Origin of the sequence: Vibrio sp. OPT18 (assembly GCF_015163615.1) — a bacterium.
GTDB classification, from domain to species: domain Bacteria; phylum Pseudomonadota; class Gammaproteobacteria; order Enterobacterales; family Vibrionaceae; genus Vibrio; species Vibrio coralliirubri.
Map to the genome: position 1 here is coordinate 195,837 of NZ_JADDYK010000073.1, position 46,691 is coordinate 242,527.

Here is a 46,691-nt window from a genome sequence, read left to right on the forward strand (position 1 = left end):
GGCACCTTGGGCTCGGTTAAAGGGGGTTTCTTTTTTAGTATTTTACATTCTCTGTTTTTGTTATTCGGTTGCTTCGCTACCCCTGCGCTTTCAATTTTAGACGCATCGCGTGCAGTACTGGCTCGGTGTAACCGCTCGGCTGAGCACAGCCTTCGAATACCAACTGACACGCCGCTGAAAATGCAATGCTGTTTTCGAAATCAGGTGCCATGTTACGGTAGCTCTGGTCGCCAGCGTTTTGCTCATCCACCACTGCGGCCATACGCTTCATGGTTTTCATTACCTGAGCTTCCTCGCAAATGCCGTGACGTAACCAGTTCGCAATATGTTGGCTTGAAATACGCAGCGTCGCGCGGTCTTCCATCAAGCCGACATCGTTAATATCTGGTACCTTCGAACAACCAACGCCTTGGTCAATCCAACGAACCACGTAACCCAAAATACCTTGGGTGTTGTTATCCAGTTCACTTTGAATATCTTGCGCGGTAAGCTTTTGATCGCCCAGTAGCGGGATAGTAAGAATATCATCAACATTGGCTCTCACTCGCTCACGAAGCTCTTTCTGACGGCTTGGTACACTCACCTTGTGATAGTGCAGCGCGTGCAAAGTCGCGGCGGTTGGAGAAGGAACCCAAGCAGTATTAGCACCCGCTTGTGGATGTCCGATTTTCGCATCCATCATCTTCGCCATGTTGTCTGGCTCTGGCCACATACCTTTACCAATCTGGGCTTTACCTTGCAGGCCACAAGCTAAGCCAAGATCAACGTTTTGATCTTCGTATGCGCCAATCCAAGTCATGGTTTTCAGCTGTGTTTTAGGAGCAAAAGGCCCCGCTTCCATACTGGTGTGAATCTCATCACCCGTTCGGTCTAAGAAACCTGTGTTGATAAACACAACACGATCTTTAGCTGCACGAATACATTCTTTAAGGTTAACCGAAGTACGACGCTCTTCGTCCATGATGCCGACTTTTATCGTGAATCGATCTAGCCCTAATGCGTCTTCAATGCGGCCAAACAATTCATTAGTAAACGCGACTTCCTCAGGGCCATGCATCTTAGGTTTCACGATGTTGATGCTATTCGCGGTTGAGTTTTGATGCGCGCTATTGCCTTTTAAATCATGCATCGCAATTAACGAAGTGATCATGCCATCCATGATACCTTCAGGCACTTCATTACCTTGAGCATCAATAATCGCAGGGTTAGTCATCAGATGGCCGACATTACGGATGAACAACATGCTGCGGCCTTTTAGTGAAATCTCACCACCCGTCACGCTGGTGTATTGGCGATCTGGGTTAAGGTTACGAACAATGGTTTTGCCGTTTTTCTCTAGTGATTCTTGTAGGTCACCTTTCATCAAGCCTAACCAGTTACGGTAAGCCAATGCTTTGTCTACACCATCAACCGCAGCAACCGAGTCTTCGCAATCCATAATAGTTGTTAGAGCGGCTTCGACTAATACATCTTTAATACCCGCCACATCAACGCTACCAATCGGCGCGCTTGGGTCAATTTGAATTTCGATGTGCAGATTATTGTGTTTAAGAAGAATGCACGAAGGGGAACTTGCATCACCTTGATAGCCAATGAACTGGTCGCTATCAATGAGAGTGACTTCTTCACCGTTATCGAGTGTCGCTATCAGCTTATTGCCGATGCTAGCGTTACTGATGCTGTATTTGGTGACGTCTTTATGGGAGACACCGTTTAGCGGTGCAGCATCATCAAGGAATTCACGAGCATAAGTCACTACTTTAGCGCCACGAGCAGGGTTAAAGCTTCCGCCCTTTTCTGCGCCATGACTTTCACTGATCACGTCCGTTCCGTAGAGCGCATCATATAGGCTGCCCCAACGCGCATTGGCTGCGTTAAGTGCAAAACGTGCGTTCATGATTGGCACCACAAGCTGCGGCCCTGCTTGTGTTGCGATCTCAGGTTCTACGCTCGCTGTCGTCACTTGAAAGTCATCACCTTCAGGGACCAAATAACCGATCTGCTGTAAGAACTGTTTGTACTCGACAGGATCTAGCGTTTGTCCCGCACGCTCTTGGTGCCAAACGTCAATTTGATGTTGAAGATCTTCACGCTTGATAAGTAAGGCGCGATTTTTTGGAGCCAAATCTTCAAGGATGGTTGCAAATGATTGCCAAAAGTCTTCAGCGACAATGCCTGTTCCAGGAATCACCTGCTCATTAATTAATTGGTAGAGGGTGCTATCAATGTTCAAGCTTCCCTGTTGAATACGACTGCTCATAAAATCTCTCTCAAACTAATTGATGGCTACTCAAATAAATTGATGGCTACTCAAATAAATTTTCGTGACTAGCTCAAATTTACTTTACTGACTTAAACTTACTTAACGGACATGAATTTAGCTAATTTATGCCGGTTATATTGGATATTCATATAAAAAATACCCTACAAACTGTGTTATTCCGTTACTCCACTCTCGATTTCATTGGCGACACTTTTAATCAAACGACGCATCCACTGGTGGTCTGGATTGGTTTGTAACAATGGACTCCACGCCATCTTCACCTCAAAGGGTTCAATCGCAAATGGCGCAGGCTTGATCAACAATCTAGGGTTATTGCGCTGCAGTTGAGCGGCTTTGGTAGGAATAGTCAGGATCAGGTTCTTCTGTTGTGCGAAGAGAATCGCCGACAAATAGTGTCGCGTAAACACCGTGATGTTACGGGTTTTACCAATGCGCATTAATGCCTCATCTATCCAACCAAGCTTTTGTGCTTCGCTTGGGTTGATCCCCACTCCCGTTCCCATACCTGTCTTACTTACCCAAATATGTTGCGCCTTTAGATAAGACAAAATATCGAAGTTGTCGGCTATCGGGTTGTCACAACTAAATAGACAAGAAAACCCGTCGTGCCAAAGGCTCATCTGGTGAAAAGACTGAGGAATATCGTCAAATCGGTTGATAATTATATCAACGGTACCTTGCTCTACATCCTGATAACTCACGTCACTTGGCGTCATGATATCCAGTCGTATTTTCGGTGCGATCTCACTTAACCTTTTAAGAAGAGGTTGAATAATGGTCGACTCTGCATAGTCACTCGCCATGATACGAAACACGCGTTCGCTGTCTTCTGCATTAAACTCTGTGGTCGGCTGCAGTGTCTTCTCTACATTCGCCAAGATGTTTCGAATCAGTGGCTGCAACTTATGCGCGCGCTCGGTCGGTATCATACCTTCACTTGTTCTCACTAATAGCGGATCTTCAAACAGATCACGCAATCGGCGAAGGCCATTACTCATGGCTGGCTGAGTAATACCCAATTGATTTGCAGCTCGTGTAACGTTTCTTTCACGTAGCAACATGTCTAAATACACAAGTAAATTAAGGTCTATACGAGCAATATTCATAAGAAAAATACCGAATATAATAACTATAAATTAACAAAATTATCACATACATGATTATTATTTGTCCATGGTTAGATTTAATCCAAATCAAATGACCTCGCCAAATTGGCCAACATGTCCACGTGAAACTAAGGAATAGTTATGTCGCAAATTACACAAGATATCGAAATGATTGAAGTTGCAAAAAGCGCTGCTGGTGCTCCATGGGATGCAATTAACCCTGAATCTGCTGCTCGTATGCGAGCTCAAAACAAATTCAAAACAGGTCTGGATATTGCGCAATACACGGCAGATATCATGCGTGCAGACATGGCGGCTTACGACGCAGACAGCTCTCAATACACTCAGTCTCTGGGTTGCTGGCATGGTTTCATCGGCCAGCAAAAGCTGATTTCTATTAAGAAACACTTTGATGGCAAGACTGACCGTCGTTACCTATACCTTTCTGGTTGGATGGTTGCTGCACTTCGTTCTGACTTTGGTCCACTTCCAGACCAATCTATGCATGAGAAAACCTCCGTTGCTGGCCTAGTAGAAGAGCTATACACCTTCCTACGCCAAGCCGATGCTCGTGAACTGGGTGGTTTATTCCGTGAGCTAGACGCTGCGCGTGAAGCAGGCGATGTGAACCTACAAGACCGTATCCAAGACAAAATCGACAACCACGTAACACACGTGGTGCCAATCATTGCCGATATCGATGCTGGTTTCGGTAACGCAGAAGCGACTTACCTAATGGCGAAGCAGATGATTGAAGCAGGCGCTTGTTGTCTACAAATCGAAAACCAAGTAGCCGATGAGAAACAATGTGGTCACCAAGACGGCAAAGTAACGGTTCCACACGCTGACTTCCACGCGAAACTTCGTGCGCTTCGTTACGCTTTCCTTGAGCTAGGCATCGACAACGGCATCATCGTTGCTCGTACCGATTCACAAGGTGCTGGCCTAACAAAAGAAATCGCGGTAGTGAAAGAGCCGGGCGACCAAGGTGACATCTACAACTCATACCTAGATGTTGAAGAGATTGATGTTGCTGATATGGCTGAAGGCGATGTTTGTTTCAACCGTGACGGCAAGCTAGTTCGACCTAAGCGTCTACCTTCAGGTTTATACCAATTCCGCCAAGGTACTGGTGAAGATCGTTGTGTATTTGACTGTATCGAAGCTATCAATGCAGGTGCTGACCTACTTTGGATTGAGACTGAGAAGCCACACATCGGTCAAATCAAAGAGATGATGGACGGCGTACGTGAAGTACACCCTAATGCGAAACTGGTTTACAACAACTCTCCATCATTCAACTGGACGCTAAACTTCCGTCAGCAAGCTTACGATGCGATGGTAGCAGAAGGCAAAGATGTTTCAGCTTACGATCGTGCAAGCCTAATGAGCGCGGAATACGACGAATCAGAACTGTCTGCAAGCGCTGACGAGAAGATCCGTACATTCCAAGCAGACGCATCACGTGAAGCGGGTATTTTCCACCACTTGATTACGCTACCGACTTACCACACTGCAGCGCTGTCTACTGACAACCTTGCGAAAGAGTACTTCGGCGACCAAGGCATGTTGGGTTATGTTGCGAATGTTCAACGTAAAGAAATCCGCCAAGGCATCGCATGTGTTAAACACCAAAACATGTCTGGTTCAGATATGGGTGATGACCACAAAGAGTACTTTGCTGGTGAGAACGCACTAAAAGCAGCAGGTGAAGCGAATACATCGAACCAATTTGATTAATCGCTAACGCTAAAGCCTCCCCCGTCCTTCTCTCTTACTTAGGTAAGATCCGGGGGAAGGCTTTGAGATAAAGCTTGTACTGCCAGCTTTATCTCAAAGCCTCAGATTTGTGTTCCACACCACGGTTAACCGAACAACTTCTGTTTAAGCTAACTGTATACATATTTGTTCAGATTCCTATTTGTTGAGAGTGCCTATGACTTCAATACCTACACACCTACAAGATGCAAAAACACTGTTATCAGAGAATGGTTTCGCGACGGGTGATACTTGGTATCACGGCACATCTTCAGCTTTATTAGCTTCTATTCAAGGCCAAGGCCTAAAACGCTCTGGTGACAAAGCGCTCAACGAAGCAGCTTCAAAAACCATGGCGACCATCGGCAACAACTATACCGAATCGGTTGAGCCAGTATTTCTCACTCAGAGTAAAGAACTGGCGTATTACTGGGCTCAACAAACCGTTCGTGAGCGAGGCGTTCGATTCGAAGGTGAAGAACAACCTATCGTATTAGCGGTAAACCTATCTGAAAAGCAACGCGCCAAAGTAAGACCGGACGTAGGCGCAATGAGCCTATTGATGATGAGTGTGGGCGAGCAATTCATGTCTTACCTCACTGAAATTTATCAAGCCAACAACATTGCAGGTCCTGACATCGAGCTTCGCACTGCTGATCGCATGGACTACCTCAATAAACTCGGCATGGCCTACATTGATGAAGACATCAGCCGTGCTTGTGTTCAAGAGTTAGCTGAGCCCGAGTTGGCCGACTGAAAACGTTCAATAAATCAATCTTCTTAGAAACAAAAATGGCTCCCAATACGGAGCCATTTTTATTTGCTATCAGCCTATCTCACAAGACACAGGCGCATCTAGGCTATGAGCACAGAAGACCTTTCTGTGCAGGTTGCGTCATTTCGATGTCACCTTGTAGAGAACGGTAAACGATGGTGTTCCACACTTCACCATTATCCATTTCAAACTCAATAGCGTAATTCAAACCCGCCACAACCTGAGTTCGCACACTCAGGATCTGCTTGAGCTCAGCTGAAGTGTTCATTTGGCCAAGAACTGCATTTAAAGCTTGCTTAGCCTCCGGTGTGATCTCACTTTTCGACCAACCACCCGTAAGGTTTTTAGTGCTACAAATAGGGTTCGCATTCTCTTTCGGTTGAGTTGGTACCTCTGATTTCTGACTACACCCAGCTAACGCCACAACACTAAACAAGGTTGCTATTCCAAGTAATGATGTTAATCGTACTTTCTTCATAAATTCTCTCTACCTCAATCATTTACGAGGGATTACTCGCAATAATGTTTCATATGCAGGCAAGCTTAAACCTCGAATGTCATCACTTCATCAGAGATTATGGTGTAACTACTCTATAAACACAGGAGATTGTCAGGAAAACAAGCCGAGCACTGGAGCCCTTCGTTTATCCACCTGATATTTAGAACATTAAAATGGGTAGCGAGAGAATAAGCGAGTATAAGAAAGGTACAATTAATCAGTTAATTAAATGCTTCACACCCAAAACATTTCTATCACGATTAATAAGATGAGCTCATCTTGATGTGGATTATGATATTGGTTCAAAAAATAGATATTTGAAATTATTTTATAAATCCAAAAGTTTATGCTCGACTTAATCATGTCTGATTTTAAAACTGTGATCCAACCCTACAAGTTGTTGATAATAATGTATTTTGTTCATCTGTGAATTCATTCAAATATGGAAAATCTTTATTGTTAAGGGTGAGTGCAAGTAGTAAAATCTCGCCCGATTATGCAACTTACCTCTTACACCATGGACACAAGTAAAGTTACGATTAGCTCTCTCAAAGTAACGTAACTTCAAACACACACCTAAAATCAGTGTCCTACAGATAGTGCAGATCAAATAAAAATAATTATATAAACCTAGGCTAGGTTAAACATGAAATTAACGTCGTCTTTAGGCTCACTGTTGGCTAGCAGTCTGTCTATCGAAATAAAACAACGAGCGCTGATAGAGCTCGTCATCAGCACTTATCAGCCACAACAGCGCACTGAGCTTTTTCAAAACGTGACTGAATATCGTAGAAGCCAGTTAGAATTGCTTTTCCCAGAGCATCAAAACAAAAGCTATTCGGTATTGTTTGAGGTGATGGACTACCGCGATCTGATTATGCGCTATCCAAATACACTATCTGCAGAGATTGCTCTTCTAGAGCAGGCCGTAGGGCAGTGCTATATGCATTGGCTAGATTTCTGGTGTGAGTGTGAAATTGCTGCGATCAAAGCAAAATCTCCATTAAATCCAAGCTCCATTTCTCATATCGACCTCCCTATCAATGACAGTGCTTATTACGGTGCGATCATCGAACAGATAGAACATGAGCCACTTTTGGTACAAACACCGAGTCACCCACAAGGAATGCCAATCAGCGATGCCATTGCTTTAAGCAATCTTGAGGTGTTCATCAAGGGTGAGAAATGGTTTGAGATGCTGCCTTTATTACACCTTTCTCAGGCAGGTAAGCATTTTATTCTGCTCAAACATCCAGTCGATGAAGCCTTTCCGACACTGGTTTCCTCTGCGCTGATTCAAGACTGGTCTAAGAATGACACTTGGCTAAGTTACGCACCGCCGTTCAGCAATGAGCAATGGCAATACTGTTTACCCAATTACGGCTACGATGAACTCGCAGGGTTACAACTTTTCACACCGCCTACACTGTCAAAATGTTACTCTCTCCCAGAATTTGACCAACAATTCCAGTTACAATTGTCCGACAAAAATGCCCTGTGTGAAGTGTTGCGTCTGACAGTCAGTGGCAATACCCAGCAAAAGCTCTATTTCCTCTACCTTGCTCAAAAAGAGCTGATGAGTGTATTACACCAAATAAGCTATAAGATTGGCTTCACTATTATCGAGCAACCTTTCATGCTTCAGTTTTATCAAACCATTGATTCCAATGCATACTTCCATTCTGGGTATTGCGAATTAAATGATGATGGCACAACCATTTATCGTGGGTTCTGGAATTTCGAGATGATGGTAAAAGCGTTCAATAATGTGGATTTCCGGAGCTACAAACGCGCAGTGCGAGAGAGTAGAAAGTCATTAGAAAAATCGAGCTCGGCAGGAAAAACTAGCTCGGTAAAAAAGGATGAACATGTTTGATTTCGGCCTTGAGGCGATCATCTATGCAAAAGCAATCACCCTGCTTGCAACCGTGGCAGTGGTTGTCATGTGGTTGTTCTATTACTGCTATCGCCTAAAACAGAAGAACGAAGTAATCGCAGGGACACACCATGCCCCTTACATCGCGTACTCGATCTGCATTGTTGCGTGGATCAGTAGTAACGCTTATTTCCATACCGACTTATTACCAGAACTTGGGGCCTCGGCCGCTGTGTTCGCCGCAAAGTTTGCCAACCTCGCCTCTTTCTTTGCGTTTGCCTTTGCCTATTACTTCTCGTGTAAGCTCGCCGCAGAACAACGTAATGGTAAGGTTCATGTGTGGCAACAAGCCATTTTCGTCACCCTAACCGTCTACTCCTTCTTTATCAATTTAAGTCCGGGGTTAACCGTTGAACACGTAACCATTGCTGGCCCAAGCCAGTTCGTGATTGAGTTTGGCCAACACACGCCGTACTTCTTCATTGGGATGATAAGCTTTGTAGTGCTAACACTACTCAACCTGGTGGCCATGCGCGCCAACAGCAGCAAGCTAACTTTAGCCAAAACCAATTACATGATCGCAGGCATTTTAGTCTTCATGCTGTCTACTGCGACAATCCACCTAGGCATGACCTACTTCTTACGTGATTTCTCGCTCACTTGGTTGCCACCAGCTTTGTCGATAAGTGAAATGTTGTTCGTTGGCTATGCCCTGCTGACCTCGCGCTTCTTCAGCGTGAAATACCTTGCGTACATGAGCCTAAATGCTCTGTTGGTCTGTGCTATTTTGGTGATCCCTTTTGGCGCGATATTTATCCCGCTGACAGACGACAGTCAATGGCTCGTTGCTATCCCAATCTGTGCGATTATCGGCATCACTTGGCATGTTCTCTACAAACGCGTAAGCCACTACGCCTCCTTCTTTGTCTACGGAAACCAGAAAACGCCAGTACAGCAGATCCTCTCACTAGAAGACGATTTCAAGCTGTCGATTGATGATGCAATGCGTCGATTAGGTAGCCTATTGCAGATTCCCGAAGACAAGTTGCGTCTGGTGAACAGCAACTACAACGAAACCTTCTACGAAGATTATCTGTCTACCAACAAGTCCGTTTTAGTGTTCGATGAGCTGTCTCAGGAGCTTGATTACACCGCGCCAACCAAGCGCTCGATAAAAGCCCTGTATGACAAGATGAGTTCAAACGACACCGCCTTGGTGATGCCTTTATTTGGTCAGGGGAAATCGGTCACGCACTTATTGGTCTCATCACATAAGAGCAACGATAAGATGTTCTCTAACGAAGAGATCTCTGCACTGCAAACCTTGTTAACTCGTGTACAAAGCACCATTGAAGCCGATAGACGCATTCGCCAAAGTCGCGCGCTTGCTAATTCTATCGCACACGAAATGCGTAACCCGCTGGCTCAAGTGCAGCTGCATTTTGAGGTGTTAAAGCAGCACATTGATAACCAAGCCCCAGCGAAACAAATCCTAAAGGATATTGAGAATGGCCAAGCGGCGATTCAACGCGGGCGACAACTGATCGATATTATCCTGCGCGAAGTCAGTGACAGTACGCCTGAACACGGCCCTGTGACCATGACCTCTATCCACAAAGCCGTGGATCAAGCCGTAAGCCACTATGGTTTTGAGAATGAAAAGATCATTGAACGCATTCGTTTACCACAACACGCTGATTTTGTAGCAAAGCTCAATGAAACCTTATTCAATTTCGTTATTTTCAACCTGATACGTAATGCTATCTATTACTTTGATTCTTATCCAGAAAGCCAAATTGAGATCAGCACCAACACAGGGCCTTACGAGAACGTTCTGATATTCCGAGATACTGGCCCAGGCATTGACGAAGCCATTACGCATAAGATCTTTGATGATTTCTTCTCGTACCAAAAAAGTGGTGGTAGCGGCCTAGGGCTCGGTTATTGCCAACGTGTAATGCGTTCATTTGGCGGCCGAGTTGAGTGCCACTCTAAACTTGGGGAGTTTACTGAGTTCCACCTGTACTTCCCTGTGGTACCCAATGCACCCAAAGCAGACGCACTTCGTACGCCTTACTTCAATGATTGGAAAAGTAATCAAAACGCAACTGAAAACAAAACCAACGCAGAAGCTAAGCCAGATAACCAAGTAGAAACGCAAAGTTCAGAACCAACAAGTACCCTAACCCCAGAGAACCATTTGGCTCCAACCGTGCTTATCGTCGATGATAAAGAAGTACAACGCACGCTTGTTCAGATGTACCTGAGTCGACTTGGCGTCAATAGCTTACAAGCTAAAAACGGCGAGAATGCCGTCGAGCTGTTCAAAACACACAAGGTCGATTTGATCTTAATGGATGTACAAATGCCGATAATGAATGGTTTTGACGCAAGCCAAATCATCAAGGCACGCTCACCTCAAACACCAATCATTGCTTTGTCTGGCGAATCAGGACAGCACGAGTTAGATATGATCAGCAAGTTGATGGATGGTCGCCTAGAGAAACCAACCTCTTTGAACGCGCTGCAACACGTGCTCGATAACTGGCTAGAAAAAGGCTGGGCCTCGAATGCTCCCAAAGAAACCGAAGATGAAGAGTAGATGGCTAATGGCTAATGGCTAACAAGTTAATCAACGACTTATAAAAAATCCCCTCAAGAAAGGTTCTTGAGGGGATTTTTATTTGGGAACATTTCAGCCATTAGAAAAGATATTAAAGCTCTTTAATCTCAATCTGACGCAGCGTCTCCATGTATTCCAAAGTTTCATTCACATCGACTGGCTCGTACAAACGTAATACACCAGCCCAACCTTCAGACACTTCAAAATCATAAGCTGTACCGGTACCACAATTGAATGTGACAGACACTGTGCCATCACCGTTATCACGCATGGATTCGCCAGAAGCATAGAAGTGCTCAGAGTCGATCCAACCATCCGCTCCATAAGTGGTTAGAGAGTAGTAACCACCGCGCCCCTCAACGTCCAGATTTGGCGTTGGAATCGTCCACTCTTGGCACGTTGTTTTACCTTGGCCAGGAACACGCTCTAGATACTGCGCAGTGTCTGCAGGTAACCCAGCATAACCAAATGCCGTCACGTACTTGAAGTGATGGTCTTCTACGTCATCCAAAGTCGCACCAAATCCCTTTAAACCTTCAATAGGCGCGCCGTGTTGCATCACGTTATTAATAAGTTTCAGTCGGTAGTTTTCAACGTCACTTGGGTTATATCCTTTACCTTGATAAGGCTTGTTAGAGTTCGCTTTGATAGAAAGTAAACTCTGGCGGCGCTTAGTGTCTTCAATAGAATCTGCTATACGCGTTCTTGCTAGCACATGAACATGAGTTCCGGTCGTCAAATCATCTGCCGTTAGGTGAAGTGTTTCACCTCGGCGAACCACTTTATGCACAAGATGATTTTCGTCCATGATATGAATAATCTGGAAGTAATCATTGTCTTCGTCTGGCACATGGAATGTTGCGCCTTCTGATACATCCACAACCATAGTTGAATAAACGACATCACGATTTGAGCGAATCACCGTTTGCGCGTCTTTGGATACTGGGTCAGCGTGCAGCCAATGGTTAACACCCACTTTGTTTTGCAGGCCAAGGAAGTTCCAGTCAGACTCCGCTTCAGGATAGTTATCCCAATTAACACCACCGATAGCCGCGTGGTCATAAACCGCTGAGCTGTTATTGTCTGCAGCCGTTGCGCCGAATGCGGTTAACGCCAAGAACGTCACTAACGTTGTTTTCTTCATAATGGTTTCTCATGTTTGTTTCGATGAGCTCAGTATGTAGATGCTGCGTGATATGCTCCAATTGATTATATGAAATCAAGATATACAATATGGGTATATCTCAACGGTTTCGATGATGGAGTCTCGCGATGATGAGTAACCGCTTTAAACAACTAGACCTCAATTTACTTAAAGTATTAAAGGTGTTGGTTGAGGTAAAGAATACACGCAAGGCTTCAGATCTGTTGTTTACAAGCCAACCCTCTATCAGCCGTTCACTACAAAAGCTACGTGAGTACTTTGACGATGAGTTGTTTATACGCTCACAACATGGCCTAGAACCGACCGCCAAGTTGCTTGAAATCAAGCAGACTTTATTACCCGTGTTATCGCAGTTAGAACAAGTGCTTGAACCTGAATCCGAATTTGACGTTGCTCAGTTTGATGGCACTGTGAACATCGCGATTAACGGATTTATTGCCAACAGCATCTCCGCAAAGCTAACTCAAATATTGTTAACACAGGCGCCGAAGGTGAAAGTGAACATTGTGGATTGGGGTGCCCATACGTTGGATTTAATCACCTCTGGCGAGGTTGATTTAGGGGTCAATTATTACCCATTAGAACTATCTAAACAGGTATACCAAAAACGTATCGCAAGTGATGATTTTGTATTGGTTTGCCGCACAGGCCACCCACTTGCCAACACATTATTGAAAAGTGACCAGCAAGAACCTTTGCAATTAGCGAGCTTGGTCGTCAGTGATTGGAACGACAATATTGCGTTAGCACCAAACGTGTTAGCCGATGTCGGCATCAAGACTGAGGTCAAAATACGTTCGACTTACTTACACAGCTTATTGTCTATAGTGAAACAGAGCGACGTATTATTCCCATGCTCAAAACTACTGGCTAATTCGCTTTCAGATGAATTTTCCTTTGTGCAGTTTCCCCACATGCCCAACATGCCAAATGGCGATATTGGTATGACTATCGGGCGTAAACATCGCAATCAACCGAAAATGCGCTGGTTAGAATCGTGTATCGAAGAGGTATTCAGAGGTTAGCTACCGTGCCTCTAAAAAGTAGACAAACAAAGCTAGCTCTTACTGGTGATTAGCCTCTGCCATCGCCGTTTCAATCAAATCCAACAGCCATTTGTATTTAGCTGAATGCTGATTTTTCTTATGAAGATAGGCGAACACCTCCATCTCCTCGGGGCCATCTTCCAACCCCTCAATCGCGACTGAGCGCAATACGCCTTTATGTTGCTCAATCACCGGAGGCATACAAGGAGCGATAATATTGGAGTGCTTGATCGTTTCAATTAACCCAACAATAGAAGTCGTTCGCAACGCCATATTAATTATCTTACCTTGGCTCAAGACTTCCTCTTCCAACCGTGAATGTTTGTTTTGGTCGAAATAAGCGAGGTCAACGTGAGCAAATGGGAACGACAATAAATCATCAATCGTCGCGATGGACGCCTTGAAAGGATGATCTTCTCTCACTGCCAATACAAACTTTAAGTTCACGAGCGGTACAGCAATGATCTCAGCAGGCAAATTCTCAGCTTCAAAGTGAATGACAAAATCAATCTCGTCACTTTTGAGCCTTTCTAAAGAATTTTGGGAACTCGTATGACTGATCAGCCTTGAAAATGGACTTTCTATTGATAGCTGATGAAAAAGAGCGGGCGTCAACCAAGGCAGGATATGAGGGTTTGCCTCTATCTTGAAATCTTCGCTTAAATCCGCAGGATTAAACTGCCTTCCTTCTTCTATCGCCGTGAATAGCCCGTCCAATAAAGGAAAAACTCGTCGATACAGGTCGTCTGAATAAGGGGTTGGCAAAAACTGCTTATGGGACAACACAAACAATTCTTCACCTAGAGACTCCTTAAGCTTCTTGATGCTTTGGCTAACGGCAGGTGTCGAAACAAACAGCTTCTCAGCGGCTTTTCGCAAGCTCTTCTCTTGATATACCACCACAAACACTTTCAATAAATTCAGGTCGACGTTGTTCAGTTTCATAGCTAACCATAAAGTATTGCTTAACGAATGGTTAAGTTTATATGAATTAACTTAACAAAGTCCAATTTGTATAGTTGTCCCACCTTCACGATGTACACGGATGTAGTGAGATAACTCTATGAGGCAGCTATGTTATTACAACGTTCTATCCTTTCCCTAACTCCTCTTTTGTTGGCCAGCGGTGTTATCGCTGAAGAAACAGAAGTTCAAGACATGTCAGACCCATTGGCGGTCTACACACAAGCTGGCTTCGGCTACACAGATAAGGGCTTAAACCTCAAAGTAGGACAAACCTACGACACAGGCAGCGACACGACCATGGGCATGAATGTGTTCGAAATCAAAGGCATCGCTGGTGAAGCTGTTGGTTGGAACAACCGAGGTGCCGACGACAGTATTGACTCAATCCGCTTTAGAAACTTTGGGGTCGACCTAACCAATGGTCGAGGTACTCAAGTTGATATGTCTTGGGATTTCGATAGCAACCAAGGTAGCGCGTCTTATAGCTTTATTCAGGCATTACCACAAATGGGCATGTTTAATTTCTATCCGCTTGCAGGTGTCGGTGTTGCTGCTGGTGAAGAGTTGGTTGAAGGCACTGGAGGCGATCTCGACGCCGATCAGCTTCGCGACCGCTACAACATGCACGGTACTTTCTACGTGGCGGGTATGTACGCAAAAATGCAACTTACCGACAAGGTTTGGTTGAACTACAACCCTATGTATTTAGGCACAATGTCAGGGTCATCAACGTTCAATGATTTTGGCTTTGAGGGCAATGATTCAGTACTCGCACATGAATTTGCAGCGAGCTATCAAATCAATCCAAGAGCCAACGTTCGTTATTTCGCAAACTGGACAGAAAACACCAGTATCGAAGACGGTGATCACCGCATCGAATTTAACTACCAATTTTAAGTAGTGATTTCGGCTTTAACGAGCCGGTTTCGCTTGAACGAATAAGTTTAAGTTTTGAGGACACATTATGAACATGATATCTAAAGCCCTTACCGGTACTTTCACACATCCACTGCGATCAACAGCGATGCTCGTTTCTGTAACAGCCTTGTTTTCAGCAACGGCGATTGCTGGAAACGATAACCCAACAGAAACCCTTCAAACACGTGCGGGAGACTTCACTTTCGAAACCGACTTTCTTCATGGTATTCCAACACAAGAAAGCTCAGCAAAACTGTTCGAACTGATGGACTATCAACGCGCGTCACAAGCTTACATTTGGTCCGTGCCTTTGGTGTCAAACTACGCATGGAAACAAGCCTATGCCGACATGGGTGCAGAGGATGGTCAAATTACTTATGTTGAGTCTCACGAATCTAAGCTAGGAGGTTTAACTTACAATACCTCTACGCCTTACGCGATTACTTGGTTTAACGTAGAGAAAGAGCCCGTTGTTATAGAAATTCCCACAAATGAACTGCGTGGCGCGGTACACACCATGTGGCAAATCGGTATTTCTCAGATGACTGAGCCGGGCGTCTACGTAGTAAAAGCGAAAGGTTCTGAAACACCGAGCAACCTGCCAAAAGGCGCTAAGGTTTTTGAGTCAGACACCAACTATGTTTTCTTCGGCGTTCGCTTAATGGCAGATTCAGACCAGCAGCGTATGAAAGACTTAGAGGCCCTGAAAATCACCGACCTCAACGGCAAGCCACTGAGTGATAACGGCGTAAACTTCCCTGAGCGTGGTGAAGATGCCAAACACCCAAGAGGTATGGCATTTTGGAATACGTTGAATGAAGCCATTCAAGCTGAGCCAGTAGCAGAGCGTGATCGCATGATGCACGACATGCTACGCCCACTGGGTATTGAGAAAGGTAAGACGTTTGAACCATCAGGTCAGCAGCGTGAGATTTTAGAGCAAGCTGTGGTGATGGGGGAAGCTATGGTTAAGAATATCGACTTCAACAAAACAGAACGCTTGCCACACGCAGCTTACGGTAAGGAAGGCAACTTTTGGGAAGTCGCGACGGCTTCAACACCAAACCAAGATCGTTACTACGGTATGGATCTCGATGGCCGTGCAGCTTGGTTCTATGAAGCTGTAACTAACGACGTAGCAATGCACGGTTTTGAAAATGGCGGCTGGGGTCAGATCTACCTAGACAACTACCGTGACGACAATGGCAAAGGGCTAAATGGCAGTAACCACTATACTTTGACGCTAGATGGAGATGTAAATTTCGCCGATTTGTTCTGGACAATTACAGTCTACAACGTAGAGAACCGCGCCATCATCGACAACGATATTGAGCGTGCAGACGTGGGTTCTAACATTGAAGGGACAGTTAAAGATGCACAAGGCAATTACACCTTCCACTTTTCACCAACTAAGCCAGCGGGCGTTAATGAGGCTAACTGGGTGCAAACTCGAGAAGACGAAAACTGGTTTGTTTACTTCCGCGCATACTCACCAAGTAAAGCATTTGTAGCGCAGCAGCCAGAAACCTTACTGCCTAACTTTAAGCGTGTGGACTAGCCGTTAAGTCTATGTAATACCGATTAAGTCCTTTACGACCTACGATAAAAGAGGAGCCTCAATGCTCCTCTTTTTTACTTTGGCCAAATTGTAAAAACCAAGGGTACCGTCTTAGGAACCTAACCAAAGATGAAGAGTAGATGGCTAACGGCTAACAAGTTAATCAACGACTGATAAAAAGCCCCCTCAAGAAAGGTGCTTGAGGGGACTTTTTTGGGTAAACTCTTGAAATTCAGCGAGTTACAATTCTTTAACATCGTTGTTCGATCAAGCGAATAAAGTAACACCCGTTTCTTGGTTAATCGAAATAGATTGTGCCACTCTATTTCTTACCAAGCTTAGATTGATAACGTCCGTTCGCCACTCGATATCAGAAACTCGAACCTCATCGTTTTGCGTCAAGTTATGTACCGTGGCAACTTTAAGAACCGCTTCTTGGCTACGTAAAATCGTGTAAGCTAAATCACTGGTTGCAGGGTTGTCTGGCGCATACCCCAACAACAGAGTTGCTGAACTATCCGTTATCAGCTGCTGATTAAATTCGGTTTGTCCATCAATCGAATAACGCAAATCAATGGACGCTTTAAGAGGCATCTCATGGCAGCTCGTCATTCTAGCTAAAGGCCCATCTAGTGGATTGTCGCAACCTTGTGCCTCTGTCAAAGCGCCGTGTTGTCCTCTGACATGCCAGACCAAATCTAGTTGTTGATGGTGAGGGTTTTCCGCAGTATTGAATTCAATCGCCACATCCCCTAACCACAGAATTTGACGGCGAAACACAACGTCTTTGTACGCGGCTAAATCCCACTGAACAATAGTATGGCTATCGACCGTCGGTAACTCACCACACCAATCTGTTTGTGTGTCTAACCATGTGTAGGACGGTTCTTTTACAAACGTGTTCACTTGAGGGTTGGCTGGCGGTTGATTCTTCTGATTCACCGCCAAGGTGTTGTGCGTCACCGTATTTTTATAATACCCGTAATGCAGTTCAGCACCGTACCCTGTTGTTCCCAAGTCAGGCAAAATTTCTTTACCATTTCGAGTAATGATCATCCCTAGTCGATCATAGTGATCGTGCTCACCACCATACGGAGAGTGCTTAATTAATAGCATGTTATCGTGCTCTCGATCGTGCATGATCGTGACGCCTGATTGTTCTGCATGAATAGACTGGCACATAAGCGGCTCTGCCACAGGTAATGCATCAACACCGTACAACAGCGCGTCGATATTGTTGCGTGGCTTATTTTGATAGATGCTCTGCAACGCCGATGCAAATAAAGGGTCTCGGAACTCGCGATACCCGAATTCGAACAAGTGGCTATGAGTTAACTTCTCTTGGCCGGCAATACAATCGTTCAGACGTGGAAAGTCACCCGTATTGATGAGTAGCTTGAGCGGGAACGCCAACATGGTATGGAAGTTTGGCACTGATTGTAGTGAGTACTCTGTTTTACATGCCATTTTTTCGAAATTCAGAAGTGCTTGTAAAGCGTAGTAATGATAATGGATAGAACCTTCAAACCATAAGCCCTCCCCTTTTACACCATGCTCTAACTGATACTTCAAGCCATAAGGGGTGCTCACCGCAAAGTCGATGAATTTTCGGTCACCAAGTATCAAGCCTATCACGCCAATAGTCGCAGAAATCTTCATTTCATGGTTATGCAATTGATCAGCTCGATGTTGCATCAGGAACTCAGCGCCTTCGCGTAACAAGCGCTGTTCAATAAACAATTGCTCTTCGGTATTCAACTGCTCTTTAACGAAATCATAGCCTCGGGCAAAATCAATATTGCAATTCGCTTCACATAGAGTCTGCGCATTTGCTTTTCCTGGACCGTTATATGGAATACCGCCGTGTTCTTCGTAATTCGGGTAGTATTCAGCATAACCCAATAAGATCTCACGAGCTTTTTCGAAGTATTTGCGGTCTTGAGTAATGTGCCAAAGCAAGCCTAGGTCATTACACGCTTTCGAATTGAGCCCATTAAGCCAACGCCACCATGCACCGTCATAAGGTTCCCCAGTAAGCACCTCGCCATCAACAGGGCATACATGTTCAGTGGGTCGGTCTCTATCCCAACTTAAGCGAACCCCATGCGTGGGGCAAAAATAATATAAATTCCATGTTGCGCGGGCATCAGGTGGAACGAGAGTGTCTGAAGTCAGCACAACCTGATTATCTTGAATAATTTGTTCGATGATCTCTTGGCTGGCATTTTGACGAATGACCGCCATTTCCTGAGAGGTAAACTGCAGCATAATGGATACCTATACTAAATCTTTAGATGAATGAAAATTGAAGTATTGTTTGGCGTTTTGATAACAGATATTCTCGACACTCTGTTTAAGCAAAGGCTCATCATTCGGTAATTCTCCGTCATCGACCCACTTACCGAGTAAGTTGCATAGAATGCGACGAAAGTAGTCATGACGAGAGAGTGACAATACGCTGCGAGAGTCGGTTAACATTCCGACAAAGCGTCCTAGAGCCCCTAAATTTGCTAGATCTTGAAGTTGTTTTTCCATACCCGCCTTATGATCGTTAAACCACCACGCAGAACCAAGCTGCACTTTACCTGGCTGCGCATCACTGTCTTGAAAAGCGCCTATGATTGACCCTAGCACTGGGCTATCTTTCGGGTTAAGGCTATATACGATGGTCTGAGGGAGTTGGCGGTCTTGATCTAACAAACTCAATAAATGACTCAGGTTTTCTGCAATTGGGTTGTCACTGATAACACTGAAACCCGTACCGCCACCAAGATCATCAAAGCGGCGCTTATTCACATTAGTTAACACTCCAATATGAATTTGCATCGACCAACCATGCTTATTATAAGCCTTGCCAAGCACTTCAAAAACGGCCGTCTTAAACTGCGAAATTTCTTCACTATTCAGCGCATCACCACGTTTGACCTTTGCTATAGCTTGATCAAGTAAGTCAGGGTGATAGTGTGAAAAATCTACAACTTTTAACCCTAAGTCAGATAATCGACAGTTATGCTGTGCAAAATAGTCCACACGAGACGTGATTGCTTGAGCGTAGCTTGCAAAATCGACGATATTAATGTCAGTGATGAACGCCAGTGAATTGAGTGTCTTTTGAAAACTACTTTGATTCTCTATTTCAATCAGGCTGTCAGCGCGAAATGTCGGCAATACTTGTACAGCAAATTCTGAACGATTCAGTTTATCGTGATAGCTCAAATCGCTAAGTGGATCATCGGTAGTGCACAAGGTATCGACTCGACTCTCTTTAAGCAGATTTTGGAATCGGTGAGACTCTTGGCTGAGTTTTTGATTACAGTGTTGCCAAATAACCTCGCAGTTCTCTGAGTTGAGTAGTAAATCGAGACCGAAGTATTTCTTAAGCTCCAAATGACACCAGTGATACAGCGGATTGCCAATAAGATACGGCATGGTCTCACACCACTTTTGAAACTTTTCATAATCACTCGCATCACCTGTGATGTAATACTCATCAACTCCGTTACTTCGTAATGCACGCCACAAGTAGTGATCGCAACTCAACCAAGCCTGAGCAATATTGTCGTATTGATGGTTGTCATAAATCTCTTTGGCATCTAAGTGGTTGTGATAATCAATAATGGGAAGCCCTGCCGCGTAATCGTGATATAAACGCTTGGCAGTCTCCCCCTGCAATAGAAAATCTTTATGTATGTATGAAGACATAATTCAAACTCTTGTAGAAAACTGTATTGATAACCTTTAGGGAAAAATTCATTCATGAAATTGTTTCCTAAAGCCCCTCTACGAGGTGGTTCATATAAGCCAGAGAGTGCCCCCTCTGGCCTATACCCTTGTTACTTTTACATGGCTAGTTATTGCCGATTACTTGGATGTAGATACTTCTAAACGAGGCGTTTTCCTCGCACTTTTCAATAACAGAGAACCCACAGTAACAATCACTGCGCCACAGAAGATAAAGGCCATGCGACCCCAGAACGGATTCGGGATTAGTACCATCGCCGTTACAAGTGCACCGAAAACCAGAATGAGTTTGCCTAGCATGTCGCGCTGTTGGCGATCCATTTCATCTTGTCCTTCCTCTTCGATAACAGGAGTCGCAACATCACTCCAAAACTCTTTAAGTTCTGTGTTTCGTTCGCCCACTGGCTCTTTGTAGAACTTAGTTGTTAGACAGAAGAAACCACCCGTGATCACAAGGTGACCAATAACCCCAAGTAGAACTTTTAGGTCACTCGCTTCACGTCCTGTGAACGGAACCTCTAGGTTTAATAGATTGGCAACGACGTCTGCTGTAAGCACAAAACTCACGATGTAAGACACCAACATGCCCACAGCCAATGTCGCCCAGGCTGCCCAGTCGGGGGTTTTCTTAATAAACATACCGAAGAATAACGGCACTAGAATCGGCATCTGTAACAGCGTACTTACGTACATCATTGCGTCGAAAAGGCTCAAGCCACGAAGAGAGTTAATGAACAGAGCCACCATGATGATCAATATGCCGAAAACCATAGTCATGAATTGACTCACTCGCATCAGCTTCTTGTCATCCGCGTTTTTGTCTATGATGGGTGCGTAAAAGTTACGCACGAACACACCTGAATTTCGGTTTAGACCTGAATCCATTGAAGACATTGTTGCTGCAAATACAGCCGACATAAGCAATCCCACCATACCAACCGGCATGACATTTTCGACAAACACTAAGTAAACTGCATCAGCTGCTTTACTACCAAGTTCAGCCGCGTGCACAGTTGCCGCTTCAGGATAGATAATTGCCGTTACCCAAGGTGGTAAGAACCAAATTGCAGGTCCAACTAGCATCAACACAAACGCAAGGAGTGCCGCTTTACGTGCGTTAATAGAATCTTTCGCCGTTAAGAAACGATATGAATCTTGCATGTTGTTAATGTTTTGCAGCTGCTTAACGAACATGAAGATAAACCAAGATACGAACAGCAATGGATAGTTCATATCAGAGCCCATGACACTGTCGGCAGGGAATTGCTCGATAAGATTCGTTGGACCACCAATTTTTGCCAATGCAGCCACAGCACAAACCACCGTCACCGCCATGATCACAACCATTTGTACAAAGTCTGAAGCAACAACCCCCCATGCTCCGCCCAGTACTGAAATGAAGAGAACAATCAAGCCAGTCACAACGATCGTGGTTTCGATATCCACTTTAAACACAGCACTAACGAACAGTGCGAGACCATTTAGCCAAATACCGGTGTAAACCACACTTGTCGGCATTGTCGCCCACGTAAACACTTGTTCATTCGTTGCACCGAAGCGACGACGCACACCTTCAATAGGTGTAACAACACGCATTTGTCGAAAGCGATATGAAAAGAACAACCACGAAAGTAGAAAGCCAAATGCGTTCGCCATGAAAATAACCATGATTGGGAACCCATCGGTAAATGCTTTACCCGCAGCGCCAGTAAATGTCCAAGCACTAAACTGCGTCATGAATGCGGTAGAGCCAACCATCCACCACAACATCTTGCCTCCCCCACGAAAGTAATCACTGGTAGAGCTGCCTGCAAAACGTTTGAAGATGACGCCAATCGCTATCATAAAGATAAAGTAGACACCAACAACGAGCATGTCGATATTCATTACGAACCCCTTTTCATTATTGTTCCGTTTAAATGATTTAATTTTTAAAATACCGTTTTATTATTACATTAACGACATTTTATTTAAGGGTAATCTATGATTTTTGTGATCCAAATAATGCAAAAGTCATACAAATGAGATCGAGGTTGGATTATTGAGATCGACGCTTTTTAGGTTGAAAAGATCATTGATGGATATTTGGATACATCGTGGCGAGAAGGGGCAAAAATAGATCAAGTAACCTAGGGATATAGCGACCAAATTACGAGCCTAGGAGGTATACCAAGCCATGACTCAGGCGCCTATCGCTTGGTATTTACTGAATATCAGCCACTAATTATCCAAACACCGGATATAAAAAAGCCAGCCTCATTGGGCTGGCTCTCTGAAATCAAGCGTTAGAATTAGTCCAAAAGCGAACGAACATAATCTGCAATTTCTTGGTTTTGGCAGTTATCAAAGAAACACTGTTGGAAACGAGGGCTACCCACAGCAGTCTTCACTAGATCTTGATCGATAGCGCGCAGTGAATCAATAAAGTTATCCTTCACTACCGCTGCTTTTACCTCATTAAGAAGCGCGGCATTACGTTGTTGTGGCTCTGCTCGCTCTAACGGGTAACCTTGACCACGCTCACCTGTGAACGCTTTTTCAAAGATGTAACGAACGTTCAGTTCACCAGCCCAACCAAAACCTTTCGCAAAAGCGAGCGCGATAGCATTACCGTTGTTGATTTGGTTAAACAAGAACGCATCAGAAGGCTCTAAACAGTAACCACAAACCACGCCTGGATGTAAGTTCAGCGACATCAAAGCACCTTGGCCAGTGCCACATCCTGTCACAACAAAGTCAACAGCCTTTGAGTTAATCAGAATGCTCGCCATAATACCTAGATGAATATACGTTAAGTGGTGATCATTCTCGTCTGTCATTCCTAGGTTGAAAACATCGTGACCAAAACCACCAGCAACTGACTCTAGTTCAGCTGATACCATTGCATTTTTGCCTGCTTGACTGTTTTCCATCATTAGTGCGATTTTCATTTACTTTCTCCCGCAGCATTACTGCAAATTTAAAAATTAGTGCTCAAATGTTCGTTCTAAAAAATTTAGAGCTTAAACAAAGTCTTTACGCATTGGCGTAAAGTTATCAATTAATACGCCGGCTTCTAGGCAAACACAGCCATGTTCGATACCCGGCTCTTTGTACATAGTGTCGCCTGCGCGCACCACTTTCGTTACATCGCCAATAGTGAACTCAAAGGCTCCCGACAAAACGTATGTGAGCTGCTCATGAGGATGGGTATGCAACGCACCAACAGCGCCGGTTTCGAAATGAACTTCTACAGCCATCACGTTCTCGCTATGAGCAAGCACCTTGCGAGAAACTCCCGCGCCAAGATCTTCCATTTTCACGTCTTCGTTATACACAAACATGTCGTTTTTATTCCTGTTGTTGCGGCGTAATTTTGCACTTGGCGTTATCTTGGTATAGACGAAAAATAGTAACGAGGTTAATCCCTATCACTGATATTTCCATCAGCGAGCCACCAATTGAGCCAATAATCAGATTATTAGTTAGCCAGCATGCAGCTCCCAATAAAAAGCCGACTCTTAGTGCAATACCGTTCAATCTAAATATTGAGTACGTTCCAATAATCGTTCCCGCTAAAGGCAGAAGTTGATACCAATGCTGAGCAAAACCGATTCCGCTGCCAACCGCGAGGGCAATAAATAACCCCGCAGCCCACAGCGATTTGGTATACATCGCGGTGCCAGTTCTGAGTGCTGAAATCAAAGCACCGATTGCCGATGTAATGGAACCCAATAATAAAAAGTGAATAAGATGGTTAACGTTCAACATCAACATAACCACTTTGAGCTTTTTGTCGTCCTTCTGGTAAAAGGTCGAAAGGCCCAGAAGGAAACTTACTAGCCCTACAGCTTGTGCAACGATCTCGTTAACCATCTTATATTACAAAAATCGTTATCGTGCTAACCATCCACCATCAACAGCAATGGTATAGCCATTAATGTAATCCGATGCAGGTGATGCTAAGAACACACATGGGCCAGCGACATCTTTTGGTGTACCCCAACGATCAGCAGGAATGCGCTCAAGAATAGCTTGGTTACGATCTGCATCTTCACGCAATGCTTGAGTATTATTGGTTGCCATATATCCAGGTGCAATCGCATTAACATTAATGTTATCGCTCGCCCATTCGTTCGCCATCGCACGGGTAATACCCATTACAGCACTCTTAGACGCAGTATACGAAGGAACACGAATACCACCTTGGAAAGAGAGCATTGATGCGATATTAATGATCTTGCCGCCAGTGCCTTGCGCTTTAAACTGCTTCGCAACAGACTGAGACATAAAGAAAACGGTCTTAGTATTGATGTTCATTACGTCATCCCAGTTTTGCTCAGAGAACTCAATCGCGTCTTCTCGGCGAATAATGCCGGCATTATTAACAAGGATGTCGATGTGGCCAAACTCAGTCAGCGCTTTATCTATAATTCCAGGAATATCTTCCTGCTTTAGAAGGTCGGCACGCACGTCTAAAAACGTATGACCCGCTGCATTCATTTTTTCAATGGTATCTGTTGGCTCAACACGATTTACGCCAACCACTTTACATCCGGCTTCAGCTAAACCAATTGCCATACCTTGACCAAGACCGGTATCACAACCCGTCACTATCGCTACTTTACCTTCCAGATTGAATGACTCTAACATCATGTTCGCTTCCTCAATTACGTTTAGTGTTGTGGCATTTCTGTAATGTCGCCCACTCGATTTAGTCATACAATAAAACATAAATTCGTTGCTGACAATTATTTTTGAAACGACATTTCAAAAATATTTTCTAATTAAGTTAAAACTTTGAAGTTGATCGTTCTCGTTTTTTATTTTTTTGAAAAGGCTTTTTAGAAATTACGAAAAGTGGTATTTTGTCTTGATATTAGATAGCCCAAAGGAAGAAAAATGGAGAAGTCCACCCAACCAGAAGCCGTTTCATCGGTATTAAAAGTTTTTAATATTCTTGAATCTCTGGGGGAACAGAAGGAAATAGGCGTATCAGACCTTTCACAACGTCTAATGATGTCTAAAGCCACGACCTACCGCTTTCTACAAACAATGAAAATGCTTGGCTATGTATCTCAACAAGGCGAAGCTGACCGATACTCACTCACATTAAAGATGTTCGAACTTGGTTCAAAATCACTCGAGTGGGTTGATATGATCACAATTGCAGAGAAAGAGATGCGTGTGATTTCAGAAGAGACTAATGAAACCATTCACTTAGGTGCGTTGGACCATGGCTCTATCATCTACATACACAAGATCGATTCTAGCTTCGCGCTGCGCATGCACTCGCGCGTTGGTCGAAGAAATCCTCTGCATACGACTGCGATTGGTAAGGTTTTATTGGCAGAACGTGACGAAGAATTCGTTCGCACTCAGTTGGCAGACGCCGAGTTTGTGAAAAGCACAACAAATACCCTCGAAAACGTCGACCAACTTATCGATGAACTTAAAGCGGTTAAGCTACAGCACTTTGGCGAAGATAATGAAGAACAAGAGCCAGGCTTACGTTGTATCGCAGCTCCAGTTTACGACCGTTTTGGTACCGTAATTGCCGGTGTCTCAATTTCATTTCCTACCATTCGATTTGATGAAGAGAAAAAAGCTCACTATGTAGCGCTACTGCACAACGCAGGTAGAAATATATCCAAGCAATTAGGGTTTAATGATTACCCAATCAAATAATGAAAAGGCAGCAATTATTGCTGCCTTTTTTATTGCGAATTGTCCCATCGATTACCAGCCCAAGAATCATCGACAAGTCATGCTGTGCGTAAATTGAACAACATCGAGCTCAGATAAATCCCTCCCCTTCCTCAAATCATGTGAAGACCGTCAAGCCTATAACCCACTATGAACCATGATCTCGAAGATCACCCAAACCAGATATTTTAGGGATTTGGCAACAATTCCATGATTTAAAAGAGTAAAAGGGTTATACATAATAATGTGTTATCTAAATTACTGAAATTATCATGACGCTCAAAGAGATCCTTAAAATTCCCAATGTCCGCTACTTCTTAATGTTTAGAAGCAGCTACTTTGCGCGTTTTTACTATCCTATATTCACCCTACTTTATTTAGATTACGGGCTAACCCTTTCTCAATTCGCGATGCTCAATGTTGTTTGGGCGGCCACCATTGTGCTTGCTGAAGTACCATCGGGCGCATTTGCCGATACCTTAGGCCGCAAGAAACTGGTGGTGCTGTCTTCGATCGTGATGTTTGTTGAGATCGCCATGATAGCGCTAGTGCCAACTGGAAACCCCGACTTGGTGTTCATAGTCTTTCTGATTAACCGGATTCTCAGTGGCTTAGCGATGGCACTGGCCAGCGGTGCTGACGAGGCATTGGCCTACGACACTTTAAAGGAACAAGGCAATGAAGAGTTGTGGCCTCGAGTGCTGCAAATCCAGCTTCGTGTCGCCTCAACCGTCGGTATCTTTGTCACGCTGATTGGTGCGGCGATGTACGACGTGAACTTTATGGCGAACATCTTTCATTTCCTTGGACTAGCCGCACCAGAAAGCACTAAAGATCTGATGCGTATTCCTGTGTTCGCCACCTTATTTGTTGCGATGATTGCTATCTATGCCGCGATTAATATGCGCGAAGAGAAAAAGGTAATGCCAAGCGGCCAAACCAAATTAGCAACCACCATCTCAAGTCTCAAATTGACGATCGATGCGGGTAAATGGGTATTCGCTACGCCTTACGTGCTGTTCATCTTGCTCTACTACAGCCTATTCGAACACACCTCACGAATGTTCCTAACCATGAACAGCCAATACTATCTGGCGATTGATATTCCAATTATCTACTTTGGTTTTATTGGCGCGGGTATCAGTTTGCTTAAGATTATATTGGCAGGACAAAGCCGAAGATTAGCAGAGAGCATGGAGGCTAAAACCTTCATAGTGGTTATGGGATTGGCAAGCATGGCGACTTATTACTGGATCAGTTTAGGTTGGTCGATTTACGGGGTCATTCCGGCACTGGTATTAATCTTTATCATCATGACGATGAACATTTTCATCAGCTACCACCTGAATAAAAAGACCGAATCGCACAACAGAGCCACGGTCCTCAGCTTTAAAGGGCTGATGTTTAATCTCGGATACGGTCTGATCGGTATCTTGTACGCTTACTACTATAAGTTGGTGTCTCAGGGCTACACCGAACAAGAAATAGAGCAGAATCTTGCCTTCTTGGCCTCACTGTCTTCGTTTTTCTATTACTTCACCTTACTGTTCATTTCGATCAGCGCGCTGTTCTACTTCAAGAACAGAAAAGAAGTAATTTTCTAAACAATCGATTGATGTCGAGTGACAAGTAAATGAAGCCGTTGAGGTTTACAGCGTAAGTCTTCAAAACCGAGCAACCTTAATAACTGAGTAATTCACTCCAACCGACTATTGCTCATTAAAACAACAAGTCGCTTCTTATATTGGTTTTATTTGTTAATATAATCAGCAAATTACCTCACACACGGAAGCGTCATGTCTTTTAGTTGGATCGCCTTTACTCTGCTTGCTGCCTTTAGCCAATCTTGGCGTAATGCCTTTCAAAGCAAATTAAGTGGCACCATGAGCGTGGCTGGCGTGACGTTGGCGCGTTTTATTTGGGCTGGCCCAATCGCCCTTATTTACCTCTACGCCCTCTATCAATGGCAGCCAGTCTCCGCACCGGATTTTTCGGGTGAGTTTGTTTTCTATATTGTTGCCGCTGCCATCATGCAGATCCTCGCGACCGGCTTAATGGTGATGCTGTTCAAGCTAGAAAACTATGCGATAGGCGCAGGATTAGCCAAGTGTGAAGCTCCCGTATCTGCGGTGTTATCCGTGTTGTTTTTTGGAACTGCTTTAACATTAACAGGTTGGATTGGCGTACTTATTGGTACCTTAGGCGTACTAATCATGAGTAGCGCTTCTGGCTGGCGAAGTTTGTCCCCGAAAGTGTTCTTGCTAGGTATGGCGTGTAGTACTGCTTTTGCTTTAACGTCTCTTTGGGTACGTGAAGCAAGTTTGAGCATAGGGTTGCCCTTCCCTCATAGCGCCGCATGGGTGCTGTTCCTCGTCATTTCCCTTCAGACAGTGATTATCTGTACGTATCTCTTTTTCAGAGAACGCGACACGCTGCGCCTGATATTCAAGAAGTCGAAACTGGTCGTAATGACAAGCCTAGCGAGTGTTATCGGTTCTCTGGGTTGGTTTAGCGCAATGTCGCTTCAAGCCGTGCCATACGTAAAGACGCTTGGGCAAGTCGAAGTGATCTTCATGGTGTTGATATCTTACTTCTGGTTAGGGCAAAGCATCGCACGCAAAGACATTATTGCACTCATCTTACTCTCTATCGCAGCGGTATTGGTGATGTGGCAGTGATTTGAACGTCGCCATACTTGAACGTTGGATCAAAGAGAACTAGAAACCATACCCCAGAGATTCATCCACCGTATAAATATTACGGTGGCGTAAAATGATAAGAACGGCCTCCACATAATTTTTATAGTGCACGTATCAGCTATTAATCATTACCCAATAGGATACAGCGCAATGAAAACCCTTACTCAAATCGCACTAACAACGATCTTTTTTACAACCTCAATGATGGCATTCGCAGAACCCGCGACAACAAACCAAGCCCAACTAGAGGCGTCTAGCACAACAGTGAAGCATGAAGGAATGACCGTGACGCTAACAGATAAGCATTTTACACCTGCAGAAGAAACTGAAGCCACTGCCTCACAGACTTTAACGCAAAGCCAAAAAACAGACTCAGCGCCACAGCCAACAATATAATGGCTGTATCAAAATAGTGGCGGGGCAAACTAACGCATAAAGACCTGTCATCATCAGGCAGTGACGAGCTCGTTAATATGACTAGGACAAACTGAAGTCATATTGCGACCGTTTGTTTTCGCTTGATATAACGCTTTGTCGGCTCGAGTAATAAACCCATCCCAATTCTCATGTGGGTGAAGCTGAGCGACACCGAAACTCGACGTCAGAAACATCTCATTCCCTTGCACGGCTGAGATCTCTGAAATAGACAATCGCAGCTTACAAGCAATAGCCTGTGCTTGTAGGAAATTAACATTGGGTAATAAAATCATTATCTCGTCTCCGCCAAAACGGAACGCGCTGGCTGTTGGCGATGTTTTTATCGCACTTTGAACCATTTCAGCAAAAGACTTGATCACGAGATCACCCACAATGTGTCCATGTTGGTCATTGATAGACTTAAAATTATCAATATCCATCATAATGGCACTGACAGGTGCAGTCCCCGCCTGCTTCATGATGACAGGAACCATTTCATCTAATGCTCTGCGGTTTCCAAGTGCCGTTAAAGGGTCGCTGTAAGATAGGTCATGAATAGACCTAAGCAACCTTGCATTAATCAACCAGAGCATCGTGAAGCTCATCGATACGATAAGAACAATACTCACTAAAAAGGCAAGTTGATGAATGAGCGCGGCCGCCATGAAATCCTGCAGCTCAGCCGAAAATAGCGTCACCATTACTCGGAAAGCCATAAACCCGCCATATATCAAAAATGACAAGGCCATCATCCGAGTTGCTAAGGTCAAGTCATCACGTTGCCCCTTCAATACCGCAAAAGCAGTACAAAGAGTCACAAAGGCTAAATAGAAACTAATGAGGATGATTCGAGCCTTGATGGAAGGTTCGTAGTACGTGAAATAAATAAAACATGGTAAAAGAGCCAACATCATCAGACTGCTGAGGTAGGTGCATTTTAGGGAATATTCTCGAAACAGGCACAAGCTATACAAAGCGAGATGAAAGCCAAGCGCAATGACCATGTTGGCGCCAATAACAGTGATCCAATCAGGGAGTTCCCCTCTTAGGCTCAACATCAACGGCCCACTTCCAATAACAAATATTGAAATGGAAAAAATTGAAAGCCCTTTAATGGACTGTTGGGTAAATTGGAACAGCAACAAGCCAATGCAGTAAATGAAAGAGAACAAAATAATAATAAAATTAAGTGTTCTAATATCCAGCGAAAAACCATCCATGATTTACTCTCTTCCCTAAGCCAATTAAATCACAATATGGTCAATAATTATCTAAACCATAAATTTATTCACCATATGAATTATTACACTTTGTAAAATAGGGGATGTGTCACATATAGGGAGATCGGTATCACATGAGTCCATGACATGGATAGGCACGTAAAGCTCGCCCCCCATATGGCTTCATAGCATCACTGAATCTACAGGCTTCTGCACTCGTTACTTGGTTGAATGACGACTGTCTGGCATTATGCGCCCAAGAAATCTCTAGGGCTGTTGACCTTAGTTATTACACAGCAAAGAAAGAACGAAGGTAGTCAGTGGTAGAAAACAGCCAACAATTAAGTGACCGTTACGACGAACATGGTTACTTTGTTATCAGAAATTATTTCAATGAAGCTCAAATTGCATCGCTTAGAAAAGTCGTGCTGAAATTTCATGAATCATGGAAAGCAGACAATGAAGAATTCTATAAAGAAGACGCATTTAACTCGTCTTTAATTACGGGAAGCGAGTATTTGCCTGCCGACGATAGAAGCGTGCTTTTCGACTTCATCAGCTCGAAACAAGTGATGGACGTGGTTGATGCCGTGATTCCGAACAAACCGGCATTCATGAATACACAGCTGTTCTTCAACCCTGTAAACCCGCAGCAAAAAGACTTCTGGCATCGTGACTGTCAATACGACTACGACATTGATGACCAGATGAAAGTCATCATGGAAACCCAGGTATTGCATCTGCGAGTGCCCCTTTTTGATGAGCCAGGTATGGAACTTATCCCTGGTACACATAAGCGCTGGGACAACGAAGAAGAGTACAATGTTCGCCAAGAAGAAAACGGCAAAGTGAGCAGCGATGACATATCTGGCGGTAAGCAGATACCGTTAGCCGCCGGTGACTTATTGGTATTTTCAGCGGATATGATCCACCGAGGCCGATATGGCTTGGATCGTTTGGCTTTGGATATTTTGATCTTCGATTCGGCGGCAGACTATGTCGACTACGTTGATGACGACTGTTTACCAACACCAGCTATGTTGAGCAATATTACCGACCCAAGATTGTTTATGAACACGCTACACTTAAAATCAATGCAGTACTCATAATTCATAAAGGTGCCCTAACTATGACTGACACTAAGCAAAATACCCGAATTAGCCAGTTCCGTTTCGGTCAGCCAAAAGAATCTCTCAAGTTAGAACATGTCGCTTTAGGGGCACTAGACAAAGATAAAGTTCGCGTACAAATTGAAGCGACCAACATCAACCCTAGCGATCTGTTGTCGATTTATGGTGTGGGCCAATACAAACATAGCCACCAGCCGCCGAGAGTACCGGGATTTGAAGCGGTAGGAAGCGTTGTAGAGTCCAGCAATGCTGAGTTTGCAGTGAATCAGCGAGTGCTTGTGGCAACCAGTGGAACATGGCAGAACTATGTCGATGTATCACCAGATGATCTGTTCCAAATTCCTCAACATTTAGACAATGGCTACGCCTGTCAGTTGTACATTAATGCGCTAACCGCATGGGTGCTAACGACAGAAATAGCCAAGCTGACCCACGAAGATGTGTTGATCATCAACGCGGGCAGTTCAGCCATCGGTAAGATCTTCTCGCAGTTATCAGCATCACTCGGCTTCAAAATCATTGTCGTTACATCACAGCCGACACAATACCCAACCACTTCCAGTTGGGTGTTAGATGCAAACGACGATTTAGCTTCGCAAATTAAGGCGTTAGGCTTGCCGATGCCAACCGTTGCCTTTGATGCGATTGGCGGCTCACCCGGAACCGATCTTATTCACACCCTTGGCAACAACGGGCGCTTTATCAACTATGGGACGCTGTCTCTGGATTTTTACGAACCACGCTTCTTTGAGTACGCGAAAAGCCAAGACATCGATTTCAGCACCTTCTTCTTGCGTTATTGGGAGGAAGCGGAAGGTAAAGATGTTCGCCGTGATAAGTTCACGACCATGCTAGATCACTTCATCACAAACGACATTCAGCTCGACGTTGACCGCTATCTGCCATTCGATGAAGTGCAAACCGCGATTGATCTCATTGAATCGAAAACCACACGCTTACAGGGCAAGATCATCTTACTGCCACAGTAAGTGAGAGTTGGACGATATATACCTTGTTTATTTCAACAGGCAAGACGTTCAACAGCTTACAAACATGCTTATTAATACCCCAACGCTTAGAAAGTTTGATTCAAGTAATTGAGTATTGAGAACGGAGTAAAGAGTTGTAATGCGTTTCTCCATAACTTAAGCGGTTACGAGATAGTCATGAGTCACATTTATTTGAAACATCAATAAGTTGTATCACTAGAAATATGACACTGGTCACCCATAAGATAACCTCGATTCTATATGGTAGCGTCATACTTAAAACCACGATGTGAAAATACTTATGAAAAGACACATACTATCAAACGCCATCCTACTCTCTCTAGCCTTTCCCACCTTTGCAGCTGATGGCGACATACACGATGTCACGATACTGGGTACTTCAGATATCCACGGTCATTTTATGGCGTGGGATTACGCGGCAGATAAACTCAACACTCGTGGTAGCTTGAGCCAAATCGCGACCAAAGTTGGTGAGATCCGCAAAGAGCAATCTAACATTATCCTTGTCGATGCTGGTGACACCATCCAAGGCAACTTCGTAGAAACCTTCAAAGATGAACCCGTAGATCCAATGATGCTTGGCTTTAATCACATGAAATACGATGTGTGGGTTTTAGGTAACCACGAATTCGACTTTGGCCTTAAAACCCTCAACAGAGCCGTTACCCAATTTAAAGGGCAGTCTCTCGGTGGCAACATCAAGAACAAAAGCGGAAATCCATTCTTACCGGGTTACACCATTCTTGAACGCGGTGGTATTAAGATCGGCGTGATCGGAATGGATACCCCAATGACGGAGGTCTTTGCGCAAGGTACCAACCGTTTAGAAGGCGTCACTTTCACTAATCCAACCTTGGAAGTGAAGAAAATCGTCAAAGAGATTGATGATAAAGTGGATGCCATCGTATTGGTTGCCCATATGGGGATTGAAAACGAGAATGACATTGCCGACACCGGTGTCACCGACATTGCCAACGCAAACCCAGAGCTTGATGCCATCGTCGCTGGCCACATGCACACTCGCATCGATAAAGCCGTTGTGAATGGCGTTATTATTACTGAACCCGACAAATATGGCCGCGCCCTATCTCGTATCGATCTTCAATTTGAAGAGCGCGATGGCAAATTCACTCTCGTTAACAAAGACAGTTTCACCTATAAAATTAAAGGCATAGATTCTGATGAGAATATGGACGAGTTATACCAGCCTTATCACAAACAACTCCGAGAAATGGCGAATCGACCTGTCGCTCAGCTTACCGGCGTTGATTTAGTCCCTGAAAACGAAATCCGCGGTATCCCTCAAGTCCATGTTCAAGACACAGGCATTAGTGCGCTATTCCAAGAAGCGAGCTTCTTCTATGCACCCAAAGCCAATGTCATCGCACTTCAAATAGACAACGACAATGCAGAGCTCGATGTTGGCCCAATCAAAGCCAAAGACATCGCGTACAACTACCAATACGCAGGTGGCGAAATCACTGTCTACCAGATGACAGGCAAAGAGTTAAGAACCTACATGGAATGGTCTGCGGGCTACTTCAACTCAGTGCAACCCGGTGATGTAACCTACAGCTTTAACCCTGATCGCAGAGCATCAAAATACTCAACCAATGACTTCTTCGCGGGCGTGACTTATACCATCGACCTTACTCAACCTGCAGGTACCCGTATCACCAACCTTGCGTTTGCTGATGGCACACCGGTTACTGATGAAACAGAAATCCGTATTGGTATGAATAGCTATCGAATGGGTCATCTAACCAAGAAAGGCGGCGTGTTAGAAGGCGAATCGTTCCCTGTGCTTTTTGATACGGAAGCCGAGTATGGAGAAGAAGCAGGCACGATCCGTAACATGACCATCAAGTATCTCAAAGAAGAAAAGAACGGTCAGTATGAAGGCAAGCCTCAACAACGATGGGCACTTTCGGGGTTAGAGAACCGCTACAATGAACAGCGAGAGATAGTGAAGTCATTGATTAATGATGAAACTATATCAATCCCGACCAGTGACGATGGCCGCTACACAAACATAGCTTCTATCAACGTAAAAGAACTGATGTTCAAATCTGACGAAGCCAAACAAGCAGCCATAACCACACGCGAAAAGAAACTGGCGCAGGCGACTGAGCAAGAGAGTAAGCAAATCAAACGCGAAATCACTCTGATTGAAGCGCTCAATTAATCCCTGACCTCGAACCAATAACGACTTAACGACGCTTAGAGCGTGGTTAGGTCGTTGTTGCTCCCGCCCTACAACACCACATCTGTACTGAGTAAAACGGTTGATATTGGATGAATGAGCTGCAAAGGCTAACTCATAGTTGGACATAAGAGTGTCAGAATCGATTGTCCTGACACACAGAATGACCGCGTAAGTATTTGCTCTTGAGCAAGTTAAACTCTGGGATGAGGAATTTAACTTACACCATAAACTCAGTGGCTCAAATTCAACTAGTCTCGTTTAGATATTGCTCGTTGGAACTCATTAAAAATAATTGAGAAGAATCCTATTGCAAACTTGTAGACTTCTTTTGATTGAGTCACGAACTTTCTAGCAAATGCTTGCCCCCTCATCTTAGCAGGGTAATCTCCGTCGCTTTGCGCACCGTCTTTATCACACCATGTATGTTGTTGGTAATGGCTTAACCCATCGACACGAAAATCTGCCTCCAAGATTTCTAGTTGTCTAACCGCTTGCTGTACATTTTCGACTTCCAATCTGATTAATTCAACACGCTCCAATGGCCTAATGACCCTTACAGTAGCTTTGCTTTTAACCTGACAGAAAAAATCCTCTTTGAAAAATGCATTTTCATAATCGTTAAGCTCAACAATCTCGTAACTATTCCCACCAAGATAAAGCCTCGTATTAGTAATGAAGCAAGGGCCAAGGCCATGATTATCCAAATATAGAATTAGTTCACCTTTGTTATTGTCTTCTCCGTGATGTAAAAAGGTGTTTAGTATCGGCTCAAGAGATTTGCGATTGTGTTGTCTCTGCAAAAAAAACGTGATGGCAGACACCAGAAGAGCAAGAGATGCGATAGTGATTTCCATATTTATTTAACCCTTTTCCGTATCTGACCCTCAAATAATATGCTTCGAAGATTTTCGAACTAGAGAGCTAAGTTTTCGTGATTATCCATATAACTAGCTGATAAACAAGCTACATAATAATCTGTTTGTGTAAATGTTGACTAAAGCGAACTCAACTCCATTTCGGGAAAACGAGGTAAGACATGTTACTACTCCTACCCGCATCACAGTTTCCATTAGAAAACTAACGAATAATTTCGAAGTGTTGCAGATGAGGTTTACTTTCATTAACACAAAAAGGGGCAGAAACAAGCTAGCAAAACAGCACCAACCCTCACCACTTTCATAAATACAACGTTTAATAATTTGAGCCATGATTTATTTCACTTAAACGAGATCACCAACCATCTGACGAAAAATCTAAAAGCCTCCGAGGTGGCTCAAAACTCCCACTAACATCCTTATCCCTCCCCACACTGATCTATTTCCCTCTTTTCGAAGTACAAGTTATTAATAATTCGATATAAATCGCTCTAATGTTTTAAATTATTGTCTACAGTTTTATAGAGCTTGTCGATTCGGTAATTGCCACAAGTAACGACACCTTTTGATGGTTAGTTTTGGTTATAAGGAAAGGAAATGGAAAGCCCAATTGTCACACTCACACATGCCAGCAAAAGCTTTGTTGATGGTAAAGACACTCATAGCGTGTTGGACAATGTCGACTTCGCTTTGGCGACAGGGGCAAGCGTGGCTTTGACAGGGGCGAGTGGCAGCGGGAAAAGTACTCTGCTGAATATCATTGCGGGGTTTGAACCTCTATCCGGAGGAGAGTTGTGGCTCGATGGCGAGAACACATCAGCTTGGAAAGACCCTCAGTGGAGCCGATTCCGCCATCAAAAATTGGGCGTGATCTTTCAACAGTTCAACTTATTGACCCCACTCAACGTAAAACAAAACATCGCCTTCCCTCTTCATTTAAATCAACAGAAGTGGAGCGACTGGTGCGATTACTTAGTTGACGCATTGGGCATCAGCGAGCTACTCGGAAGACACGTATCCGCACTCTCTGGCGGTCAGCAACAACGAGTCGCTATTGCGCGCGCGTTAGCCCATAAACCTAAGCTACTGCTTGCCGACGAACCCACAGGCAACCTCGACCACAAAGCAGGCATTGAGGTAATGAAGCTGCTGAGTGAAATCACTACACAAGGCAACACTGCCGTGCTTTTGGTTACGCACAGCCCGGAATGCGCCAGCTTTATGCAGACAAAATTGGTATTAGATGATGGTTGTTTAAGGAACGCAGATCTAACCCCAAGAGCAGCAGCGTTGTGAGTCATTCAATGAAGCAAACTGGCTTCGCTCATAGCCAGCTCACCCATACCAGACTGACTCTAAATTTATTCGCGGCACACTATCGTCAATCGCCACTGCAAGCGGCAGCGATTCTGATCGGCATTGTGCTTGCGGTCACCTTGTTTGTCGCAGTGCAAGCCATCAACCTCAATGCCAAACGCAGTTATGCAGAATCGACCGAGCAACTTAGCGCCCAAGCTCAAAACCTTATCATTCCACCAGCAGGGCAAAACTATTTGCCGGAATCGCTCTACTTCAGCTTAAGACAAAGTGGATTAAGCGCTGCGCTACCTGTAATTGAAGGGCGAGTAAAAGACGAACAAGGTCGACGCTGGTCAGTTCAAGGCAGTGAGCTAATCGCCGCCCTCACTTCAAGAGCTCGCCACGCTCGCATCGACGAAAAAAGCAATACTCAAGCCAAAGAGCCAAACATTTCCCTGTTCGACAATGCCTTACCTTTGCCGCAACTCTTAGCGGGTGAACCCATTGTGATGATGAGCCAATCTCAGCACCAGAGTTTGGACGAAGTGGACACGCTCACTTTGGATGAAGTACTCACCAAGGCTGTGGTACTGCCAGATGAATGGCAACTGGGTAGCCGAATGTTGATGGACATTGGATTCGCTCAGCAACTGCTTAACAAGCAAGGGCAACTGAGCTATATCGCTATTTTTGACACCAAGAGCGACACTAACAGCAATACTCAGGATAAGTGGCGAAGCCTTATCGGCAAACAGGGACAATGGATTTCCAACAACCAAAGCACGGATCTCGGTTCAATTACCGATAGCTTTCACCTTAACCTCACCGCCATGAGTTTGTTGGCGTTTTTGGTTGGCCTGTTCATCGCTTACAATGGCGTGAAGTACAGTTTGCTGAAACGTAATCGGCTGTTGGTGCAAATTCAACAAGCTGGGATTGCGCCAAGCATCGTATTTTCAGCTCTGCTAGTCGAGCTGGTTCTTTTAGTCACACTGGGCGCGTCGCTTGGTTTCATTCTCGGCATTCAACTCAGCCATTGGCTACACCCAACCGTCGCGATAACGCTTGAACAACTTTATGGTGCAACACTGCTTCCCGGCACATGGCAGTGGCAATGGTTAGTGCAGGCACTGCTACTCACGCTGGCCGCAACGCTTGTCGCGTGTTGGCAGCACTTTAAACAGCGAGTGCGACAACCCCTCTCTTCCCATGGCGGTTTCTATCAAGCGCCGGAAACGTCTAACGAAAATCAGCTGTTTGTTATCGGGTCAGTATTAACTATTGTCGCGTTAGCAGGGTTATGGCTGAGCCAGCATCACCGCTTCACCATGGCGTGGCTAGGCGTGTTAGTGGTGTCGATTCCCTTGTATCTACCCAAAACGCTCAGCGTGTTAGCAAATTGGAGCGAGCAGCGCACCAAGTCGGGATTAATGCAGTATCTGTTTGCTGAGCTGCGTGAACTTATCTCCCCTCTTTCCCTTGCCATGATGGCGTTGCTTCTCGCCGTCACCGCCAACATCGGAATGAATACCTTAGTCGGCAGCTTTGAATCCACGTTAAAGCAATGGCTTGAACAGCGCTTACATGCCGATATTTACGTTAGCCCTACCCAAGGTGAAATTGCCAATGTCGAACGTGCGTTAGAACAGTTTGATAATGTTGAAACCGTCTATAAGCAATATTATGTCGACGACAACTTGCAGGGCTTACCGACCTTACTCGGCACCAAAGACAAAGACACACTTGAGCAAACCATGGTGTTCCAATCCTACCTTGATGATTTCTGGACGCGCTTTTACCAAGGTGAATTCGTGGCAATCAGCGAACCTACGGCAGTGAAGCTCGGCTTGTCCCTTGGAAGCCAACTCAAGCTCGACGCGATCCAAGACAAAACACTCATCGTCGGGGCGATTTTCCACGATTACGGCTCACCGAATGGCGAAGTGTTACTTGCACCTAATTTTTGGTTCGAAAACGGATTTACTGACTTACCCACCAGCTTGGGAATCAAAGTCTCTGGCGACCCACAAGTGGTGTACGAACAGCTGCGCCAGCAACTGAACCTGCACCCAAGTCAGCTTTACGATCAAGCACAGATCAAATCGATCGCTTTAGATATCTTCTCACAAACCTTTGCCATCACTCGGGCGCTTAATGGCGTCACCTTAATGGTGGCGGTGATAGGGTTGTTCTGTGCCTGTTTCATGTTGCTCGATGCACGCAAAGCCGCTATTGCAAGGTTGTACGCGCTCGGTGTTAGTCAGCGAAAATTGATGGCGATGGTGGTCGGGCAAATCGTTGTTCTGGTCGCCTTCACTCTGGTTATCGCCATACCGCTCGGCGCTATGGTCGGTTATGTATTGACGGACATCGTTACCCTGCGCGCCTTTGGTTGGAGCTTAAATTACGTATGGAATTGGAGTGATGCACTCAGCATCGCAGCCATCACCATTTTAGTGGCTGTGTTTGCGACCTTGATTCCACTGTGGCGTTTGGTCAGCAAACCCGTGGTATCCAGCTTGCAAAGTGAGGTGTTGTGATGAATCGATCAATGAGAGTTTTCGTTCTCACATTTGGCATCTTACTCCTTTTAGGGTGTGAGGAGTCCACTCAACCATCAGCTCAAAATATGGGTTCGATACTTGGCGCAGAAACACAAACCGACGATGAAACACAAAAAGAGACTGAGCAATTCACGCAGGTAGTAAAAGGCGTGGAGATCACCTTCCCTGCCGACCATCAAGCACACCCTGATTTTCGTCATGAATGGTGGTATTTAACCGCAAACTTGATTGATGAAGAAGGCAATACGTTAGGCGTGCAATGGACACAGTTTCGCTTTGCGGCTGCACCACAGGAAAGTGGCAATAGCACCAAGGAAACTACGTGGCAAAGTCAGCAAATTTACATGGCACACAGCGCTGTCACCACTAAAGACAAACACTACGCCGATGAAAAGTGGTCTCGCGACCAAGCTGAACTGGCAGGTGTCAGCACTTCACCGTTTCGGGTCTATCTTGATGATTGGCAATGGACGTCGACGACCGATGACCTGTTCCCAGCCACATTGGTCGCCAACTCGGATCAATTTGGATATTCGCTTAAGTTAACCAACAACGCGCCATATCAAAAGCAAGGCGAACAAGGCTACAGCACAAAAAGTAGCGATGGCAAAGTGGCTTCCTATTACTACAGCCAACCATTCATTGATGTATCGGGCGAGGTAACCATTGATGGCATCACGCATCAGGTTTCTGGCAAAGGTTGGATAGACAGAGAGTGGAGCTCGCAGTTTTTACTCGACTCGCAACAAGGCTGGGATTGGTTTGCGCTAAGGCTGAGTGATGAAACCAGCTTAGTGGTATTTCAGCTTCGAAACTCAACATCAGGCGAAGCCAGTTATGCTAACGCAAGATTAATGCAGCAAGACGGTTCTGGCATTGCCATTTCACAACAAGAGATAACCCTAACCGCCGTCAAGCAAACAGAAATCGACGGAAGCGATTATCCAACAGAATGGCAAGTTTCGATTCCAACTCAACAAATCGAACTGACCGTCTCGGCACTCAATCCAGAAGCAAAAATGCCGCTGTCGGTGCCTTATTGGGAGGGGCCAATCGTGATTAAAGGTTCTCATTCCGGAACTGGCTATATGGAATTGACAGGGTACTAAGCCAACAGCATATTTCTGAATATGAGAAGCTTTAATTTTTAACAGACGAATAAGAATAAAATCAACCGTTACATCGGCTGCCATAAATATCGTTTACCCAGCTTGGGTTATCAATACAAGTTGCTCTAGTTTGTCACTCCCCAACAAACTAGAGCAACTTAAAAATCAACGCCGTAGACAAACATATCAATAGGTTTTCTATTCAGTCGATAGCGCTAGTGCAGAAATCCCTTGGAATATTTCTTGTCCTTTATCTGTTTTAATTTCAAAATCATCGAGCCAATAGATGTCAGTTAATAACCGAACATCTCCGATTAATTCACAGCGATCCTTTTCGCACAGTGTGTCGATTTCTCCACTCCAACATGTTGATATATCGATGACTATCATTCTTTCTATCTCAAGAAACTGATGGCTAAAATGCTCATGCAATGACTCTATACCTTCTGCGTAACTAAGCACTAGAGTGCATCTCCCTTCACCAATATCGCAAACTCTATATTTGCGATCGTTTAAATATATTGTGCAATCCACGTAGATTTATCCTCAATCATTAATTCAGATTACATTGTTTTAAATAAATCGAATCTCTGCGAGGAATTAGAGAAATTCATATATGCAAAGTCGAGCAAACCAAATATGAATTTCTCTAACCCATAGTTCTATTGAATCAAGAAACTAAGATAGCTCGGTAACCAACAGTTAGGTTTATCGATAAAACCGAAAGCGCCATCGATAACCTTTAGGATCCCTTAGTTTCAACTCATACATGATTAATACTGGTGCTTATTTAATAAATAAGCTTGGTGCTATTTACGTATGCGTTAATCAATAAGATGCAACCAAAATGAAGTTAAAGCGCTCAATCGCACCCATAAATTATTCAGCTAAATGGAAGGTCATCGTTCTCGTGTTGTCTGTAGTACTGATGCTTCTCAGTGCTCTACCCTCTGCATTTGGTGAACGTGAAGCTTTGCACATTTCAAACCAAACGCATTCGACACACGCTGATGATGTATATCGTTATCTTGTGGACAATAGCATTGATGTTCACAGTGTTAGCGAAAACAACGATCGGTTAGTTGTGACGTTTGCTTCAAGCGGGCAACAAGCCCCCGCACAAGCTTTGATGTCCGATTTTATCCAACCATCGGAGACCGTTGCCCTCACGCTCGAACCTTCAGCTCCTTCTTGGCTAACCTCGCTGGGCTTTCAGCCGATTAAGTTTGGATTAGATCTGCGCGGTGGTATGCAATTTCTCTTAGACGTTGACCTAGCCCCTGTCTTTAATGCTCACGCGCAATCAGTGATCGACGACCTTCGTCAGGAGTTTCGTGTACGCGGTCGTGTAGAAAGCGGTGAGGTGGTCATTGCTCGATATAACGAAGCATTACTTGGCGATATTCGAACCCACTTAAGAACACAGTATCCAAATTGGACTCTGAGCCAATCTGGTGAGCGCTTAATGATCTCAATGGATGAGGAAGAGAAACGCGCGATTCGAACTCTGACCGTGACACAAAATCTTCAAACAATGCGAGGCCGCATAGAAGAGCTAGGGATCACCGAAGCCGCAGTTCAACGCCAAGGTGAAAATCGAATTCGCATCGAACTGCCAGGAGTACAAGACCCGACATCCGCAAAAAACATTATCGGCGCCACTGCATCGTTAGCGTTTTACCATGTGGAGCCTAATGTCAGCGCACGAACAAAATCCATCAATGACCAAGATGGTAGACCTGTCATTCTGCATAGAAACAGTATCTTAGGGGGCGAGCATATTATCGATGCACGCGCCAGCCTAGGAGAAATGGGAACACCCGAAGTTAGCATCACTCTTGATAGCACGGGGGGGCGGCTGATAACCAATCACTCGCGCAGCAATATCGGAAACCCGATGGCGACTCTGTACAGTGAATACAGTCAATCAGAGACAGGACAATCCATTGAGCAAAGCGAAGTTATCAGCGTAGCGACAATTCAATCAACGCTGGGTAACCGCTTTCGCATCACTGGCGCGGGGTCAATGGCAGACGCTCAAAACCTGGCTCTTCTATTGAGAGCTGGCTCACTCACCGCTCCTGTTACCATTGTTGAAGAACGCACAATCGGGCCAACTCTTGGTGCTGAAAACGTCAAAAATGGCTTTGCTGCACTCGCCTTAGGGCTTGGTTTTACATTGGTATTTATCGCTTGTTGGTATCGACGCCTTGGCTGGGTTGCGAATGCTGCACTGACTATCAACTTAGTGTGTCTGTTTGGCCTATTGGCGCTCATTCCTGGCGCTGTGCTAACGCTTCCGGGCATTGCTGGGCTCGTGCTAACCGTGGGGATGGCTGTCGATACCAACGTGCTTATCTTTGAACGCATCAAAGACAAAATGCGAGAAGGCAGAAACTTTTCCCAAGCCATAGATCGAGGGTTCGATAGTGCATTCTCTTCAATTTTCGATGCCAACCTCACCACTATGATCGTTGCCATCGCTTTGTATGCAATAGGTAACGGCCCAATTCAAGGCTTTGCTATCACACTCGGATTAGGCCTACTGACTAGCTTATTTACCGGCGTATTTGCGTCTCGAATTCTTATCAATTATTTGTGGGGAAGAGACACCTCACATGAGGTAAAACTGTAATGACCAAATCAATTAGCGTCACCAAAATACGTCAATTGATGACGATGATATCTCTGATTCTTTTGACGCTTTCCATTACATCAATCGTTGCAAGGGGGTTCAATTGGGGACTCGACTTTACGGGAGGTGTTGTCGCCGATATTCAAACAAAACCAAACGTAACTCAAGTTCAGCTCAAATCTCACCTCGACTCAGCACTGAGCCAAGATGTTCAAGTGACAGCGGCAGGCAGTGAGGGAAATTGGCAACTGCGTTTCAATGATACCGACCTCGATTTGCGAGACGCACTTAACCAAGCACTGTTGCCAATAGACAGCAATTTTCACATTGCTAACAGCAGCGTAATTGGCCCTCAGGTTGGGTTAGAAATGGTCGAACAAGGCGGTTTAGCGATTTTGGCTTGTTTCGTTCTTACCTTGCTGTACTTGAGCTACCGATTTGAATGGCGATTAGCGCTAGGTTCAATTGCGGCGTTGATTTACGACATTGTTATTGTGCTAGGGCTCTTTGCGGTGACTCAAATTGAATTCAACCTAACCGTGTTGGCCGCTTTACTGGCAGTGATGGGCTACTCCCTGAATGACTCGATCATCATTTCAGATCGAATCCGTGAGGTATTTTGTGCGAAGCCAGACGGTGAAACCGATGCCCTTTTCGATCAGTCCATCGTGTCAACGTTGTCACGAACGCTTGTCACATCAGGCACCACCTTAGTCACAGTCTCAGCATTGTGGTTGTTAGGAGGGAGCGCACTAGAAGGTTTCGCCATTGCACTGTGTGTCGGGATTTTAAGTGGGACATGGTCTTCTATCTCTATTGGCACACTCTTGCCAACTCGTGTGGGCTTGAAACCAACCCACTATAAACCGGAAGAAACTGAATCCCTTGAAAGCATGCCTTAGCTTTTACTTACTGCTTACTGCTTACTGCTTACTGCTTACTTAGCACGCTATTAGGCGAATGTCGGTCGTCTGATAGCAACAAAGAATTTCTCTAATTCATAGTCTGAATCATCGGTTCACCTTAAGTTAGCAACATGGTTAGACGCATAGCTTTGTAGATATCGTTTTAGATGCAAAAGCTTAAACGCATAACTTGAAACGAACCGTTTGCTGCACAGGAAATTGCAGTATTCACCCGATTTACTCTCGTTAAAGGACATTAGCGAGCCTTCGGTTACTCAATAAAGGCTCAACATGCTCAACGTACTCAAACAAGAATACAAACTGCCACTTGGCATCGTTACCGTTCTATTTTTCAAACTGATCGGCGACAACTTACTCACAGGAGAGCTGTCTCAGTTCGCCTACATAATGATTACTGCGGTGCTGTTTTACGCGGTGATGAGCGCCATTTTTTCGGTTGTTCGCCACTCAGATGCGCTGGCGATCAAGCTTGGCGACCCATACGGTACTCTTATATTAACGCTGTCTGTTGTCTTGCTCGAAGTCATTATGGTCTCGTCCGTTATGCTGACTGGAGAATCGAATCCCTTCCTAGCGCGTGACACCATGTTTGCTGTCGTGATGGCGGTGCTTAATGGCTTTGTCGGTATCACCTTGTTAATCGGTGGGATGAAATACCATACCCAAACCTACAACCTTGATGGAATAAAAGCGTACTTGGTGGCCATTATTCCACTCTCATTACTGTGCTTGGTACTGCCTAATTTCACCAGTATGGATTCGCTGGGTAACATGTCGACCAGCCTAACTTGGACATTAGTGCTCGCTTCGATCGCCTTGTATGCCGTATTCCTGTTCATCCAAACACGCAGCCATACCGACTACTTCATTGATGGTGATAATGAAGATCATCACGAACATCACGGCCCTCTGCACAGCAATATATTCCACACGATTATGCTGGTGAGCTATTTGATGGTGGTGATTTTGTTAGCGAAAAGCCTCGCGATTCCAATTAACGATGGCATCACGGAAATGGGCGCACCTGCGGCTCTAGGTGGTTTGATTGTTGCCTTGATTATTCTCGCACCTGAAGCTGTTGGTGCCGTTAAAGCCGCCGTGACCAATCAATTACAGCGTGCGATGAACCTCTTCTTTGGCTCAGTTCTCGCCACTATTGCACTAACCGTTCCTGCTGTTCTGTTGATTTCAGGGGTAATGAACGAACCCATCCAACTCGGCCTCGCCCCTGCAGAAATGGTGTTATTAGGTGCAACGCTATTAATGACAAGCGTGAGCTTTAGCAGCGGGAGAACTAACTCGCTCAATGGTGCAACCCACCTCATCCTGTTCTTTGCCTACATCATCTTGATGTTTGATTAAAACGCATTGTGGGCTCCGGCTATCAACAGCCAGAGCCCACGTTAACTTGGAGTTTCCATGCAAGAGATTATTTCCGCGATTTGGCTGCAAGACTTTGATGCCTTACTTGAATTGAATTCACTGCACGTTTTATTGCTTTTGCTTGGTGTCGTGCTTTTCCTTGAGTCGAGTTTTGTTTTCTTACCACTACCCGGTGACGGCCTAGTGCTGTTTGTCGGGGGCATGGTTGGTTTGGGCGCGATTGATTTTTCAAGTGCTCTAATGCTTCTAACCAGTGCCTCTTTTTTGGGCAGTATCATTGCCTACCTTCAAGGGCGCTGGCTGCACAATACTCCGTTCATGCGTAAAGCTGAACAAACACTGCCAGATGAATCGTTACCCAAGGCAAAAAAACTATTAAACCGATTCGGGTTTTTGTCCCTGTTCGTTTCGCGGTTTGTCCCATTTGTTCGCGTACTGACCCCAATGTTGATGGGCGTTGCACAACTCAGCGCAATAAGAACGCTGATTGTTAGCTTCACTAGCTCGATTACATGGGTCTTTAGTTTATTGCTGATAGGAAAGTGGATCATGCGACACCCATTCGTCTCTCAATATCAAGAGTTGATTACAAAGTGGTTCTTAATGGGCAGTTTAATCCTGATGGTTACTGCATTTATCGCCCTCTTTATTCGGCTTGCGACCAAGAAGCGACAACCACAAACATCAGAATAAAAATCGCTTCAATTGTATTCTCACTTATTGTCAAAGGTCTAACATATGACATTAATTACATTAGCTTTTTCATCAGAAGGGGCGGAAAAGCTGTACCTGAAAATACTGGAGTGTCTAACTCTAAGAAAGGCTAAACGACTGAATCAAACGCTTCTAGAAGCAGAACCCGTCGAACTGCCATCAGTATTAAGGAAGCTCTCTGACCAGCAACGTATCGCCACTTGGACTCTATTAAGCGAAGTAAACCCAAGCCTTGCTGCCAACTTACTTGATCACTTATCTGATCCCGAGCTTCTATGGCTGATCAGTCAGCTATCTGAAAGTAGCACCATAGTGCTATTTCAATATTTGCATTCCGCAGACCGCCGGCTGCTACTCAATGAGCTGCCAAGCGGCCTACAAAAACAGCTCAGGCAAGCCCTACCTTCAACATGGAAAGACGAGGAGCGTGCAGCCTTGATCTACCCACAAGACTCTGCCGGAGGGATTTGTAAAAGCGAAGTCCTCAAACTGGCAGCAGGCGCT

The 46,691-nt window shown here is 44.8% G+C and carries 37 protein-coding genes and 1 pseudogene; 22 read left to right on the forward strand and 16 right to left on the reverse strand.

Features of this window, described 5'->3' with window-relative positions; translation table 11 throughout:
• Positions 1–76: 76 nt before the first annotated feature.
• Together IQQ51_RS19035 and IQQ51_RS19040 are read right to left on the reverse strand one after the other, a co-directional pair.
• Positions 77–2,260 carry a malate synthase G gene (locus IQQ51_RS19035; RefSeq protein WP_193841826.1) on the reverse strand — a complete coding sequence of 728 codons (2,184 nt, stop codon included), beginning with the start codon at positions 2,258–2,260 and terminating at the stop codon, positions 77–79.
• A 176-nt stretch (positions 2,261–2,436) separates the two neighbouring features.
• A complete protein-coding gene (locus tag IQQ51_RS19040; protein ID WP_012600244.1) occupies positions 2,437–3,390 on the reverse strand; it encodes a LysR family transcriptional regulator in 954 nt (317 codons plus the stop codon).
• 141 nt (positions 3,391–3,531) lie between these two features.
• Here IQQ51_RS19040 and IQQ51_RS19045 point away from each other — a divergent pair, with 141 nt between their 5' ends.
• Positions 3,532–5,130 (forward strand): isocitrate lyase, encoded by a 1,599-nt coding sequence (locus tag IQQ51_RS19045; RefSeq protein WP_193841827.1) that lies wholly within the window; start codon positions 3,532–3,534, stop codon positions 5,128–5,130.
• A 196-nt stretch (positions 5,131–5,326) separates the two neighbouring features.
• Positions 5,327–5,905, forward strand: a complete 579-nt coding sequence (locus tag IQQ51_RS19050; RefSeq protein WP_048609756.1) for a hypothetical protein — start codon at positions 5,327–5,329, stop codon at positions 5,903–5,905.
• A 103-nt stretch (positions 5,906–6,008) separates the two neighbouring features.
• Here IQQ51_RS19050 and IQQ51_RS19055 read toward each other — a convergent pair whose 3' ends face one another.
• Entirely contained in the window at positions 6,009–6,401 is a 393-nt protein-coding gene (locus IQQ51_RS19055) for a cystatin domain-containing protein (RefSeq protein WP_050643319.1), read from the reverse strand.
• 667 nt (positions 6,402–7,068) lie between these two features.
• On the opposite strand from IQQ51_RS19055, the gene IQQ51_RS19060 reads away from it, so the two are divergent.
• A complete protein-coding gene (locus IQQ51_RS19060) occupies positions 7,069–8,298 on the forward strand; it encodes an acyl-homoserine-lactone synthase (RefSeq protein ID WP_193841828.1) in 1,230 nt (409 codons plus the stop codon).
• Positions 8,291–10,900 carry a quorum-sensing autoinducer 1 sensor kinase/phosphatase LuxN gene (luxN, locus tag IQQ51_RS19065; RefSeq protein ID WP_193841829.1) on the forward strand — a complete coding sequence of 870 codons (2,610 nt, stop codon included), beginning with the start codon at positions 8,291–8,293 and terminating at the stop codon, positions 10,898–10,900. Before IQQ51_RS19060 ends, luxN begins: the two co-directional genes overlap by 8 nt.
• 112 nt (positions 10,901–11,012) lie before the next feature.
• Here the strand turns inward: luxN and IQQ51_RS27890 are convergent, their stop codons facing one another.
• Both IQQ51_RS27890 and IQQ51_RS27895 read right to left on the reverse strand, forming a co-directional pair.
• On the reverse strand, positions 11,013–11,288 hold the full coding sequence (locus tag IQQ51_RS27890; protein WP_048614917.1) for a hypothetical protein: 276 nt from the start codon (positions 11,286–11,288) through the stop codon (positions 11,013–11,015).
• A gap of 441 nt (positions 11,289–11,729) precedes the next feature.
• Positions 11,730–12,065: pseudogene (locus IQQ51_RS27895) on the reverse strand (DUF1254 domain-containing protein); the annotation flags it as partial.
• A gap of 128 nt (positions 12,066–12,193) precedes the next feature.
• Here IQQ51_RS27895 and IQQ51_RS19075 point away from each other — a divergent pair.
• Positions 12,194–13,111 (forward strand): LysR family transcriptional regulator, encoded by a 918-nt coding sequence (locus IQQ51_RS19075; protein ID WP_050647804.1) that lies wholly within the window; start codon positions 12,194–12,196, stop codon positions 13,109–13,111.
• A gap of 39 nt (positions 13,112–13,150) precedes the next feature.
• Here the strand turns inward: IQQ51_RS19075 and IQQ51_RS19080 are convergent, their stop codons facing one another.
• Positions 13,151–14,077, reverse strand: a complete 927-nt coding sequence (locus IQQ51_RS19080; RefSeq protein WP_193841831.1) for a LysR family transcriptional regulator — start codon at positions 14,075–14,077, stop codon at positions 13,151–13,153.
• A gap of 129 nt (positions 14,078–14,206) precedes the next feature.
• Here IQQ51_RS19080 and IQQ51_RS19085 point away from each other — a divergent pair, with 129 nt between their 5' ends.
• Entirely contained in the window at positions 14,207–14,995 is a 789-nt protein-coding gene (locus IQQ51_RS19085; protein WP_193841832.1) for a hypothetical protein, read from the forward strand.
• 67 nt (positions 14,996–15,062) lie between these two features.
• On the forward strand, positions 15,063–16,574 hold the full coding sequence (locus tag IQQ51_RS19090) for a DUF1214 domain-containing protein (protein WP_193841833.1): 1,512 nt from the start codon (positions 15,063–15,065) through the stop codon (positions 16,572–16,574).
• A gap of 267 nt (positions 16,575–16,841) precedes the next feature.
• Here the strand turns inward: IQQ51_RS19090 and IQQ51_RS19095 are convergent, their stop codons facing one another.
• The 7 genes from IQQ51_RS19095 to kduD form a co-directional block, all read right to left on the reverse strand.
• A complete protein-coding gene (locus IQQ51_RS19095) occupies positions 16,842–18,842 on the reverse strand; it encodes a heparinase II/III domain-containing protein (protein WP_193841834.1) in 2,001 nt (666 codons plus the stop codon).
• Between the two features lie 9 nt (positions 18,843–18,851).
• A complete protein-coding gene (uxaC, locus tag IQQ51_RS19100; RefSeq protein WP_193841835.1) occupies positions 18,852–20,276 on the reverse strand; it encodes a glucuronate isomerase in 1,425 nt (474 codons plus the stop codon).
• Between the two features lie 159 nt (positions 20,277–20,435).
• The gene (locus IQQ51_RS19105; protein ID WP_193841836.1) at positions 20,436–22,202 is read right to left on the reverse strand and encodes a sodium:solute symporter family protein; all 1,767 of its coding nucleotides are present in this window, start codon (positions 22,200–22,202) and stop codon (positions 20,436–20,438) included.
• 404 nt (positions 22,203–22,606) lie between these two features.
• Positions 22,607–23,245 carry an RpiB/LacA/LacB family sugar-phosphate isomerase gene (locus IQQ51_RS19110; RefSeq protein WP_048609763.1) on the reverse strand — a complete coding sequence of 213 codons (639 nt, stop codon included), beginning with the start codon at positions 23,243–23,245 and terminating at the stop codon, positions 22,607–22,609.
• Between the two features lie 72 nt (positions 23,246–23,317).
• The gene (locus IQQ51_RS19115; protein ID WP_010431369.1) at positions 23,318–23,638 is read right to left on the reverse strand and encodes a cupin domain-containing protein; all 321 of its coding nucleotides are present in this window, start codon (positions 23,636–23,638) and stop codon (positions 23,318–23,320) included.
• A 7-nt stretch (positions 23,639–23,645) separates the two neighbouring features.
• Entirely contained in the window at positions 23,646–24,170 is a 525-nt protein-coding gene (locus IQQ51_RS19120; RefSeq protein ID WP_102429220.1) for a YgjV family protein, read from the reverse strand.
• Positions 24,171–24,188: 18 nt separating this feature from the next.
• Positions 24,189–24,950 (reverse strand): 2-dehydro-3-deoxy-D-gluconate 5-dehydrogenase KduD, encoded by a 762-nt coding sequence (kduD, locus tag IQQ51_RS19125; RefSeq protein ID WP_048609765.1) that lies wholly within the window; start codon positions 24,948–24,950, stop codon positions 24,189–24,191.
• A 246-nt stretch (positions 24,951–25,196) separates the two neighbouring features.
• On the opposite strand from kduD, the gene kdgR reads away from it, so the two are divergent.
• The 4 genes from kdgR to IQQ51_RS19145 all read left to right on the forward strand — a co-directional run bounded on the left by kdgR (position 25,197) and on the right by IQQ51_RS19145 (position 29,095).
• Positions 25,197–25,982: a DNA-binding transcriptional regulator KdgR gene (gene kdgR / locus IQQ51_RS19130; protein ID WP_193841837.1), complete on the forward strand. Its 786-nt coding sequence runs from the start codon at positions 25,197–25,199 to the stop codon at positions 25,980–25,982.
• Between the two features lie 290 nt (positions 25,983–26,272).
• Positions 26,273–27,604 carry an MFS transporter gene (locus IQQ51_RS19135; RefSeq protein ID WP_193841838.1) on the forward strand — a complete coding sequence of 444 codons (1,332 nt, stop codon included), beginning with the start codon at positions 26,273–26,275 and terminating at the stop codon, positions 27,602–27,604.
• A gap of 192 nt (positions 27,605–27,796) precedes the next feature.
• Positions 27,797–28,678, forward strand: coding sequence for a DMT family transporter (locus IQQ51_RS19140; protein ID WP_048609768.1), 882 nt, complete (start codon positions 27,797–27,799; stop codon positions 28,676–28,678).
• A gap of 171 nt (positions 28,679–28,849) precedes the next feature.
• Positions 28,850–29,095: a hypothetical protein gene (locus tag IQQ51_RS19145; RefSeq protein WP_048614659.1), complete on the forward strand. Its 246-nt coding sequence runs from the start codon at positions 28,850–28,852 to the stop codon at positions 29,093–29,095.
• A gap of 53 nt (positions 29,096–29,148) precedes the next feature.
• Here IQQ51_RS19145 and IQQ51_RS19150 read toward each other — a convergent pair whose 3' ends face one another.
• On the reverse strand, positions 29,149–30,336 hold the full coding sequence (locus IQQ51_RS19150) for a GGDEF domain-containing protein (protein WP_048614657.1): 1,188 nt from the start codon (positions 30,334–30,336) through the stop codon (positions 29,149–29,151).
• Between the two features lie 320 nt (positions 30,337–30,656).
• Here IQQ51_RS19150 and IQQ51_RS19155 point away from each other — a divergent pair, with 320 nt between their 5' ends.
• The 3 genes from IQQ51_RS19155 to IQQ51_RS19165 all read left to right on the forward strand — a co-directional run bounded on the left by IQQ51_RS19155 (position 30,657) and on the right by IQQ51_RS19165 (position 34,661).
• Positions 30,657–31,445 carry a phytanoyl-CoA dioxygenase family protein gene (locus IQQ51_RS19155; protein WP_193841839.1) on the forward strand — a complete coding sequence of 263 codons (789 nt, stop codon included), beginning with the start codon at positions 30,657–30,659 and terminating at the stop codon, positions 31,443–31,445.
• A gap of 20 nt (positions 31,446–31,465) precedes the next feature.
• Entirely contained in the window at positions 31,466–32,455 is a 990-nt protein-coding gene (locus tag IQQ51_RS19160) for a zinc-dependent alcohol dehydrogenase family protein (protein ID WP_193841840.1), read from the forward strand.
• Between the two features lie 301 nt (positions 32,456–32,756).
• Complete coding sequence (locus tag IQQ51_RS19165; protein WP_193841841.1) at positions 32,757–34,661, forward strand: bifunctional metallophosphatase/5'-nucleotidase; 1,905 nt, start codon at positions 32,757–32,759, stop codon at positions 34,659–34,661.
• Between the two features lie 269 nt (positions 34,662–34,930).
• On the opposite strand, the gene IQQ51_RS19170 is transcribed toward IQQ51_RS19165, so the two are convergent.
• Positions 34,931–35,536: a hypothetical protein gene (locus tag IQQ51_RS19170; RefSeq protein ID WP_193841842.1), complete on the reverse strand. Its 606-nt coding sequence runs from the start codon at positions 35,534–35,536 to the stop codon at positions 34,931–34,933.
• Positions 35,537–36,154: 618 nt separating this feature from the next.
• Here IQQ51_RS19170 and IQQ51_RS19175 point away from each other — a divergent pair.
• From IQQ51_RS19175 to IQQ51_RS19185, 3 genes are read left to right on the forward strand one after another with little or no spacing between them, the layout of a single operon-like run.
• Positions 36,155–36,853, forward strand: coding sequence for an ABC transporter ATP-binding protein (locus IQQ51_RS19175; protein WP_193841843.1), 699 nt, complete (start codon positions 36,155–36,157; stop codon positions 36,851–36,853).
• Between the two features lie 8 nt (positions 36,854–36,861).
• On the forward strand, positions 36,862–39,396 hold the full coding sequence (locus IQQ51_RS19180; protein ID WP_193841844.1) for an ABC transporter permease: 2,535 nt from the start codon (positions 36,862–36,864) through the stop codon (positions 39,394–39,396).
• On the forward strand, positions 39,396–40,529 hold the full coding sequence (locus tag IQQ51_RS19185) for a lipocalin-like domain-containing protein (protein ID WP_193841845.1): 1,134 nt from the start codon (positions 39,396–39,398) through the stop codon (positions 40,527–40,529). The genes IQQ51_RS19180 and IQQ51_RS19185 overlap by 1 nt, the downstream gene beginning before the upstream one ends.
• Positions 40,530–40,727: 198 nt before the next feature.
• On the opposite strand, the gene IQQ51_RS19190 is transcribed toward IQQ51_RS19185, so the two are convergent.
• A complete protein-coding gene (locus IQQ51_RS19190) occupies positions 40,728–40,991 on the reverse strand; it encodes a hypothetical protein (protein ID WP_017091753.1) in 264 nt (87 codons plus the stop codon).
• Positions 40,992–41,376: 385 nt separating this feature from the next.
• On the opposite strand from IQQ51_RS19190, the gene secD reads away from it, so the two are divergent.
• The 5 genes from secD to IQQ51_RS27390 form a co-directional block, all read left to right on the forward strand.
• Positions 41,377–43,164: a protein translocase subunit SecD gene (gene secD / locus IQQ51_RS19195; protein WP_193841846.1), complete on the forward strand. Its 1,788-nt coding sequence runs from the start codon at positions 41,377–41,379 to the stop codon at positions 43,162–43,164.
• Positions 43,164–44,066, forward strand: a complete 903-nt coding sequence (gene secF / locus IQQ51_RS19200; protein ID WP_193841847.1) for a protein translocase subunit SecF — start codon at positions 43,164–43,166, stop codon at positions 44,064–44,066. The genes secD and secF overlap by 1 nt, the downstream gene beginning before the upstream one ends.
• Before the next feature lie 294 nt (positions 44,067–44,360).
• A complete protein-coding gene (locus IQQ51_RS19205) occupies positions 44,361–45,452 on the forward strand; it encodes a calcium:proton antiporter (RefSeq protein WP_135442562.1) in 1,092 nt (363 codons plus the stop codon).
• A gap of 57 nt (positions 45,453–45,509) precedes the next feature.
• Positions 45,510–46,166: a DedA family protein gene (locus IQQ51_RS19210; protein ID WP_012600220.1), complete on the forward strand. Its 657-nt coding sequence runs from the start codon at positions 45,510–45,512 to the stop codon at positions 46,164–46,166.
• A 45-nt stretch (positions 46,167–46,211) separates the two neighbouring features.
• Positions 46,212–46,691 (forward strand): magnesium transporter MgtE N-terminal domain-containing protein (locus IQQ51_RS27390; protein ID WP_416222616.1); only part of this gene is annotated, 480 nt, incomplete at its 3' end.

Excerpts from the sequence above, each read along its gene's own strand:
- IQQ51_RS19160 (WP_193841840.1), top strand. The coding sequence starts at position 31,466 with ATGACTGACACTAAGCAAAATACCCGAATTAGCCAGTTCCGTTTCGGT.
- IQQ51_RS19060 (WP_193841828.1), top strand. The coding sequence starts at position 7,069 with ATGAAATTAACGTCGTCTTTAGGCTCACTGTTGGCTAGCAGTCTGTCT.
- IQQ51_RS19170 (WP_193841842.1), bottom strand. The coding sequence starts at position 35,536 with ATGGAAATCACTATCGCATCTCTTGCTCTTCTGGTGTCTGCCATCACG.
- IQQ51_RS19205 (WP_135442562.1), top strand. The coding sequence starts at position 44,361 with ATGCTCAACGTACTCAAACAAGAATACAAACTGCCACTTGGCATCGTT.
- IQQ51_RS19085 (WP_193841832.1), top strand. The coding sequence starts at position 14,207 with ATGTTATTACAACGTTCTATCCTTTCCCTAACTCCTCTTTTGTTGGCC.
- IQQ51_RS19075 (WP_050647804.1), top strand. The coding sequence starts at position 12,194 with ATGATGAGTAACCGCTTTAAACAACTAGACCTCAATTTACTTAAAGTA.
- IQQ51_RS19080 (WP_193841831.1), bottom strand. The coding sequence starts at position 14,077 with ATGAAACTGAACAACGTCGACCTGAATTTATTGAAAGTGTTTGTGGTG.
- IQQ51_RS19140 (WP_048609768.1), top strand. The coding sequence starts at position 27,797 with ATGTCTTTTAGTTGGATCGCCTTTACTCTGCTTGCTGCCTTTAGCCAA.
- IQQ51_RS19120 (WP_102429220.1), bottom strand. The coding sequence starts at position 24,170 with ATGGTTAACGAGATCGTTGCACAAGCTGTAGGGCTAGTAAGTTTCCTT.
- IQQ51_RS19095 (WP_193841834.1), bottom strand. The coding sequence starts at position 18,842 with ATGCTGCAGTTTACCTCTCAGGAAATGGCGGTCATTCGTCAAAATGCC.
- IQQ51_RS19090 (WP_193841833.1), top strand. The coding sequence starts at position 15,063 with ATGAACATGATATCTAAAGCCCTTACCGGTACTTTCACACATCCACTG.
- secF (WP_193841847.1), top strand. The coding sequence starts at position 43,164 with ATGACCAAATCAATTAGCGTCACCAAAATACGTCAATTGATGACGATG.
- IQQ51_RS19180 (WP_193841844.1), top strand. The coding sequence starts at position 36,862 with ATGAAGCAAACTGGCTTCGCTCATAGCCAGCTCACCCATACCAGACTG.
- IQQ51_RS19145 (WP_048614659.1), top strand. The coding sequence starts at position 28,850 with ATGAAAACCCTTACTCAAATCGCACTAACAACGATCTTTTTTACAACC.
- IQQ51_RS19045 (WP_193841827.1), top strand. The coding sequence starts at position 3,532 with ATGTCGCAAATTACACAAGATATCGAAATGATTGAAGTTGCAAAAAGC.
- IQQ51_RS19210 (WP_012600220.1), top strand. The coding sequence starts at position 45,510 with ATGCAAGAGATTATTTCCGCGATTTGGCTGCAAGACTTTGATGCCTTA.
- IQQ51_RS19105 (WP_193841836.1), bottom strand. The coding sequence starts at position 22,202 with ATGAATATCGACATGCTCGTTGTTGGTGTCTACTTTATCTTTATGATA.
- IQQ51_RS19135 (WP_193841838.1), top strand. The coding sequence starts at position 26,273 with ATGACGCTCAAAGAGATCCTTAAAATTCCCAATGTCCGCTACTTCTTA.
- IQQ51_RS19175 (WP_193841843.1), top strand. The coding sequence starts at position 36,155 with ATGGAAAGCCCAATTGTCACACTCACACATGCCAGCAAAAGCTTTGTT.
- IQQ51_RS19165 (WP_193841841.1), top strand. The coding sequence starts at position 32,757 with ATGAAAAGACACATACTATCAAACGCCATCCTACTCTCTCTAGCCTTT.
- IQQ51_RS19040 (WP_012600244.1), bottom strand. The coding sequence starts at position 3,390 with ATGAATATTGCTCGTATAGACCTTAATTTACTTGTGTATTTAGACATG.
- kdgR (WP_193841837.1), top strand. The coding sequence starts at position 25,197 with ATGGAGAAGTCCACCCAACCAGAAGCCGTTTCATCGGTATTAAAAGTT.
- IQQ51_RS19115 (WP_010431369.1), bottom strand. The coding sequence starts at position 23,638 with ATGTTTGTGTATAACGAAGACGTGAAAATGGAAGATCTTGGCGCGGGA.
- IQQ51_RS19055 (WP_050643319.1), bottom strand. The coding sequence starts at position 6,401 with ATGAAGAAAGTACGATTAACATCATTACTTGGAATAGCAACCTTGTTT.
- luxN (WP_193841829.1), top strand. The coding sequence starts at position 8,291 with ATGTTTGATTTCGGCCTTGAGGCGATCATCTATGCAAAAGCAATCACC.
- IQQ51_RS19150 (WP_048614657.1), bottom strand. The coding sequence starts at position 30,336 with ATGGATGGTTTTTCGCTGGATATTAGAACACTTAATTTTATTATTATT.
- kduD (WP_048609765.1), bottom strand. The coding sequence starts at position 24,950 with ATGATGTTAGAGTCATTCAATCTGGAAGGTAAAGTAGCGATAGTGACG.
- IQQ51_RS19050 (WP_048609756.1), top strand. The coding sequence starts at position 5,327 with ATGACTTCAATACCTACACACCTACAAGATGCAAAAACACTGTTATCA.
- uxaC (WP_193841835.1), bottom strand. The coding sequence starts at position 20,276 with ATGTCTTCATACATACATAAAGATTTTCTATTGCAGGGGGAGACTGCC.
- IQQ51_RS19110 (WP_048609763.1), bottom strand. The coding sequence starts at position 23,245 with ATGAAAATCGCACTAATGATGGAAAACAGTCAAGCAGGCAAAAATGCA.
- secD (WP_193841846.1), top strand. The coding sequence starts at position 41,377 with ATGAAGTTAAAGCGCTCAATCGCACCCATAAATTATTCAGCTAAATGG.
- IQQ51_RS19185 (WP_193841845.1), top strand. The coding sequence starts at position 39,396 with ATGAATCGATCAATGAGAGTTTTCGTTCTCACATTTGGCATCTTACTC.
- IQQ51_RS19035 (WP_193841826.1), bottom strand. The coding sequence starts at position 2,260 with ATGAGCAGTCGTATTCAACAGGGAAGCTTGAACATTGATAGCACCCTC.